The 57,671-nt window shown below is 38.7% G+C and carries 51 protein-coding genes (2 of these 51 running past the window's edge); 16 read left to right on the top strand and 35 right to left on the bottom strand.

All coding sequences use genetic code 11. From position 1 onward, the window contains the following. From fabV to CWD91_RS09055, 4 genes are all read left to right on the top strand, one after another. Nucleotides 1-517 carry the 3' portion of an enoyl-ACP reductase FabV gene (gene fabV, locus CWD91_RS09070; RefSeq protein WP_103440674.1) on the top strand. It extends 671 nt beyond the left edge of the window, so 517 of the gene's 1,188 nt are visible here — the last part of the coding sequence; its start codon lies beyond the left edge, outside the window; it ends in the stop codon at nt 515-517. 61 nt (nt 518-578) lie between these two features. Then, nucleotides 579-1,439 (top strand): alpha/beta hydrolase, encoded by an 861-nt coding sequence (locus tag CWD91_RS09065; protein WP_192877651.1) that lies wholly within the window; start codon nt 579-581, stop codon nt 1,437-1,439. 50 nt (nt 1,440-1,489) lie between these two features. Further along, the gene (locus tag CWD91_RS09060) at nt 1,490-2,461 is read left to right on the top strand and encodes an aldo/keto reductase (protein WP_103440673.1); all 972 of its coding nucleotides are present in this window, start codon (nt 1,490-1,492) and stop codon (nt 2,459-2,461) included. 15 nt (nt 2,462-2,476) lie between these two features. Further along, nucleotides 2,477-3,313: a sugar phosphate isomerase/epimerase family protein gene (locus CWD91_RS09055; RefSeq protein WP_103440672.1), complete on the top strand. Its 837-nt coding sequence runs from the start codon at nt 2,477-2,479 to the stop codon at nt 3,311-3,313. A gap of 61 nt (nt 3,314-3,374) precedes the next feature. Here the strand turns inward: CWD91_RS09055 and CWD91_RS22660 are convergent, their stop codons facing one another. From CWD91_RS22660 to CWD91_RS09040, 4 genes are all read right to left on the bottom strand, one after another. Continuing rightward, the gene (locus CWD91_RS22660; RefSeq protein WP_157943753.1) at nt 3,375-3,800 is read right to left on the bottom strand and encodes a VOC family protein; all 426 of its coding nucleotides are present in this window, start codon (nt 3,798-3,800) and stop codon (nt 3,375-3,377) included. 104 nt (nt 3,801-3,904) lie between these two features. Further along, the gene (locus tag CWD91_RS09050; protein WP_103440671.1) at nt 3,905-4,744 is read right to left on the bottom strand and encodes an alpha/beta hydrolase; all 840 of its coding nucleotides are present in this window, start codon (nt 4,742-4,744) and stop codon (nt 3,905-3,907) included. Between the two features lie 13 nt (nt 4,745-4,757). Continuing rightward, nucleotides 4,758-5,306, bottom strand: a complete 549-nt coding sequence (locus tag CWD91_RS09045; protein WP_103440670.1) for a hypothetical protein — start codon at nt 5,304-5,306, stop codon at nt 4,758-4,760. A 67-nt stretch (nt 5,307-5,373) separates the two neighbouring features. Then, nucleotides 5,374-6,888: a helicase HerA-like domain-containing protein gene (locus CWD91_RS09040; RefSeq protein ID WP_103440669.1), complete on the bottom strand. Its 1,515-nt coding sequence runs from the start codon at nt 6,886-6,888 to the stop codon at nt 5,374-5,376. Between the two features lie 240 nt (nt 6,889-7,128). On the opposite strand from CWD91_RS09040, the gene CWD91_RS09035 reads away from it, so the two are divergent. From CWD91_RS09035 to CWD91_RS09015, 5 genes are all read left to right on the top strand, one after another. Further along, nucleotides 7,129-11,310, top strand: a complete 4,182-nt coding sequence (locus tag CWD91_RS09035; protein ID WP_103440668.1) for a hybrid sensor histidine kinase/response regulator transcription factor — start codon at nt 7,129-7,131, stop codon at nt 11,308-11,310. A 693-nt stretch (nt 11,311-12,003) separates the two neighbouring features. Beyond that, nucleotides 12,004-15,219, top strand: coding sequence for a SusC/RagA family TonB-linked outer membrane protein (locus tag CWD91_RS09030; RefSeq protein ID WP_103440667.1), 3,216 nt, complete (start codon nt 12,004-12,006; stop codon nt 15,217-15,219). 15 nt (nt 15,220-15,234) lie between these two features. After that, the gene (locus CWD91_RS09025; protein WP_239985714.1) at nt 15,235-16,950 is read left to right on the top strand and encodes a RagB/SusD family nutrient uptake outer membrane protein; all 1,716 of its coding nucleotides are present in this window, start codon (nt 15,235-15,237) and stop codon (nt 16,948-16,950) included. 29 nt (nt 16,951-16,979) lie between these two features. Further along, a complete protein-coding gene (locus CWD91_RS09020; RefSeq protein WP_103440665.1) occupies nt 16,980-17,780 on the top strand; it encodes a hypothetical protein in 801 nt (266 codons plus the stop codon). A gap of 223 nt (nt 17,781-18,003) precedes the next feature. Then, nucleotides 18,004-19,113 carry a glycoside hydrolase family 16 protein gene (locus CWD91_RS09015; RefSeq protein ID WP_103440664.1) on the top strand — a complete coding sequence of 370 codons (1,110 nt, stop codon included), beginning with the start codon at nt 18,004-18,006 and terminating at the stop codon, nt 19,111-19,113. 107 nt (nt 19,114-19,220) lie between these two features. On the opposite strand, the gene CWD91_RS09010 is transcribed toward CWD91_RS09015, so the two are convergent. The 10 genes from CWD91_RS09010 to CWD91_RS08960 form a co-directional block, all read right to left on the bottom strand. Beyond that, nucleotides 19,221-19,619: a response regulator gene (locus CWD91_RS09010; RefSeq protein WP_103440663.1), complete on the bottom strand. Its 399-nt coding sequence runs from the start codon at nt 19,617-19,619 to the stop codon at nt 19,221-19,223. Beyond that, nucleotides 19,594-20,967 carry a PAS domain-containing protein gene (locus CWD91_RS09005; RefSeq protein WP_103440662.1) on the bottom strand — a complete coding sequence of 458 codons (1,374 nt, stop codon included), beginning with the start codon at nt 20,965-20,967 and terminating at the stop codon, nt 19,594-19,596. Before CWD91_RS09005 ends, CWD91_RS09010 begins: the two co-directional genes overlap by 26 nt. A gap of 483 nt (nt 20,968-21,450) precedes the next feature. Then, the gene (locus tag CWD91_RS08995) at nt 21,451-22,062 is read right to left on the bottom strand and encodes a MarR family transcriptional regulator (RefSeq protein ID WP_103440660.1); all 612 of its coding nucleotides are present in this window, start codon (nt 22,060-22,062) and stop codon (nt 21,451-21,453) included. Between the two features lie 55 nt (nt 22,063-22,117). Then, the gene (locus CWD91_RS08990) at nt 22,118-22,381 is read right to left on the bottom strand and encodes a DUF2024 family protein (RefSeq protein WP_103440659.1); all 264 of its coding nucleotides are present in this window, start codon (nt 22,379-22,381) and stop codon (nt 22,118-22,120) included. 51 nt (nt 22,382-22,432) lie between these two features. After that, nucleotides 22,433-22,666, bottom strand: a complete 234-nt coding sequence (locus CWD91_RS08985; protein WP_103440658.1) for a thioredoxin domain-containing protein — start codon at nt 22,664-22,666, stop codon at nt 22,433-22,435. 126 nt (nt 22,667-22,792) lie between these two features. Next, nucleotides 22,793-23,440, bottom strand: a complete 648-nt coding sequence (locus CWD91_RS08980) for a cation transporter (protein WP_103440657.1) — start codon at nt 23,438-23,440, stop codon at nt 22,793-22,795. A gap of 137 nt (nt 23,441-23,577) precedes the next feature. After that, on the bottom strand, nt 23,578-24,066 hold the full coding sequence (locus tag CWD91_RS08975) for a GNAT family N-acetyltransferase (RefSeq protein ID WP_103440656.1): 489 nt from the start codon (nt 24,064-24,066) through the stop codon (nt 23,578-23,580). 77 nt (nt 24,067-24,143) lie between these two features. Further along, nucleotides 24,144-25,283, bottom strand: coding sequence for a PepSY-associated TM helix domain-containing protein (locus tag CWD91_RS08970; protein WP_103440655.1), 1,140 nt, complete (start codon nt 25,281-25,283; stop codon nt 24,144-24,146). Between the two features lie 29 nt (nt 25,284-25,312). Next, nucleotides 25,313-27,736, bottom strand: coding sequence for a TonB-dependent receptor (locus CWD91_RS08965; RefSeq protein ID WP_103440654.1), 2,424 nt, complete (start codon nt 27,734-27,736; stop codon nt 25,313-25,315). 318 nt (nt 27,737-28,054) lie between these two features. Then, nucleotides 28,055-28,483 carry a DUF1801 domain-containing protein gene (locus tag CWD91_RS08960; RefSeq protein WP_103440653.1) on the bottom strand — a complete coding sequence of 143 codons (429 nt, stop codon included), beginning with the start codon at nt 28,481-28,483 and terminating at the stop codon, nt 28,055-28,057. A gap of 395 nt (nt 28,484-28,878) precedes the next feature. Between CWD91_RS08960 and CWD91_RS08955 the strand changes: the two genes are divergently transcribed. Then, on the top strand, nt 28,879-30,216 hold the full coding sequence (locus tag CWD91_RS08955) for a Gfo/Idh/MocA family protein (protein ID WP_103440652.1): 1,338 nt from the start codon (nt 28,879-28,881) through the stop codon (nt 30,214-30,216). A 302-nt stretch (nt 30,217-30,518) separates the two neighbouring features. Here CWD91_RS08955 and CWD91_RS08950 read toward each other — a convergent pair whose 3' ends face one another. From CWD91_RS08950 to CWD91_RS08930, 5 genes are all read right to left on the bottom strand, one after another. Next, complete coding sequence (locus CWD91_RS08950; protein ID WP_103440651.1) at nt 30,519-31,097, bottom strand: YdeI/OmpD-associated family protein; 579 nt, start codon at nt 31,095-31,097, stop codon at nt 30,519-30,521. 501 nt (nt 31,098-31,598) lie between these two features. After that, complete coding sequence (locus CWD91_RS08945) at nt 31,599-33,749, bottom strand: cation:proton antiporter (RefSeq protein WP_103440650.1); 2,151 nt, start codon at nt 33,747-33,749, stop codon at nt 31,599-31,601. A 204-nt stretch (nt 33,750-33,953) separates the two neighbouring features. Then, nucleotides 33,954-34,865 carry a DUF5996 family protein gene (locus CWD91_RS08940; RefSeq protein WP_103440649.1) on the bottom strand — a complete coding sequence of 304 codons (912 nt, stop codon included), beginning with the start codon at nt 34,863-34,865 and terminating at the stop codon, nt 33,954-33,956. Nucleotides 34,866-34,953: 88 nt separating this feature from the next. Further along, nucleotides 34,954-35,670: a VIT1/CCC1 transporter family protein gene (locus CWD91_RS08935; RefSeq protein WP_103440648.1), complete on the bottom strand. Its 717-nt coding sequence runs from the start codon at nt 35,668-35,670 to the stop codon at nt 34,954-34,956. A 35-nt stretch (nt 35,671-35,705) separates the two neighbouring features. Further along, on the bottom strand, nt 35,706-36,347 hold the full coding sequence (locus CWD91_RS08930) for an RluA family pseudouridine synthase (RefSeq protein WP_317045609.1): 642 nt from the start codon (nt 36,345-36,347) through the stop codon (nt 35,706-35,708). A 73-nt stretch (nt 36,348-36,420) separates the two neighbouring features. Here CWD91_RS08930 and CWD91_RS23130 point away from each other — a divergent pair, with 73 nt between their 5' ends. After that, nucleotides 36,421-36,675 (top strand): hypothetical protein, encoded by a 255-nt coding sequence (locus CWD91_RS23130; RefSeq protein ID WP_317045608.1) that lies wholly within the window; start codon nt 36,421-36,423, stop codon nt 36,673-36,675. 61 nt (nt 36,676-36,736) lie between these two features. Here CWD91_RS23130 and CWD91_RS08925 read toward each other — a convergent pair whose 3' ends face one another. The 3 genes from CWD91_RS08925 to rsgA all read right to left on the bottom strand — a co-directional run bounded on the left by CWD91_RS08925 (nt 36,737) and on the right by rsgA (nt 40,153). After that, nucleotides 36,737-37,282 (bottom strand): DsrE family protein, encoded by a 546-nt coding sequence (locus CWD91_RS08925; protein WP_157943752.1) that lies wholly within the window; start codon nt 37,280-37,282, stop codon nt 36,737-36,739. Nucleotides 37,283-37,718: 436 nt separating this feature from the next. Beyond that, nucleotides 37,719-39,002 carry an alpha/beta hydrolase family protein gene (locus tag CWD91_RS08920; RefSeq protein ID WP_103440645.1) on the bottom strand — a complete coding sequence of 428 codons (1,284 nt, stop codon included), beginning with the start codon at nt 39,000-39,002 and terminating at the stop codon, nt 37,719-37,721. A gap of 86 nt (nt 39,003-39,088) precedes the next feature. Then, entirely contained in the window at nt 39,089-40,153 is a 1,065-nt protein-coding gene (gene rsgA, locus CWD91_RS08915; protein ID WP_103440644.1) for a ribosome small subunit-dependent GTPase A, read from the bottom strand. Between the two features lie 561 nt (nt 40,154-40,714). On the opposite strand from rsgA, the gene CWD91_RS08910 reads away from it, so the two are divergent. Further along, nucleotides 40,715-41,194: a cupin domain-containing protein gene (locus CWD91_RS08910; RefSeq protein ID WP_103440643.1), complete on the top strand. Its 480-nt coding sequence runs from the start codon at nt 40,715-40,717 to the stop codon at nt 41,192-41,194. A 126-nt stretch (nt 41,195-41,320) separates the two neighbouring features. Here CWD91_RS08910 and CWD91_RS08905 read toward each other — a convergent pair whose 3' ends face one another. The 7 genes from CWD91_RS08905 to CWD91_RS08870 form a co-directional block, all read right to left on the bottom strand. Beyond that, a complete protein-coding gene (locus tag CWD91_RS08905; protein WP_103440642.1) occupies nt 41,321-42,166 on the bottom strand; it encodes an N-acyl homoserine lactonase family protein in 846 nt (281 codons plus the stop codon). Nucleotides 42,167-42,409: 243 nt separating this feature from the next. Further along, the gene (locus CWD91_RS08900; RefSeq protein ID WP_103440641.1) at nt 42,410-42,961 is read right to left on the bottom strand and encodes a dihydrofolate reductase family protein; all 552 of its coding nucleotides are present in this window, start codon (nt 42,959-42,961) and stop codon (nt 42,410-42,412) included. A 142-nt stretch (nt 42,962-43,103) separates the two neighbouring features. Then, a complete protein-coding gene (locus CWD91_RS08895) occupies nt 43,104-43,538 on the bottom strand; it encodes a hypothetical protein (RefSeq protein ID WP_103440640.1) in 435 nt (144 codons plus the stop codon). Nucleotides 43,539-43,803: 265 nt separating this feature from the next. Next, complete coding sequence (locus CWD91_RS08890) at nt 43,804-44,217, bottom strand: DUF6855 family protein (protein WP_103440639.1); 414 nt, start codon at nt 44,215-44,217, stop codon at nt 43,804-43,806. A gap of 690 nt (nt 44,218-44,907) precedes the next feature. Then, complete coding sequence (locus CWD91_RS08880; RefSeq protein ID WP_103440638.1) at nt 44,908-45,396, bottom strand: DUF7000 family protein; 489 nt, start codon at nt 45,394-45,396, stop codon at nt 44,908-44,910. Between the two features lie 93 nt (nt 45,397-45,489). Continuing rightward, nucleotides 45,490-45,927, bottom strand: a complete 438-nt coding sequence (locus CWD91_RS08875) for a hypothetical protein (RefSeq protein WP_103440637.1) — start codon at nt 45,925-45,927, stop codon at nt 45,490-45,492. Between the two features lie 124 nt (nt 45,928-46,051). Continuing rightward, entirely contained in the window at nt 46,052-46,498 is a 447-nt protein-coding gene (locus CWD91_RS08870; RefSeq protein ID WP_103440636.1) for a hypothetical protein, read from the bottom strand. Between the two features lie 235 nt (nt 46,499-46,733). Here CWD91_RS08870 and CWD91_RS08865 point away from each other — a divergent pair, with 235 nt between their 5' ends. Beyond that, nucleotides 46,734-47,366: a 7-carboxy-7-deazaguanine synthase QueE gene (locus CWD91_RS08865; RefSeq protein ID WP_103440635.1), complete on the top strand. Its 633-nt coding sequence runs from the start codon at nt 46,734-46,736 to the stop codon at nt 47,364-47,366. Nucleotides 47,367-47,617: 251 nt separating this feature from the next. Here the strand turns inward: CWD91_RS08865 and dinB are convergent, their stop codons facing one another. From dinB to CWD91_RS08835, 6 genes are all read right to left on the bottom strand, one after another. Beyond that, nucleotides 47,618-48,832 (bottom strand): DNA polymerase IV, encoded by a 1,215-nt coding sequence (gene dinB, locus CWD91_RS08860; protein WP_103440634.1) that lies wholly within the window; start codon nt 48,830-48,832, stop codon nt 47,618-47,620. A 376-nt stretch (nt 48,833-49,208) separates the two neighbouring features. Then, the gene (locus CWD91_RS22780) at nt 49,209-49,379 is read right to left on the bottom strand and encodes a DUF6747 family protein (protein WP_192877650.1); all 171 of its coding nucleotides are present in this window, start codon (nt 49,377-49,379) and stop codon (nt 49,209-49,211) included. Nucleotides 49,380-49,746: 367 nt separating this feature from the next. After that, nucleotides 49,747-50,613 (bottom strand): acyl-CoA thioesterase, encoded by an 867-nt coding sequence (locus CWD91_RS08850; RefSeq protein ID WP_103440632.1) that lies wholly within the window; start codon nt 50,611-50,613, stop codon nt 49,747-49,749. Between the two features lie 42 nt (nt 50,614-50,655). Further along, nucleotides 50,656-52,197: an acyl-CoA carboxylase subunit beta gene (locus CWD91_RS08845; protein ID WP_103440631.1), complete on the bottom strand. Its 1,542-nt coding sequence runs from the start codon at nt 52,195-52,197 to the stop codon at nt 50,656-50,658. Nucleotides 52,198-52,242: 45 nt separating this feature from the next. Further along, nucleotides 52,243-53,721, bottom strand: a complete 1,479-nt coding sequence (accC, locus tag CWD91_RS08840; protein WP_103440630.1) for an acetyl-CoA carboxylase biotin carboxylase subunit — start codon at nt 53,719-53,721, stop codon at nt 52,243-52,245. Nucleotides 53,722-53,734: 13 nt separating this feature from the next. Continuing rightward, the gene (locus CWD91_RS08835; RefSeq protein ID WP_103440629.1) at nt 53,735-54,214 is read right to left on the bottom strand and encodes an acetyl-CoA carboxylase biotin carboxyl carrier protein subunit; all 480 of its coding nucleotides are present in this window, start codon (nt 54,212-54,214) and stop codon (nt 53,735-53,737) included. A gap of 615 nt (nt 54,215-54,829) precedes the next feature. Between CWD91_RS08835 and CWD91_RS08830 the strand changes: the two genes are divergently transcribed. The 3 genes in view from CWD91_RS08830 to nosZ are tightly spaced (at most 34 nt apart) and all read left to right on the top strand, a layout consistent with a single transcriptional unit that may run on beyond the window. Beyond that, nucleotides 54,830-55,336, top strand: a complete 507-nt coding sequence (locus CWD91_RS08830) for a c-type cytochrome (protein WP_103440628.1) — start codon at nt 54,830-54,832, stop codon at nt 55,334-55,336. Nucleotides 55,337-55,354: 18 nt separating this feature from the next. Next, on the top strand, nt 55,355-55,936 hold the full coding sequence (locus CWD91_RS08825) for a fasciclin domain-containing protein (RefSeq protein WP_103440627.1): 582 nt from the start codon (nt 55,355-55,357) through the stop codon (nt 55,934-55,936). A gap of 34 nt (nt 55,937-55,970) precedes the next feature. Further along, a protein-coding gene (nosZ, locus tag CWD91_RS08820; RefSeq protein WP_103440626.1) for a Sec-dependent nitrous-oxide reductase crosses the window boundary here: on the top strand, nt 55,971-57,671 show its 5' portion. The gene runs 261 nt beyond the window's last position; 1,701 of the gene's 1,962 nt are visible here — the first part of the coding sequence; it begins with the start codon at nt 55,971-55,973; the stop codon falls past the right edge of the window.

Below are 57,671 nucleotides of genomic sequence, written 5' to 3'. Positions count from 1 at the left end.
TATTGGGCCATCGCTTACTGAAGCGGTGTATAGAAAAGGAACCATTGGTCGTGCCAAGGACCATTTGGAATCTACAGCTTTTGCAATAACTGACAGTTTAAAACCATTAAATGGTAAAGCTTATGTATCTGTTAATAAGGCATTGGTTACCCAAGCTAGTTCTGCCATTCCGGTTATTCCATTATATATATCCCTATTGTATAAGGTAATGAAGGAGGAGGGAATACATGAAGGATGTATAGAACAGATTCAACGCTTGTTCCAAGAACGTTTATATGTGAACGATATGCCTGTTGATGGTCAAGGGAGAATACGTATAGATGATTGGGAAATGCGGGATGATGTACAGGCTAGGGTGGCTGAACTATGGAAGGAGGCCACCACGGAGACCTTACCAAAAATCGGAGATCTTAAAGGTTATGAAAAAGATTTCTTCAATTTGTTCGGGTTTATGGTAGACGGAGTGGATTATGATGCGGACGTGAACGAAATGGTCGAAATTCCAGGGCTTCAATAAATCGGAAGCACTCAAAATCACTTCCATTTATTTCTTAAGTTTTAAATAGAACCATTATAAAATGAAAAATCACATACTATTGCTATGGGCACTCATTTGTGCATTGCCGGTTGCGGGTCAAAGTGGAAAGGTATTCGACGAGCTTGCCATGAAGAGTGAAATCCTTAAAAGTGATAGAAAATTTGCAGTGTATCTACCTCCGGACTATGAAACTTCCAATAGGAGCTACCCAGTGCTCTATTTGCTTCATGGTGCTGGTGATGATCAAACGGGTTGGGTACAATTTGGAGAAGTATTGCGTATTGCCGACAATGCCATTAAGGAGGGGAAGGCTACCCCTATGGTCATAATAATGCCGGATGCCAATACCGGAACTAGGGGATATTTCAATTCCATTAAAGGGGATTGGCGTTATGAAGATTTCTTTTTTGAGGAGTTGATGCCTTATGTGGAAAAAAAGTATCGCATTAAGGGCGAAAAAAAATATAGGGCAATTGCCGGCCTTTCAATGGGGGGCGGTGGATCGTTCATGTATGCCTTGCACCATCCCGAATTGTTTTCATCTGCCTGTCCGTTGAGTGCCTACATCGGTGCATTGAGTTTGGATGATTTTAAGCAAAGATTAAAAAGTAATAATGAGAATTATGAAGATAGCGTGGTTAGTGCTTATTATGAAAAACACAATGCGCTGTCCTTAATTCGGACTTCATCTGTTGAAGCAATGAAATCCGTTAGATGGTTTATAGATTGTGGTGATGACGATTTTCTTTATGAAGGAAATAGTTTGGTGCATATAGCACTGAAGAAGAGAGATGTTCCGCATGAATTTAGGGTAAGGGAAGGTCGCCATAGTTGGACCTACTGGAGAGAATCCCTGCCCGTTGTTCTGGAGTTTGTCTCCGATGCCTTTCATCAATATTGACCGATAATAAATGAACAGGGTTTCTGGAAGAAAGAAAGTAAAGAATAAGTATGATCAAAAGAACATTTGGTAGGACCCAATGGGACGTAAGTGAAATAGGATATGGAATGTGGGGCATGGGCGGCTGGTCGGAGTCCGATGACCTGTTGTATGCCAAATCTTTGGATCTGGCCGTGGAAAACGGTGTTAATTTTTTTGATACCGCCTGGGCTTATGGCCATGGACATAGTGAAAAATTACTTGGCGAATTGTTGGGTAGGCATCCCAATAAAAAATTATATACAGCCAGTAAGATTCCTGCGCAAAATTTTAAATGGCCAGCGAAGTCGGAATATAGTTTGGAGGAGTCCTATCCTACTTCCCATATTCTGGAATATACAGAAAAGACGCTTAGGAATTTGGGTACTGAACAAATTGATCTCATGCAATTCCACACTTGGGACGATAGCTGGTCCGATCGGGAAGAATGGCAAAGGGCGGTGGAAGATTTAAAAACGTCAGGAAAGGTTGCTGCCATGGGTATCAGTGTAAACCGTTGGGAACCCGAAAATGGTATTAAGGCCCTTAAAACCGATAAGTTTGACGCAGTGCAAGTGATTTACAATATTTTTGATCAAGCCCCGGAAGATGTTCTTTTTCCGCTATGTGAGGCTTTGGATATTGCCGTCATTGCACGGGTTCCTTTTGATGAAGGTACCCTGACAGGAAATATTACCAAGGAGACCATTTTCCCTGAAGGGGATTGGAGAGGGACTTATTTTGTTCCCGAAAATTTAATTCAGAGTGCGGAAAAGGCAGATTTATTGAGGCCTATTGTTCCTATGGGAATGACAATGGCCGAAATGGCATTGCGCTTTATTGCAATGAACAAAACGGTAAGTACCATTATTCCAGGAATGCGAAAGGAAAAAAACGTTCTTATGAATACGGCATTGAGTGATGGGAAAGGCTTGTCCAAAGAGTTGTATCAAGAATTGAAGGGCCATAGATGGGATAGGAAACCCACTTCATGGTCCCAGTAATAAAAGAATAAAAATATGACAAGCAGAAAAGATTTTTTAGTTCAGTCGGGAATGTTAATAGCTGGTGTGGTGTTGTTGCCATCGTTTTCTTTGCCGGTAAAGAATCCCAAGAAAAACTTAGGGGTACAATTGTACACCTTTCGAAAAGAAATGGCCGAAGATGCTCCTGGAACTTTAAAGAAAATAGCGGCATTGGGAATTAAGCAAATTGAATCCGCTAGAAGCACAAAAGGACTTTATTACGGGCTTAAGCCTAAAGAAATGAAAGACATTTGCAGTGATCTTGGTATGACACTTAGGAGTGGTCATGTTGCCTTGGATGAACATTGGCAGAATACCATGGATCAAGCTGCTGAGTCCGGTCAGGAATATTTAATTTGCTCTTCCATGCCCACTGAGGGGCAAACAGTGGATAATTACAAGTCGGTTGCTGAGGCCTTTAATATGGCCGGGGAAGAATGTAAGGCTAGAAATATAAAATTTGGGTACCACAACCACGAATATGAATTTGAATCCGAAAATGGGGAGGTATTCTACGATATTTTATTGAACAATACGCAACCAGACCTAGTACATATGGAACTTGATCTAGGATGGGTGGTCGTGGCCGGAAAAGATCCTTTGGATTATTTTAAGCGTTATAATGGCAGGTTTCCTTTATGGCATTTGAAGGATATGGACATGGTAAAAAAGGAAAGCACGGAGTTTGGAAAAGGAGGATTGGATATTGCCCAAATGCTTGAGCATAAAGAGGAATCTGGATTAAAATATGTTTTTATTGAGCAGGAGGAGTATGCCAGTACTCCATTTGAGAGTATGGAGCACAATATGAAGTTTATGAAAAATCTGTAGATTTTTAGATCGGACTCGGTTGGATGAATATGGGGATATATGGTCCTGGACTATTGAAAGGTTATTTGGCAAATAATTGTCCCATATCTTTAAAGGCCTTGAATTCCAGCGCATTTCCGGCAGGATCCAAAAAAAACATGGTCGCCTGTTCGCCAACCTCTCCCTTAAAACGGATATAGGGCTCTATAACAAAGTTGACCCCTTTGGCAATAAGTTCTTCAGAAAAGGATTTAAAGGTGTCCCATGGCAGCACTACTCCGTAATGGGGTACGGGTACATCCTTGCCATCTACAGGATTAACGTGCAATTCTTCGTCTTTGGCTTTAGGTTTGTAATGAATCACCAATTGGTGGCCAAATAGATTAAAATCTACCCAATGGTCACTGCTTCTTCCTTCTTCGCAATTTAATATCTCCCCATAAAAGGTGCGGCATTCGGCCAAATTATGTACCGGTATGGCAATATGGAAGGGTGTTAATTCTGACATAGATCTATGTGTTATATTTTCTGCATTAGGGCCAAGTCCCAACACCTAAATCTAATCATTTTTAAAGAAGTAAATGTCCCTGAATCTGGAAATGGTCCAAAATTTTAAGCCTTTAAAAAATCTACTATCTGTAGGTTGAGGTCCTCTTGGTGCAGGGAATGGCCAAGCCCCTGGGTTTTTATGAGTCTACTGTTTTTCCAGTTTTTGTGTAGTCTTTCCGAGGCACTAAAGGGAGTTATGGTATCCCATTCATCATGTATGATCAGCCCTTTTTGGGTGATAGACCTGGCGAAGGTGGGGGTGGAAATATCCTTGATGCGAAAATTGTGATGCTCGTAAAGATGTTGATCCAAACCCTGTAAAACCTTGTTGTTAAATTTTAGCAGATTCTGATAATGCCCCATTAGTTCGGACAGTTCTGCCGGTGCCCCTAGGGTCACTATTTTTTCGATGGAAGTATTTGGATTTTGATACTGATTGTGGAGTGTTGCCAATCCGCCCATAGAATGCCCAATTATATATTTTGGATGGTACATGTCTATAAGGTGGCGGGCACTTTCGGCATAGGTAACCACATTCAAATTTTTTCCTTCGGAATACCCGTGGCCTGGAGCATCAAAGGCAATAATATTAAATTCCCTTTCCTGTAATTTCTCGATGAGATTCCGCCACCTATAGGCATTGCTTTCCCAACCGTGCAGTAATAGGACGGTTTCCTGGGATCCAGACCATTGATAGGTCTGTAGACGGGTGTTGTTTGCCAATATCTTTTTTCCCAGGAACTGTTGTAGGTATTCCTCTTGGTCAGGCAGGACCCTTCCTTTTCTCGGGTTACTAAATAGTTTGAACGCCTTTTGGCCCACTTCCTTTTCGGAGAATAGGGCTATGGAATTAAAATAGGCTCCATAGGATAACGCTAGAATATGGTATAATAATTTTTGCATAGGATAGTTCTAGCTAGTCCCAGCCCACCATCATGTATTTTATTTTGGCATTGTCAGGAATCTGAACAGCTTCAATATTGGCGCTGGCTCCATATTGTAAATTGCTCGGAAGTTCTGTCTTAGCAATAGTAAAATAGGCATCGGTGTCCTTAAGGAATATGACCACATTGTTAAGGGCGGAAGTAATTTTTTTGATGGTGTGCTTGTCCTCAATATCTTTAAAGGTACTATTGAGACCAACTCCTTTTTCGGTAACATATCTAGGGTCATAAATACGGATAATACCAATTCTTGGAATACTATCTGTATTTGGGTTAAGAGTAAGCAATTGTTTGCCCCCTTTTTCATAGATATTAATTTTTTTAACAGCTGCGCCGATTCTGGTCAAAGTGCTATCCCTTGTTATGGAATCAGCAGCAAATATGGTTTCAATTTCCTCAATGGTGTTGGATTTTTGCAGTTTGCCCACTTGGTCTTTGGCAACTACAAAATCTGAATTGGTGTTACATTGAATAAATAGTAGTGACGTTAATGCCACGGTAAAAATCGATTTTTTTATCATTGTGTTGTAGAAAGGAATACTGCGTTAGTTAATTTGTTGTCTTTTTTAAAGCGTTTTAGGGAATGGATCAGCGCATCATCTTTTTTAGCACCCCTAAAACTCCCCTTATAAAAGTAGCACTGGTCAATACTTTTATCACTGGATTTTGACGCGTGCTAGTTCGTCTGGTCGTTGATCGGGTTGACCTGCCACTGTTATTGCTTTTTTCTTCTTCGGCCAGTTTTTCTGCCCTTTCAATCTTTGCGTTAAGTAGCTCATAGGCACTTTCACGGTCTATGGTTTCGTTGTATTTCCGAACCAATTTTGAGCTGTCAATTACCTCTTTAAGCTCACTATCGGTAAGAATATCCATACGACTCATTGGGGCCCTAAGCATAGTGGCCGCCAAAGGCGTTGGTCTACCTTTTTCATCAAGGGCAGAGATTAAGGCTTCACCGATTCCTAGGGAGGTTAGTACTTCCTTGGTGTCATAAAATTCCGAAATGGGATAATTTTCCGCGGTAAGCTTTATGGCTTTTCTATCTTTTGCCGTAAATGCCCGTAAGGCATGTTGCACCTTTAATCCTAATTGGGATAGAACGGCATCAGGAACATCTGTAGGGTTTTGAGTCACAAAATACACCCCGATACCTTTGGATCGTATTAATTTTACGATGTTCTCTATTTGATTTAGAAGTGCTTTTGAAGCCTCGTTAAAAATGAGGTGTGCCTCATCTATAAAAAGGACCAATTCTGGTCTCCCGGTATCACCTTGTTCAGGAAAAGTATCGTAAATTTCTGCCAATAGGCTCAGCATGAAAGTGGAAAACAATTTAGGTCTGTCCTGAATATCCGTTAAGCGAAGAATATTGATATATCCCCTGCCATTTTCATCAATTCGGGTAAGGTCCTCTACATCAAAAGATTTTTCTCCAAAGAACAGATCGGCACCTTGCTGTTCAAGTTCTATTATTTTTCTTAGAATAGTTCCCGTAGAACTGGTAGAGATTCGGCCATAGGAATCGGAGAATTCCTTTTTGCCCTCTTCTGTAGCATATTGCAGTACCTTTTTAAAATCTTTTAGGTCCAGCAGCGGAAGCTTATTGTCATCACAATATTTAAAAACAACCGCAACTATACCCTCTTGGGTTACGGAAAGGTCTAGGATACGACTTAACAGGACCGGGCCAAATTCTGATACAGTGGCACGTAATTTTACACCATTCTGTTCGGAAAGTGAAAGTATTTCTACCGGAAAAGCTGTAGCCGTAAACGGCAGTCCAATTTTGGTGTGACGTTCATCAATTTTTGCGTGCCCAGGACTGGGTTGTGCCAGACCACTTAAATCCCCTTTAAGGTCCATCAACAATACTGGAATACCTTTGTCCGATAAGTTTTCGGCTATCACTTGCAGGGTTTTGGTCTTGCCGGTACCGGTTGCCCCTGCAATGAGACCATGTCTGTTAAGGGTTTTTAATGGGATTTTTACGTGTGCATTGGTTATGGTCTCCCCATTCAGCATAGCCGCTCCCATTGTAATAAAGTCCCCTTTTGTGGTATATCCTTCCTCTATATGTGCAAAGAATTTGTCTTTGATGTCCATTGAGCTAATTTTTGATAAAAATAGGCTAATTTTAGTCAAAAGAAAAGTTGTTGATTTTGAAGTTATCCATATAGCTTAATAAAGACTGTGGGTTTGGAAACTATTGTAACTACATTGTTCTTTTTCCACGAAAATTTCCTTGTCGTAAATTCTATGGGGCTAATTTGATATTTTATTGAATTTGGTATATTATTCCTATTTTAAGTGTATTTTCAATTACCTGGATTAAATTAAAACAGAATGACCAAAGTTTTTATAAGAATCTGTATTTTTTTTATCGTCTTATGTCTTTTTATTCCTTATTCCTGGTCCCAAAAAGCTGTTCCCAAGTTAAATTTCGTCAATATAAAGGAAGGGATATCCAAAGTCGGGGTTTATTCCATTTTACAGGACGATTATGGTTTTATATGGATAGGGACCAACGGATCTGGCCTGTATCGCTATGACGGAATAGATTACAAATCTTACAAGCATATAATTAATGACCCTACTTCAATCAGCAGTAGCCAAGTTAATTGTTCCTATTTAGACAGTAGGAATAGATTATGGGTAGGCACGGAAGTTGGACTAAACCTATACGATAACGAAAAGGATCAGTTTAAGAGAATTCCTTTGGTATCTGCCAATGAGCAGAACGGCCTTATAATGCCAATAAGTGCCCTAAAAGAGGATAATGATGGCAATCTACTTATTGGGTCTTTCCGATATGGAATGTTCAAAATGAATCTCGATAGTTTTGAGGTGGAAAAAGTAACCGTCAACGAAGCGGATGATTCAGACCTCTTGGTCGTAAGGGCTATTCAGACGAATTCCAGTGGGAAAGTTTATGCTGGGACCAATATGGGCCTATATGTAATGGACGATAAAACAGGGGTTCTTAAACGTTTTAGTCTTTGGAACAAAGGGGAGTTGAATTCAATTGAGGTCTCAATAAGATCTTTACTTATTGATGATGCCAATAATATTTGGGTAGGGACTTTCGACGATGGTTTATATAAGGTGAAAATTGGCAATTCCAGTATAGGTGAACCTACGTTCATAGAGAAGTACACCTTTTCAAAGCATCCCTTTTTTACTTTAATGGCTCTCCCCGATGGTACGCTGATGTGTGGGACGGAAAACGATGGCTTATTTCATATTAATGCTAGTGGGGCAGTATTGAATCATTATTTGACCAACAAAAAAGATGAAAAGAGTCTGCTGTCAAATTCTATATGGACCTTGTATTTGGATAATGATCAAAAAATATGGCTCGGTTATTACAATAAAGGGGTCGCTGTATATGATAAGTTATATGACAAGTTTAAAGACATTGAAAGCCAGTACAACAACCCAAATTCTTTGCAGATTAGTTCTGTTACGTCAATTATAAAAGATTCCTCGGGTAAGCTATGGATAGGAATGGATGGTGGCGGAATAGATATTCTGGATTTGAACACTAATGATTACACCCATATAAACAGAGCTAGTGATAATGGATATTTAGGCTTGTCCAGTGATTATATACAGACCCTTTTTATAGATAGCAAGGAAAATATTTGGGCAGGAAGTTGGGATGGGGGAATCTATTTCTTGAAAAAAGGATCTAAAGGATTTATTAATTACAATACCGATAATACACAAGGTGGTTTAACATCCAATACGGTAATGAGTTTTGATGAGGATAAGGAAGGTACTATTTGGATTGGGACCTATAATAGTGGTTTGCATTCCTATGACCCAATTAGAAATCAGTTTAAGCAATATAGCTCCCAGCCATTTGAAGATTTAGGGATCACGAGTAGTAGTGCTTATAAAGTTTTGGTAGATTTCCAAGATAATTTATGGTTGGGGACAACCCAAGGGCTTTATAAAATAACGAAGCTACCGGACCGAAAGTTTTCGGTGGTTTCCATGATAGATAGAATGTCGCAGGAATCTACCAATAATTCAGCCTCGAATTACATATTGTCACTTTATGAAAGTAGTGACCACGCCATATGGATAGGAACTAAAGGAGCGGGTCTCTGTAACTACCAGCCTAAAACCGATACCTTTATTTGGTACGATAAACTTAAAGGCCTGGAAGAGGAAAATGTATGTGGAATTATTGAAAGTTTGGATGGCAACATTTGGGTGGGGGGCAATGCAGGGCTCTCCAAAATGGATCCGAATTCCAAGGAATTCAGCAATTTTACCACAGATGATGGACTTCTTGCCAACGATTTCAATATAAATTCCACCTTTATGGACAATGAGGGTAATATTTACTTCGGAAGTTATCAGGGGGTCAATTATTTTAATCCTTCGCAAATATTGACCAATACCAATGAGACTTCGTTGTATCTGTCAGAATTTAGGTTATTCAATGAAAAGGTCTTGCCCACTCAAGAAGATTCCCCTTTGATAAAGGTGATTTCCGAAACGGATAGCATTGTATTGAATCATGGTCAATCTGTTTTTACTATTGAATATTCGGGCATAAACTACACTCGTCCAGAAAAAAATGAATATGCCTATTATTTGGAGGGTTATGAAGAATCATGGAATTATGTTGGAAAAAAAAGAAGTGCTACCTATACCAACTTAGATCCCGGGAATTATACTTTTAAATTAAAAGCGGCCAATAATGATGGTGTCTGGAATGCTTCTCCCTTGACTTTGCAGATTACCGTTTTGTCGCCCTGGTGGAAAACAAATTGGGCTTTACTTTCTTATATAGCTTTATTTGTTTTAGGCATTTATCTTTTAAATAAAATGACCCAGTCACGGATAAGGGAAAGGCAAATAATACATTCTGAACGAGAAAAAAGGTTGCAGGAAAAGGATCTTGATGAAAAAAAGTTTCAATTTTTCACTAACATATCCCATGAGTTTAGAACCCCACTCACTTTGATAATCAATCCAATTAAGGATATTATTAATGATGAAAGTTTAAGCCTGCCACCCAGAATAAAGGAAAAGCACAACATAATTTATAAAAATACGGATCGACTATATAGACTGGTAAACGAGTTGTTGGACTTTAGAAAATTGGAGTTAAATAAAATTGGGGTCAGGGCCAAGGAACTTAACTTGATAGATTTAACACAGGAAGTAATAAGCCATTTCAAGGAGGAAGCATTGGATAAAAATATACATCTGAGCCTGGATTCTGATGCTGATGATCTAAACATATGGGCGGACGAGAGTATGTTGGAGAAAATTATTTTCAACCTACTTTCCAATGCCTTTAAGGTTACTCCAGAAGGTGGTGCCATTAATATTCAACTACTTTCAAAGGATGAAATGTACGGTCTGCCATTGGTAGATAAGACAAATCCTACCCCAGGGGTAGAGTTAATTATTTCGGATACAGGCCCAGGACTAAAACTGGAGGAAACGGCGAAAATCTTTGAACGTTTTTATCAAGTGGAAAACTTGAATAAGACCTATTACGGAGGAACAGGCATTGGTTTGGAAGTCGTCCAAAGTTTTGTGGACCTGCACAAAGGGAAAATAGAAGTTAAAAGCGAGGAAGGTAGCGGAACGTCATTTAGGTTGATATTGCCAAAAGGAACCCGGCATTTTAAAGCGAATGAAATTTTGTCGGATGTCAAGGACCCCGACACCATTAGGGAGCGCGTTAAATTGGTGAAATCCAAAGTTGTAGAGGTATCGGAGGTTGGGTCAGAGGAGGTGGCCACAGCCTACACTCTATTGATTGTTGAGGACAATGGTGAACTAAGGAGTTATCTAAGGAATGAACTTAAAAACCAATATAAGATACTTTTGGCCAAGAATGGTAAGGAAGGTTTGGAACTGGCCAAGTCAGCTCTGCCCGATATTATTATTTCTGATGTTATTATGCCAGAAATGGATGGATTTGAATTTTGCAAAAAAATTAAAGGGGATATAAGAACCAGTCATATACCTTTATTGATGCTTACGGCAAAAGCTCGGATAGATGATAGAATGGAAGGGATTGAAACGGGAGCAGATGCCTATATGGTAAAACCTTTTGATCTTAGGCTGCTAAAACTTCGATTATCACAGCTAGTAACCAGTAGGCAATTAATTTTCAATAAATATTTTAGTGTTATAAGTGATGTGCCAGTGAACAAGAATACTACCTCATTGGATAAAGATTTTATTGAAAAGGTACTGAACTATATCAATAAAAATTTGGATGATCCAGACTTAAGTGTAGAAGCTTTGGCTTCGCATTTAAATTTGAGTCGAAGTCAGTTTTATAGAAAAATAAAGGCGCTTACAAACCAAACGGCCAATGAATTTTTGAGAAATATAAGGATCGAAAGGGCCAAACAAATAATTGAAAATGGAAACACTAATATAAGTGAGGTTTGTTACAAGGTTGGGTTCTCCACTCCTTCATATTTTACAAAATGCTTTAAAGAACATTTTGGGATTCTGCCTACAGAGGTTGATCCGATAAAATCTTAAATCATTACTCCTGGATTCTGATTTAGGGATTATATTTATGTTGAGGTAGAGCATTGGTCCGTCCTATTGAAAAATGTTTCAAGGGGGCTGCTTTGGGGCTGCCCTTCAATTTCCGTCAAATGCTTATAGACAAGGCAATTTATTTTTGACAAAAAGCATATAGGGTTGCCCTATATTTTAATCTTTATAATTCTTCATTTCAAAACATGAACTTTTTGATCTACAGTTCATTTCTTCCAGCGTATTATTTTATTTAAAAGGGCGTCTGCATACCTTTTTTAAGTCCAGATTATTTTAACATAAGGTTAGGTTTCCATTTTAAGGAAGTCATTTAAAATTAGTTTCTCTCCACGGTATTATATAAATACTATAACAAATGATGCACTGCATACAAAAGATGTAGCATGCTGGAATTATAATTGAAAGTTGCAGCAAAACTTCTACGGGTTGCATGATATATGGCATGCATAATTTAATATTTATTTAACATTTGACAGAATGAAAATTAACAATCCAAAATTCAAATGGAAGCAGTTGATAGAGATACTGCTGATAATGGCCATCGTTGCATTGCTGGTTTTTGTCATCGTTTTTATTCTCTAATTAAATAATAATTAAGGCCTTTTGGTTTACTGAAGAAACATAAGATTTTACACTAATGAAAACTCAATTAATTAACCTAAACTATTTTATATGATGCTAAAGCTTAAATTCTTGATTATCACTTTGGTACTGGTTTGCTCGCAAAACGTCGTTTCGCAGACCAAGAACATAACAGGGCTGGTGTCCGATGAGTCGGGCCTACCGTTGCCTGGAGTAACGGTCGTTGTAAAAGGTACCGTTAATGGAACCACCACGGATTTTGATGGGAATTATTCCATTGGAAATGTGGGGCCAGAGGACCGCTTGGTTTTTACCTATATAGGTATGGTCAGCCAAACAATCACCGTAGGACAGCAAACCACTATCAAAGTAACCTTACTGGAATCTTATGAGTCTTTGGAAGAGGTTGTTGTAGTAGGGTATGGGGTTCAAAAAAAGGCTTTGACCACAGGGGCCAATCTTAACGTAAAAGGAGAAGATATTGCCGAGTTGAACACATCAACAGCCATGGAGGCCCTTCAAGGTGTTGCACCCGGGGTAAGCGTTACCAGGAACAATGGGGAACCAGGAGCAGGTACCAAGGTTACTATTCGTGGTCTGGGTACCATCGGGAATTCCAGTCCACTATATATTGTGGATGGGGTAGCGGTTGGCAATATTGATTATTTAAACTCTTCGGATATTGAGTCCATCGACGTTTTAAAGGATGCTGCATCCGCGGCCATTTATGGGTCTAGAGCAGCCAACGGAGTGGTATTGGTAACGACCCACAAAGGAAGAAAAGGTAGCAAGGCGCAGATACAGTACGATTCCTATTACGGAATTCAGAAGATATACAAGAATCTATCGCCTTTAAATGCCCAGGAATACATGTTCATCATGGACGAAGGAAGGGTAAATGATGGTTTGGAGCCGAACAATTGGGAGGCTATTCTACAAAATAATAACTGGCTAAATAATAATTATCCCAATAATTTGGGAACCGAATTAGGTTCTGAAATATGGGGTATGCTGCAAAATGGTTGGGAAGGTACCAATTGGATTGATGAAATGACTACCAAAAGTGCCCCTGTAACCAGCCACTCCGTAAATATTACCGGAGGTGGAGAAGACAGTACCTATGCGTTCGGTGTCTCGTATTTGGATCAAACCGGGATCATAGGGGGCAATATTATAGATGCGGGCTACAAAAGGCTTACAGCCCGTATGAACACCGAATTTGTACTTTTTAAAAATGATGATCATAGTATACTTACCATAGGGGAGAACCTTACATATACCAATTCGGAATACAGAGGAGTGGCCACTGGAAACATTTACTGGAACGATCTTCACAATGCCTTGGTGCAAAACCCATTAATGCCGGCCTATTGGGACAAATCACCAGATGCCAATGGGTTTACTCCAACTTTGGATGGACTTGCCAACGATCAGGCGAATCCGCTCGCGGTTATGTTTTACAGAAGTAACTACAGCAATTTGGGGAATAAGGACAATACATTGGTCGGAAACGTTTATATGGAATTGGAGCCAATAGAAGATTTGAAATTTAGATCATCCTACGGATTGGATTCATGGTTTGGCCACGGACGGTCCTGGACACCAACCTTTGCTTTGGGAGTGCTTTTCAGCAATGCCAACGACGGTGCATCACAATACCAATATTTAGGAGCCAATTTAACATGGACCAACACGCTGACCTATGAACGTACTTTTGGGAATCACAATATAAATGCACTGATAGGTAATGAGGTATATAAAAACCAGATCAATAATTCCGTTGGTGGCAGTATGGCCAACACAAGATTTGGATTGCCGGAATACGCTTATTTGAACAATGTGGATAAGACCGATGTAAATTCCATTAATACTTTTGGCGCAGACTACGCGGCAGGAGGAGGAGGATTGCTGTCTTATATAGCCAGGGCACAATACGATTATAAGGAAAAGTATTTGTTATCGGCAACCATGAGGGCAGACGGATCATCCAACTTTGCGAAAGGCAACCGTTGGGGTTATTTCCCTTCAGTATCTGCAGGATGGATCCTTACCAACGAGGATTTTCTATCCAACAACAGTGGTGTTTTGGACTTTGCTAAATTTAGGGGAAGTTGGGGGCAGAACGGAAATCAATCCATAGATAATTTTATCTATAGCTCTAATATCGCATATCTAAATCCAGGATATTATTTTGGTGATACCAAACCTATTTCCGGAGCAACAGCTGTCCCTGCCAGGGTAACCAATCCGGATGTAACCTGGGAAACCTCGGAGCAATTAAATTTCGGATTGGATGCTAGGTTCTTTAATTCCAGACTGGATTTTACGGCCGACTGGTATAAGAAAACTACAAAGGACTGGTTAGTGGTTGCCCCTATTCAAGGTACGTCGGGTGCAGGAGCACCGTACATTAACGGTGGTGACATAGAGAATACGGGTTATGAACTTATGTTGTCATGGAACGATAACATTGGCGATTTTAAATATGGGGCCACCATAAGTGGGGCCTTCAACAAGAATGAAATTACTAAAATTGCAAACTCGGACGGTATTATCCAAGGACCAAGCTCTGTATTGTCGCAAGGTACGGCCTCAGTTTCCAGAGCGGAAGTAGGCAAGCCAATAGGATTCTTTTACGGGTATGAAACAGACGGCATTCTACAAACTCAGGATGAGGTTGATGCTTATGTGAAGCCAACGGATGGTACCCCTTATTTTAGTGATCAGCGCCCTGGTGATGTTAGGTTCGTAGATCAAAATCAAGATGGTATTATAGATGAGAGCGATAAAAAGATGTTGGGGAATCCTAATCCCGATTTTGAACTAGGTATTCAACTCAATGCAGAATACAAAGGTTTCTATGCTAATGTTACCTTGTCCGGGAAATATGGAATGCAGGTCATGCAATCCTATAGATCGTTTGCCGACCGTTTTGACCAAAACTATACTACCGAGATATTTGGGCGCTGGCACGGTGCCGGAACCTCCAATACGCTACCTCGCTTAAGCTCGGTTTCCAACAGGAATACCAACTGGATTTCTGATATATATATGCAGGATGCAGATTACCTAAGGATCAATAATTTGACCGTAGGGGTTAAATTGGGCGACTATATTTCTGACATAAAGTTATTCTCCGATATTAAAGTATACGTCGCAATCAACAACCTATATACGTTTACAAATTTTAAAGGGATGGATCCAGAAGTTTCCTTTGGTCACGATGCAGGTTGGGCATCAGGTATCGACCTAGGTCTATATCCCTTACCAAGAACTGTAATGTTTGGTTTTAGTGTTGATTTTTAATTTTAAAAATAGTAGATGATGAAAAAACTAGTATATAATATATGCATTGCGGCTTTGGTTTTTACTACAAGCTGTAGCGAGAAATTTTTGGACACTGAAAATCTTTACGAAAAAAGTTTAGATAACTTCTACAGTAGTCCTAAAGATATAGATGAGGCTATGTCCGGTGTTTATAATGCCATGTATACCGGAGGTGTACATAGTGATGAAAGTATTGCAGCCAATCTACTGTCCGATATGATGTTGGGTGGTGGTGGTCCAGATGATAAATCGGCAAAAAATGTAGATAAATTTGAAGATCCGGAAGAGGACACTTACCGGGATCTATGGGTGGAAACCTATAATGGCGTTACCCGGGCAAATGCCATTATTGAAAAAGTTGAGGAGGTAGATTTTGCTTCCTTCTTTGATACGCCAGAAGAGGCCATTGCTTTTAAAAACCAGACTATTGGCGAAGCCTATTTTATGAGGGGGTATTATTATTTTAGAGCAGCAAAGTTCTTTGGAGGGCTTCCTTTGATCCTAGCAATAGATGATCCCCGAGATGCGCCAAGAGCCTCCTTTACAGAGACTTTTGCCCAGATAGCATCAGATTTTAAAGTAGCCATAGAAACTATGCCATCCATAAATTCCAATGACATCCCAACTTCCAGTTATGGTCATGCCAATAAATGGGTTGCGGAAGCGTATATGGCCAGAGCTTACCTTTTCTTTACTGGCTATATGAGCAATATGGAAGGCCAGTCTACTTCAGATCTGCCTTTGGCAGATGGAGGATCCTTGTCCAAGAGCAGTGTTCTTGCGTATTTGGATGATTGTATTAATAATAGTGGTTATGATTTAGCCACGGATTTCAGAAATTTGTGGCCTTATTCCTATGTAAACCAAAGTGCAGGTACAACTGTGCTACCATGGGCACAAACAGAAGGATTGGCCTGGGTTGGCCAGGATGGGCATTCACCTACTTTCGGTACGGGCAATAAAGAAACCATGTTTGCTCTGAGATACTCCACCACCAGTTGGGGCGAAGGACAGAAATATAACAACAGAATGCCTTTGTTTATGGGAATTCGGGATAACTCCATGGTACCTTTTGGACAAGGCTGGGGCTGGGGAACTGTAAATCCCAAACTTTGGAACCAGTGGAACGATGCCGATAAAAGAAAAGTTGGTTCCATTATAGAGGTTGGGAATGCCGACCAAGGAACTGGTGGGTACGAAGCCGACAAAGGTGATCATGAGACTGGCTTTTTTAATAAAAAATACACTACAGTTCAACATCCAGATCCAGACGGGGTGGACGGAGTAAAAGGTATGTTCTACTTCTTGTACGATATGAACAATGGTGATCCCATGCAGTTATGGGCAGCGCAAGATTATATATTGATGCGCTATGCAGATGTTCTTTTGATGCATTCCGAAATTTCCGGTACGGCGTCAGGAATGAACAGAGTACGGGTTAGAGCAGGTTTGGGAGAAATAGGATATTCTTTGGAAGCCATAAAGGAAGAACGTTTGCATGAATTGGCTTTCGAGGGAATAAGATGGTTCGATTTGGTGCGTTGGGGAGATGTAAATACTGCTTTTGGCGATGCTATCAATGTTAGGAATTCAGGTATAGATGCCGTATATAAGGTAACCTACCGTGCAGAAACCAAAGGATTGGTTCCGGTTCCAGAAACTGAGATAAGATTATCCGGGGGCGCATATACCCAAAACCCGGGCTGGTAAAATAGTTAGAATCAATAAAATATAGACAGATGAAAAACAATAGAATAATATTAAAATGGTTTATTGCTTCTCTATTCTTGGTGACCGTGGGCTGTGAGCCAATTGAAGACCGGGATTATTTGGAGAACACGACTGATGTGGCTGGGGTACAGCTTGTTGCCACCCAAAGTACAGCCGGTGGTAATAAGATAGAACTCAATATGGCTACCCCAGGGGTTACAGGCTACTGGGACTACAATCTTGGTAGGGCCTATTCGGACAAGGTGGAGTTTATTTATCCAATACCGGGGACAGCTACTTTTACTTTTACAGGAACTTTAGGTGCTGAATTTTTCACTAAATCCATCGACGTACAGATCGATCAATTGGACAGTGCCTTGGACCAAGATTGGTATGATTTGGTGAGTGAGAGTACTTCTGCTGGTAAAACATGGGTTTTCAATGGAGGTCCTTCGCCAGATGGTGGCAGATGGTGGTATATGTCCCCTCCCAATGATCCAGGTGCCTGGGCAACTGCATGGTGGAATGCTGCGGGAGATTGTTGTCCTCCAGCTGATGCTGCCGGTAATATGAAGTTCGATTTGGATGGTGGTGCAAACTTTACATATTATTCTGCTCCAGATGCCACACCAACAACAGGAAACTTTGTTTTGGATGTCGCCAACCAAACCTTAAAAATTAATAATGCAAATATTTTGGGGGCAGAGGACCCTAGGGGTAATCCGGACGGTCTTTATACTATTATTTCCTTGACCGAAGATGAGATGGTGTTGTATGTTGCCAATAATGGTGGTGGCACAGGTTGGACCTGGATTTTTAAACCGGAATAGTTGTTATAATCCACTAGAACATGGATTTTAATAAGGGACAGTGGTTAGTCCGGCCCTTATTGCTGAATTTATTGAAAAGGCATTTTATTGCAATTCTTGTAATAGTAATAAAAACAAACCTTTTCGAGTTGGTTAATTTAGTTATTGAAGGCCTTGTTGATCTATAGTTAAAGTCAACAAGGTTTTTCAATATATAAGCTCTAGATTAAAAAAAAAACGTATTATGAGATTGATGTTATTTATTTTAATTGCAATTACCGTGGCTTGTAGTGGCAGTAATAATGAAGATAGCGGCTTTGTCTACACTAATGCGGAAATAGAGAAAATTTTACCTACCGAGCTTAACCTGTCCGTAGAGGTTTTGGGATTGGATATCAATAATCCATATGGGGATGGAACAGGTGTGGTACAATTTTCGGCTTTGGCCAAAAATGCAGTTAAATATGGATTTATTATCAACGATGAATCAGAGGTAGAAAGTAAAGATGGCACTTTCTCCTATACCATGAAGGAGGAAGGAACCCATGATTCCAAAATAACGGTCTGGGCCTATTCAAAAACAGGCGATGCTATTTATTTTTCTGAAATGTTTACCGTTTTTGTGGCCGAACATGAAGCTAAACTTATATGGTCCGATGAATTTGAGGTAGATGGAGCCATATCTTCAGAAAATTGGAAATCCGAAATTATTGCTCCTGATAACGGGAGTTGGTGGAACGGGGAATTACAACATTACACCAATAGAATGGACAACGCCTATGTTTCTGAAGGAACTCTTAAAATTGTGGCAAAGAAGGAACAATACACAGCTCAGGGTACCACAAAGGATTATACTTCGGCCAGATTAAATTCACTGTTTTCATTTACCTATGGTAGGGTGGAGGTCAGGGCAAAGCTTCCGTATGGCAAAGGCACTTGGCCAGCCATTTGGATGTTGGGGTCAAATATTGAAACCGTAGGATGGCCTGCTTGTGGTGAAATAGATATTATGGAACATTGGGGACATGAACCTGAGAAAATCTCAAGTGCCACCCATACCCCTTCCTGCTCTGGAGGATGTTCCCAAGTCACAGTAGGATCTACAAATATTGCGGATTATGACACGGAATTTCATGTTTATGGGGTTGAATGGACAGAAGATGCACTGCGGTTCCTAATAGATGATGAATTTGTGTATTCCTATAATCCCACCTTAAAAAACATTGATTCATGGCCCTTTACGGCAGATCAGTTTATTATTTTGAATGTAGCCATGGGAGGTAGTTGGTTTATAGTAGACCCCAATTTCACATCTTCCACTATGGAAGTGGATTACGTTAGGGTATATCAATAGGGCTATACCGACTATTAGATACCTTACAAGACCTTTTGTATTGGGAAAGGAATAATGCTTGTCTTAAAATGTTATGTAAAGTCATAAATATTGGACGCCGATACCAATTAATCCTGTAAAGCCAAATATTCCATAAGTAGTGGTAATTTTTCAATCTTTTCTTTGGTCAATGGTTTTTGAATAAAATGTACAATGTTGGCAAATGATTTGGATTTGTCTAAATCAGTGCAATCCGCAGAGGAAGTTAAAATAATGACACTGGTACTGTTTTCCAAGCCGTGGTTGCAAATTTCATCCATAAATTCCCAGCCATTCATAACGGGCATATTAATATCCAAAAGCAACAAATAGGAAATATCTGGACCATTATCAATGAGTATATAATCCAATGCCAATCTCCCATTCTTAAATTGTTCAATTTTGGAATTGGTATATTTTGAAAACAGTTTGTTATGCAAAAAAAGAATTACGGGATCGTCATCAACCTGCAATAATCTGTACGTCATTCATTTTCTCTTTTAGTTGGGCATCATTAATAATCTGGGCTATATTTTTGGTCATTATATCCATTTCATTGGCCGAATTTATAATTTCGGTATTTATATAATGTCTTTCCTCCTTACCTATGGAATCCTGGTCGGTCAGTAAATTTATTAGTCCCATTAGGCGTACCAAAGGAGCCCTAAGTTCATGGGATTGCATCCAGCCAATCCTTTTTAAACTCTTATTCTGATTTTCTATAAATTTTAAATATTTCATTTTTTCTGAAATATCTATCGCGATGATTTGCCTACATTTTTGGCCATTATAGGTAATGGGACTACTATAAAGATGCACAGTCAATATTTCTCCCTGCTTGTTAATATGTTTAAAATAGCCATCGAAAAAGTTTAGATAATTTTCCCGAGTTTTTTGAACCTGTATTTCCAGATTTTCCAACTCACATTCTGGTCTTATGTCTGCCAAAGTCATGCCCATGAACTCATCTTTGCTATACCCATATTTCGAAATAGCTGCTGAATTTACATTTAAAAAAGCCAATGTTTCAAGGTCGTATACCCATGAAGGTTGGGGAGAATGCTGAAAAAGGCTATGATATTTTTCTTCAGATACCTTAAGTTGTTCGGTATACAATTTTTCCTTGGTAATATCTGTAATTACAATGTCTAGAAAACAAGTGCCGTCTTTATCCTTTAAAGGTGTTCCCACACCCTGACACCAATTAATATTACCTTCCTTTGAAACTACTCGCCATCGGCATTCGAAAAATTCCATTTTCGCAAAGGAATTGCTTAAGGCGGATCTTATGCCAACTAGATCATCCTTATGTGCTAAATTGCGCAAATAGCCTTCATCTTTTAATAGGGTTTCACATGGAATATTCCAGTATTTTAGGGCTTCCTTACTTATATGATCAACTGTGATTTGGTTGTTGGAATCCTGTCTTAAGCGCAGTATTATAATGGAAACGTTTTTAAGGATGGATTTTAATTGAGTATACTTTTTTTTCTTGTCCGTAACCTCCTGTATGGTGCCAATGCCGCCAATTGGATTATTGGAAGTGTTAAATACATTTGCTAGACCGGATTCTTTTATCCATCTCCAAGACCCATCCTTATGCTTAAACCTATAGGACATTTCAAAAGCATGATCGGTGCCTTTTTTATATTTCTTCCATGATTTTTGAAGTAAATCAAAATCTCCAGGATAAAATAACTCCTTGAAATTGTTTGAAGTAAATGATTTATCTGCCGGGTCTATATATCCCAAGACATTTTGAATGTATCCAAGATTCTTGAATATCGGGTCTTCTTCACCCCATCTCCATCCATAGTACTTGTTCTGTATACCCATATTTCTTAAAGATTACCAAATTGCTTGTCCTATATCGATAAATAGTTGGTAGACTTAGGCTCATCCAATTACAATGTTAATATATAATTAGTTTTTGATAATATATAATGTAAACAGCATATTTTTCAAATACCTATTTGCCTTTTGTGCCTTTAATTGGTGATGAATACCTTGGTAAACAGTAATATTTCCCTTGACCGGTAGGGAGGTACTACGGTTATTTTTTTTAAGTACAGGCTCAAAGACTGGGCGGAATTGTAGTTGAAGTTTAAAAATGGGTTTGTCCTGATTTACAGTGAACATGGGCCGACCTGTCATGGTGTTCTGCGTTTGCTGCGTCTCAGTTTTATTCAACAAATTTTGTTGGAACAGCTTAAGAATACGGCTGTATTCATCTGTCCAACTATTGGGTTCCAATCAAATTATAAGGTTGGGTCTTGCAGGAACCAATGGGTATTGCAATAGTAGATTGGACTGGAGGATTTAGTGGGTATGCCTTTCTTCGAATTCCGGACAGTCTAACCTAATTTCGGTATTTAAAAGTGCTTTGTCCAACAAATTGCAATAGTCCTGCTTGTTGTCCATACTGTAGAATTTACATCCGTAACAAGTTCTTTGTACTGTAAGTATTCCGCTTCTATTTAATTGATAGATAAGTTTGCTAAGGGTTCCGAATAGACCTTCCAAGTCAGTCTGATTTATAGTTGTGAGTTGGGTTTTAAGGGGATGGGCAAAATCGGATGTTTCCGCCACTACATTTTTGCCCGTAGTGGAAAGACCAATGGAATAACTTCTACTATCGCTGGAGGAGTAGTTTTTGGTAATCAAGCCTTTCTTGTCCAGCACTCTAATAGCATCACTTATGGTGGGTTTGGTAATATTGAATTCTTTGGCCAGGTGACTTACATTACAAAATTCGGTTTTGTGGTAAGCAATGAAAATTAAGATCTGGATTTGGATGGGACTTAATCCCAACAATTTGGCTTTATCCCAGAGCAATACCTTGAATGCCTCGGATATACGCTCAAGTCCTGCCACAATTTTGCTGGAAACGTCGGTCTCTTGATGGTCTGGATTAAATATACTCTTGTCCATATAAAAAGCCTGCCGGGATTTTGCCCGACAGGCAAAGTTAGTTATCCTAATTTTATTATTCGCAATTTTCCATTTCTATGATATAATACCCTTTTTCATTGATGATATCGGCCAGGGTTTCTGGAGCCTGTTCCATATGGCAGAACTTACATTCCTTTGGGGTTAATTCAGCTGTTTGGAAAGGCTTAGAGGATAGAAAGGTACGCCCGTAACGGAAAATGCTGTCCTTATCTTCCATGGTACTGGGTACCAGTATATCAAAATGCATGGTCTTGCCATCTTTGCGGGCTACATAAGTGTCCCAAACCGATATTTTCATTGAAATTATAAAATAAGTTATTAGGAGTCCTAACCTATAGGATTAATTTTTTTAACCCTTTACGTCTGCCATGGAAGCACCGAAGTTAATATGGAGCACATTTCCAGAAGGGGTAACCAAAGCTGGCACTGATTTAACTCCTGCTTTTTCGGCTTCGGGGATACGCGATTTGCTAGTTCCGAAATGTACAATTTCCACATTGTTCTTTCCCACTAGTTCTAAGATTTCATGTTCTGCACTTAAGCATACTGGACATCCGGCATGATAAAAAACTGATTTTTTCATTGTTCTTAAATTTAGGTTATAGCACTATTGCCACACAAATATAGTAAGGAATCCTAACTAAACAAATAATATTGATATTTTTTACGATATCACCTATAATTTCAAGTTTATTTCAGGGGGCAGGAATCAATGGCAGCCACAGTATTTTTCGCTATTGGCCTTTTCAAAACATTCTTTCCCTTCCTTAAATGCGAAATACGAAAGAGCCAGGGTACCAATACTGTCAATATAGGGAATGTTCCATAGTTCATAGATGCCACTACTTATCAAAAGGATAATGGACATATATACACAGACCATGGTACAATTGGCATCGGAGAGAATAGGTTCCGAATTCAGTTTTTTGCCAACATTTCTTTTGCCCAGGACCAACATCCACATAATGGCAATGGAGACGATAGAAATGACCACGCCCCAAAAGGTGGTAATGGGTTCGTGACCACTCCATATGTTATAGAGACTTGTAAATACCAAGGCCACCACCAAGCCATAAAAGGCGAATCCTGTAACCCTCAAGGCGGTACGTTCAAAAGGGTCTTTGTTGCTGTCAGGTCTTTTTTGTATCCTAATAATCATATGTGCAATGCCAATACCGGAAATGACCTCTATAAAGCTATCGGCACCAAACCCGAACAGCGCCAGACTTTCGTCCTCGAAACCCAAATAGGTGGAGATTAGACCCTCCGCAATATTGTAGATTATAGTGAACAGGGCAAATCCCAGAGCAATTTTATATAGACGGTTATTATCTGCCGAGGCGATTATATTTTCCATTTGCTATGGTTTATAGAGCCAGATGGGGCTGTTGGTTTGTGGTTTCTTATGAAACGATCCATGGATTGGGATTTATTGAATCTTCCTTTTATGTAAAGATATCCAGACTTTAGCATAATCTTGGTCTCTCTTGGGGTTTAATTTAGGTTCTTGGCCAAATCCAATTCAAAATATTTGGCCGATTCGTGAGGATTATGGCGATAAGCAGATATTTCCACAAAACCGTGGTCCGTATATAATTTTATGGCGGATTTCATAAAGTCGGCCGTGTCCAATTTTACACTTTTGTATTGTAGTTTTCTGGCGGTATCAAGACAATCCTTCAATAGCAGTTGCCCTATGCCCAGACCTCTGCTTTTGGGTTTTACATACATTCGTTTAACTTCACAATCCTGTTCATTGAATCTGCGGATACCGGCGATGCCAACGGCCTCATTATTTATATAGGCAATAAATAAGCCACCGTCCTCTAGGTTGTACATTTGAGGCAGGCCTTTCATTTCTTGATCAAAGTTTTGAAAGGAGAGGTCGATCCCCAACCAGTCTACATACTCCAGAATCAATTCTTTTGCGGCTAAGAAGTCGGCCGTTGTTTGGGCCAATTTTATTTCAATATTGGTTTTCATGTAGGATTTAATGGGTATGTATGTATAATTCTCTTTGATTAAAAAGTACGGAATTATTTTGACTTTACCCCCTTGTACTAGACTTCAATTTTCACCAAACTATTTTTCTTTTTATAGGTTCTTCCGTACCATAATAAAATTCCCGTTACCGGTAGACTGGCGGTAAGCAGGCTCACCAAAAAGGCGATTATTTTACCAACAATACCACCAATGGCCCCAATATGGATGTCATAGTTCATACGAAGTATTTTATCGGCCATCTTGGCATTTTCGTATTTGCCATATATACTTGGCGTTTCTATTTCCTCCAGGGTGTTTTGGTCAAAAAAACGAAAGTCGGAATCGTAGTAAAGGCCGGAACTGTTGGAAACTTCCACATATATACTTTTGTCCGGGCCTGTGGGATAGTGAAGTTCAAAACTTTCTGCATTGGGAGATGCTGCCTGAAGCTTGGGAATAAGCAGGTCTATTGGCAACACGGTGTCGTTAGGGCTTGGGGTGCCACTATTTTTAGGAATAATAAAAGCTGCTTCCTTTTCTCCTCCCAAGGATTTGTACAGGACGTATTTCATCCAGTTATAAGACATTACAGAACCTGTAAAGGCCAGAATCAAAGCTAAGGAACATACGTAAAAACCGATGACAGCATGTAGGTCAAAGTTTTTTCGTTTCCAGCGTGTAGTATCCTTCCAGTTAAACTTTAACCTTTGTCTAAGATTTTTTCTCTTTTTGGGTACCCACAATACTGCGCCGGAAATGATGATGATCATAAAAATGAGTATGGAAGCTCCTACCACTTGCTCTCCAATTTCCTTTGGCAACCACAGCCGCATATGACCTTTTAAAATAAAGGCAAAAAATCCGGATAAATGATCATCCACCTGAATAACCTTGCCATTATAAGGATTTAGAAATACACTTTGGTAAAATTCTGGTTTGGGATCATAGAATATAACCTCTATGGCATCATCAGCTTTTTTGAACAGGGTACCATGTATGTGGTTATTGGGGAAAACTTTCATAGCATACATTTTGGCCTCAGTCGGGGTAAGAATTGGACTATTCTGTGGGCTTACCTTTTTATAATCGTCATATATGCTTTCAATCTCATCCCTAAAGGCCCAGCAACAGCCTGTAATTGCTACGATAAAGACAACGATGCCTGTGGTTAAGCCCAGTATCTTATGAATTTCAAATATGATTTTTCTAAATTTCATTGCTATGGTGTTGAATGTTGGTTATCCACTTAAAACTTGTACGTAAAATTGGCCAACAATACTCTAGGAGCCTGCGGGTTTATAGTGGACCAGCCTTTGTAATACTCTTTGTTAAATGCATTGTTCAGCTTAAAACCAATTCGGTATTTATGGGCCTGATAATACACAGAGGCATTTGCAATGGTATAGTTTGGCAAAATAAATTCGCCAGTAGAGGCATAATTTATTGCAAATCGCTCACTTGCTCCATTAAACCCCATTCCAATGCCAAAACCCTCCAGACTACCCTGTTGAAATTCATAGTTCGTCCAAAGATTGTACTGTGTTTTGGGACCAGCTTCCAAAGGTCTTCTGTTGAGTATCTCGCTATTATCGGATTTTGTGGTTTCACTGTCATTGTTGCTGAAACCTGCCCTTATGTTTAAACCTCTAAGGGGGTTGGTGTTAATTTCCATTTCAAAACCTTTACTTTCGACTTCCCCACCTTGTATCTTGTTGAAGGGGGAAGAGGGGTCCGTAATTACCCGGTCCTTAACCTTAATGTCGTAATAACTGATCGTGGCATTCAATCTGTTGTTGAATAGGTTTGTTTTAACCCCAAATTCCAACTGATTGGCCTGTTCAGGGTCGAAGGTTTGTAGGGTTTGGGGTCCATCACCCGGATTTCCCACTAATTGGGGTGCCACATTGGTGAATCCGTTTTGGTAATTGGCAAATAAGGACAATTGTTCCATTATGGGCTGATAAAGTAGCCCGAATTTTGGGGATAAGGTGCTTTGGTCATAATCATCATCCGTGTTGGTCAAATCGCCCTCATTGTCAAAATGATCTAGGCGAACTCCTACCATTGCCGATAGGTCTTTAGTAATATTGATAACATCCGACGCATAAAGACTATAAATGTGATATTTGGATTTTATATTTCCGACCGCCTGTGTAGACAAAACTGCATCCACCCCTGTAGTTGATAACGGAAAGGAATCTGTTTCAATTTCAGCAGTAAAGGGGTTGTCACCATTGGAACCACCTTCGGGAGTTACATTTCCGTAAAAGGCATAGCCGCTACTGTTGTTTATTTCAGTAGCATTAAAATAGTCGATACCTATGACCATCCGGTTCCTAATGGAAGCAATTTTAAAGTCGCCTATGAAATTTTGTTGAATGTCGGTGGTCTGTGTATTGGCATTTTGTTTGTTGATAAACCGGGTAAAGGTATCGTTCCCCAAAATACCATAGTCATACAGATAGGAATAATAACCTTTTGTGGATGTGGAACTTTTGGAAAGAAGGCTTTGGGATTGCCAGGTGTTGGACAATTTATAGTCCATTTCGATCCTATAATTCTGGGTAGGATTCTCCAAGCTAAGGTCATTGCTAGTAAAGGATAGTTTGTTGTTGTAGCCCAATTCCTCCAGATTTTGGGCTTCCGTTGGTGCACCCCGGTTTAAAAACAAAAATGTGGGATTGGTTTGTTCCGCCTGTGTAATTTCGCCATAGAAGGAGAAAGAAAGTCTGTTGTTCACTTTATAGGAAAGTGAAGGAGCTACAAAAAAGGATTTTCTAAATCCTGCATCCTGAAAACTCTGTTCGGTGAAGTAGGAGGTATTGAGTCTAAAATATAGATTTTCACTTTTATTAATGGCAGTATTAAAATCGCCCGTAATCTGATTTAACCCGTATGTGCCGGAAGTAAAGGAAAGTTCACCTCCTGTGCCCACATATGGTTTTTTGGTTACAACATTGATTAGTCCGCCGTAGGAACTAACGGCGTTGCCAAATAAGGTTGCCGAGGGACCCTTTAAGACTTCTATACGTTCTATATTGGCGGGGTTAATAGTACCATTGGTTAGACCTGGCAGGCCGTTTACCAATTGTGGTTGTACAGAAAACCCTCGCATTGAGTAGTATCCAGCTCCGTCTCCACCCCGGCCTGTGGAGGTCCATAGGTTTTCTACCCCTACTGCATTTTTTAAGGCATCGTCGAAGTTGGTTACTATTTGGGACTCCAATAGGTCATTGGTAATGGTGTTATAGACCTGTGTGTTTTCAATGTCTTTTAATGGTAGTTTGGCCACATAAGCCGTTTTCTTCCTGGAGAATTTATTAATGCGTTCTCCCTCAACGATAACCTCGCTCAGTATTTCGTTTCCTTCGTACAGGACAAGGTTCTTAAGATCTAGGGTATTATTGTTTATAATAGAAAATGCTATATCCCGGGTCTTAAAACCTAAATAGGATAAGGATAGGGTTTGGTCTCCGTTACCTAAGTTTTTTATTTCGAAATATCCATTTTCATCGCTTTGTGTCCCTTTTTCGGAGCTCTGGATAATAATATTAACCCCAAATAAGGGGGTTTGGGTGTTGTCGGTTATCGTCCCTTGTACGGTGGCGCTTTGTGAAAATGCCAATGATTTTACGATTAAAAGGAACAACAAGGCTAGTTGATTTTTCATAATTTTTATTTAGACTAATGATAAATAGTGGTTCGATGGCAAAAATATCTTGAAGATTTGAACTGACCAAATTATTTATAATAAATCTAAATAAGAAAATACTAAGGGCTGATTACCAATAGGGAAGAGGTGTAATTTTAAAAGGTTTAACGTTTCAATTAAGGGTTTTTGGCTATATGTTGGTTATGGATAATTGTTATTTGGAGAGTGTCTTTCTCCAAAACTGCCAGACAATTTCATGAAACTTTGAAGTTAGTGAACTAATTGTGGAATTATTTTCAGCTGGTAGGTAGCGGATACCAAATCCCCTAATCCGATTTAAATGCCCAATGTAGGTAAGTGTTTTACCTTATGATAGGTGAGGGCAGCGGTGATGCAAGCCTGCAATTCCTCTTTTGGGATGGAGTCCTCTAAGTGAAAAATAATGGCCCTACTGCCTTCATACTTAAATGTATTGTTGAATACCATTTTAAAAGTGGGTACCAACTTACTGGTACACTTGAAGTAGATGGCATACTGATCTGGATTTTTTGCTTTCCAATCTATTCTAATGGTACTTCCTGTTTTGGTTAGATAACTTGGCTCGTTCCATTTCAAAGTTTCTTCCAGCAAGCTTAGACCTTCTATTTTCTTGGCGGATTCAATGATCAGCGTTCGCAGGTATCCTATTTTTAATCGAATCTCAGGGGGGTAATTGTTAAAAACCAATGTAACCCCGGGGTTCGTATTTATCCGTAAATTTGACATAGCCTATATTTTGGACCTAATGTTGGTTTAAACCAACAGATGATTTGGAATAGGCAAGGTAGCGGATAAATTAAATTTATGCAATGGATCAAAAAAAACGGTCGTAAATACCTAATGCTGATCATTTATATTAAAAATTAACAAAAATCTATAGCTGTTAACGTTAACGAATAAAAAAATAATGCTAACTTTCATTGCAAAAGTAAAAGGCTTTGGTTCTTCAATCCAAAGTAACTTGATTTTTATAGGGCGATAAATACCTGAATAGGACCAAGTGGGAAATTACTCATAAATGTGCACCTTAGTGTCTTTTGCTTAATGGTTTAAACATTTAATAATAGGTTATAGTCAATTAAATTATAGTGTAATTGAAGTTAATGTAAATATAGAGTCAAATGAAATCAACGAGAAGATCCTTTATTAAAAGAACGGCTGTGGCCGGAACAGCGGTAATAGCCGCACCGACCATAATCTCATCCTCTGTCTTTGGAGCCAACGACCGTATAAATGCGGCGGTTTTGGGTGTCAACGGCCGTGGAAAAAGCCATATCCAAGGACTAATGGCACAAAAGAATGTACAGGTTACAACCTTATGTGATCCGGACATGAATCTGTTACGGGAGCGTCAAAAAACGTTTAAGGAAACCTATAAAAAAGATGTTGCCTTGGAGCAAGATCTTCGTAGGGTTATGGATAATAAGGATATAGATGTGGTAAGTATTGCATCTCCAAACCACTGGCATGCTCTTTCTGTAATTTGGGCCTGCCAGGCAGGAAAAGATGCTTATGTTGAAAAACCTGGATCGCACAATATCTGGGAAGGCCGTAAAATGGTTGAAGCTGCAGAAAAGTATGGTCGTATTGTGCAACACGGGGTTCAGCTGAGGAGTTCCCCTGCCGTTAACGAGGCAATTAATTTAATGCGCGATGGATATATAGGTAGAGTATATATGGCCAGAGGTATTGTTTTTCGTTGGAGGGGAGATATTGGTGACCAAGGTTTTTCTCCAGTGCCGGCAGGAATCGACTATGATCTGTGGACTGGGCCAGCTCAAAAGCGTCCGTTTACCCGGAATTTGGTACATTACAATTGGCATTGGCATTGGGATTACGGAAATGGCGATGTGGGCAACCAGGGTATTCATGAAACCGATCTATGTATGTGGGGCTTGGACGTTGGGCTGCCAACTAAGATTACTTCCATGGGCGGAAAGTTTCTTTGGGACGATTGCAAGGAAGTGCCAGAAGTACTTACTTCAGTATATAACTACCCTGAAGAAAGGAAAATTATACAGTTTGAAGTACGGCCTTGGTGTACCAACACCGAGGAAGGTGCTACTGTAGGGAATATTTTTTATGGAGATAAGGGAATATTGGTCGTAGACGGTTATGACAAGTATAAAACATATTTGGGACAGGACAGAACACCAGGCAAATCCGGTGAGGATGGAGGAGAGTCCGGATCTGGAATGGATCGTGGTGCCGGTGGTACGGACGGACATTTTGCCAATTTTATCGAGGCCGTGAGGAAGCGCGACAAAACTATCTTGAACGGGCCGGTAGAAACTGCACACCTTTCCTCTGGATTGGCACATTTGGGCAACATAGCCTATAGAACGGGTCGTGTCCTGGACTTTAATCCAAAATCTGAATCCTTCGTAAACGATCCGGAAGCCGATAAAATGTTGAGGCGGGATTATCGTAAGGGATTTGAGGTTCCGGAAAATGTATAATTAGAGCACCTTCCAATTGATAACCATTTTAACAAAATGGTGTGGAAGCGAAAAAACAATGCCCAGGGTGCTAAATTCTGGGCATTGTTTATTTATAAATGCCCGGCCCGTTTTTTATAGGAAATAACATATCAACCCGTGTCTACGTGGTCTGAATTTCATTTTCGCCCCTTTTTTCTTTTGTTTTACCCTTTTCTATAAAGTCGTGGTATAGTTAGGAAAAATATACAGCAGCATGCGGGCTTACTTTACTTGCTTTTACTCCGATATCGGGTAGGGCTGTTTATGATTAGCTGCTTTTATCAATCGTTTAACCCCTTGCCGTTGAGAATTTGCTCCATACATTTTTCAATTCTAGATATTCTGGTTTTGGATTGTTTGGGTTGGGAAAAATGAAGAAGATACCCCCTTTGTCGGCCAGGGGTGAGCGATTCAAAGGCAGATTTCAATTCAGGGGTTTCAACCAGTTTCTTTTCAAATTCCTCCGGCACCTTATATTCTTTGGTCTTTTTAAAATCTACTTTTAGTCCGGCTTTTTCCACCTCTATGGCCTCAAAGATGTAGGCTTTAAGGGTTGCTTTCATTCCAGCGATTTCCTTGGCTTTAGTAAACCTGATCTGTCGTGCTGCCTGTACATTTTCCGTTTGTTGCACAAGGATGCCATTGGTGTCCTTTAACAGGGCACCTTTGTGAAATAGCAGGGCGCAGTATTCCTTAAACCCATGTATTAGAACAATGTTTGTGCCCTTAAAGGTGTAACAGGGTTTGCCCCATTTAAGTTCTTCCGTGAGTCCGCATTCCAGAATAAGCACTCTCAATTGCTTATAGGCGCCCTGCCACTTACCATCCATATTAAAGAAGAAATCAAGCTCTGGATTCATAGGTTACTTGTTTAATAATTATCATCTAATGGGAACTAGGTGTTTATACAGGCAAAGGTCGCCACTTAAAGAGCACATTTTGGATAAAAATAAGAAATCTGTTGCTATTATCTAATTGTGGGCTTGGGCCAGAGTTTAGTTGACAACTTACCTATTTTATTTCAACCTTCATATGTGTAATATTCGGTTACCGTTAAATAATGGGCAATTGGGTTTCGAATTGAAAATTCCATTTTACGTGAGTTCTGATTTAATTGAAAATCTTCCTCCACAGGGGTAGCCGAGCGCATCGATATTTCGCCCTATGCCATTCATATTATAGGTCCTAAAGCAAAGTGTAAGGTCATTTCTAGGGTCAATTCCGGTCATTGTAGAAACTGGTTTTATTCCGTTCTATATTTCTATATGTTAGGTCGATAATGCATTTGTTCTATCGACTTTAGTTGAGAAAAAGGATTAAAGACCTGATTATTAGGTCAGTTATCAGTTGGTCGCCGTGCTTTATTTACGTCTAAATAATTTTGCAATATTTTTTCCTAACGAATCAAGTTTTTCAATTGATTCTGTTAAGGAAGGATTATTCAAGTCGATGGTCTCATTATCTGTAACACCAATTTGAATTGGATATATGAGAATAAAACTATTGGATCGGAAATGTTTGTTCAGGTATTCGGGTACATTTGCCATATTTTCATGGTAGGATGGCTTATCTACCCTACTTAATACCATTATTAGATTATCATCTATTTTAATGTCATGTGAAATAAGCAATATATCATTCCAATCTTCAAAGAGTTTAAATTCTGCTTCTATTGGATGTTTGGATTGTAAATTCCTTATTAATGCGATAGTTGCCCCATTTGCATAAAACACTAGTTTTGAACCTGTATTTTTAGGAATGTTCCAAATCTTTGCAAGCCAGAACGGGAAACCGATTACTTTTTCGGCATTAGATGGAACGACGATAATATGTCTTTTGATTGTAGAAATAGGCTGTACAGGTTTATAAATAAATGTTGTAGTGCTGCATTTAGATAAAATACCTTCTGATAAATTACCCAGAAATGATTCTGAGATTCCTTTATTAACATTATGTAGACCTAGGACTAAATCAGTTATACTTTGCTCTTTGATAACTCCCATAATGCCATTGGCAATATTATAATCATATCTCAACAATCTATTTAATGAAATATCTGTAGCTGAAGCGGTTATTACAGCTCTTTCAAGCATTTTTTTTGCCTTTAGTTCAGTATTTGCATCAAGGTTTTCATTGGTAATAACATTAAGTGCAAATAATCCATTATTATTATCCTTTGATTTTATGATTGTACTTAAATTAATTAATTCATCAATTGTCTCGGGGTTGCTAATGGGTATTAATATTCTTTCAGTGTCATCATTATCAATGCTTTCAATAATGGAAGATTCATTTAATGAAATGTTTCTACCCCCTTTTTGGGCAGCAAAAGTTGCTATTGTACATGTAATCAGAATCATGATCACTGTTCCATTTAAAATACTTTCGCTTAATAATCTAATTGGTTCTCCTAAGGCTGTTTCTCCTATAACTATGTTGTATCCTACCAGGACAGCAGCAAGCGTTGCCGCAGCTTGCGCATTACTTAATCCAAAAATCAGCCTTCGCTCATCAGGGGAAAATTTAAACGACTTTTGAGTTAGCCAAGCAGCAAAAAATTTTGAAGAAGTAGCAATTATGGTCATCACTGCTGCCACCTTAATTGTTTCAAAATCCTTAATAAAAGCATGGTAATCTACTAGCATTCCAACGCCAATAAGAAAAAAAGGTATGAATACGGCATTACCCACAAATTCTACTCTGTTCATTAAAGGTGAGGTAGCTGGTATTAATCTGTTAAGTGCCAAACCGGATAGGAATGCACCAATAATAGCTTCAATTCCAGCCGCTTCTGCTAAGGTTGCACCAAGAAAAACCATAGTAAGAACAAATATGTATTGAGAAGTTTTATCTTCATATCGTTTTAGAAACCATCGTCCTATTATGGGAAAAAGAAACATTACTGTTAAACCAAAAACAAAAATTGAAATGGACAATCTTGTCCAAAATGCAGTATTTACCTCACCTTTTGTCATACCAACAATAACAGCTAATACCAAAAGTGCCAAGGTATCGGTAATTATAGTCCCACCAACTGTGATATTAACTGCTCGATTTTTTGCAACTCCCAACTTACTTAGAATTGGATAAGCAATTAATGTATGGGAGGCATACATACTGGCAACCAAAATTGATGAAAGAATTGGGAGATTTAAAATATAAATACTCGATAAAGTCCCTAATATCATTGGGATTGAAAAGGTATAGATGCCAAATATGAAACTTTTTGAACTATTTTTTTTGAATTCTGATAAATCCATTTCCAATCCGGCAAGAAACATAATGTAAAGTAATCCTGCCGTACCAGATAAAATTATACTACTATCACGTAAAAGTAGATTAAAACCATTGGGACCAACTATAGCCCCTGCTATTATAAGCCCCAGGATATGTGGGATTTTCAACTTATTCAGAAGAATAGGTGCAAATAATATAATTATCAGTATTACAAGAAATTTTAATACCGGATTTGTTAACGGTAATGTTGTTTCAAAAATATTTAGTAAAATCATAAAGAATACACTTGCAACTACCCTTGGTTAAGCCCAAAATTGAGCAATTATTTGTACAAATTGTTGGCAAATGGCCTTTTTCACACCATTTAAATTTCTAAATCCCACGATATTTTAGATTTAAGTTTGGCACCCTTGGCTCCGCCAAATTCGTAAAATTCCGATTGGGATTTAGCTTGCAGTCGAGAACCATTATGGGTATTCTTATTTCTTTTCCAATTTATCCCTATCCCATTCAGAAGTGTTGGCTGCCGCTATGTAGGTTGTTTGTAAAAAATCATGTAATGTTGCTTCCGGATTTTCTGAGTTTTGTACATCTTCATATTTCAAGAAAAACTCGCCCATTTCGGGGCTATAGTAAGCTTCTTTGGGCAAGACCTTTTGTTTTCCAAAATTCGCATCGCTTGGGTATGCATAGGCATAAAAAACAGGGATGGGAAAATCTTTGGAGCCCGGCCAAAATCCGGCACTGCACACCTCCTGTGAGTAGGCCTCCTGCATTACATCCAAAGGCATATTGGGCATGCCACCTTGATGAAGCGGAGCGGGGTTCCCCGAAAATCGGGTAACTGCCAGGTCAAATGCGCCCCAAAACAATTGTACTGGACTGGCCTTACCAATAAAATTGCTTCTGAATTCACTAAAAATTGCATTGGCTTTTATCATGGCTCTCCAAAGTGCATTAGCAACCTCCGGATCGTATGATTTGTTGATTTTATTCTTAGAGAATGGAATCGCAGGATCCATTTCATTTGGCCTGGAATGAATATTCACCTCTATGCCAATACTGGATAACTTTTCCAAAAGTTCCTTATAAAAATTGGCAACAGTTCTTGGTTTTAGGTCCATGGTCAAAGTTTCAGTATTGGAACATTGAATAAGCAGCTTATGAGTTTTAAAATTAAAATCTATTTGGAATATCCGCCCTTGGAATGTAATTCCATTGGTAGAATATCCTGTTGGTGTAATGTAAAGGGTGGTGTGCCAGGAATGATTTTGCCACGGCATAGTCTTTAGACGTATTTTGCCAACGATTTGAATCCATTGGTGAAGTGTTTCAATAGTGTCTTGCATTTCTGCAAAATTTAAAACTGGCCAATCCTGTTTATTGCTCATTTTTACAATTTTTATTTAGTCACACCAACTGTCGGGGACATATAAGCAGTGGTTTTAGAGACTATTTTTATTATTTTCTGTATTTGATTTAACCAATATTTACATTAAAAAAATACCCGACCATAGCAGTCAAACCCATTGCCACTGTTCCCCAGAATGAAATTCGGATAATAGCTCTAATAATGCTTGACCCCCCTGTTTTAGCTGCTAATGCTCCTAAAATGATTAGAAAAAAAAGTGCAAAACCGTAAAGTGAATACTCCATGCTTTTTAACGGCAAGAAGAGGGTGACAATTAGAGGTAAGATTCCCCCAACGGTGAAAGCTGTTCCAGAAGCCAAAGCGGCCTGTAATGGTTTAGCTTTACTAATTTCATTCAATCCCAATTCATCTCTCATATGTGCTCCAAGAGCATCGTGTGCAGTTAGTTCTTTTGCAACTGTTATAGCGGTTTCTTTTTTCAACCCTCTTTTTTCATAAATCTCGGCTAGGAGTTGCAATTCAATCTCAGGTGTTTCTATTAATTCTATTTTCTCTCTTTCAATATCTGCTTTTTCTACATCTGTCTGAGAACTTACAGAAACATATTCGCCAGCGGCCATGGATAGTGCGCCTGCTACTAAACCTGCTAGAGTAGCCAATACAATTGGGTCCCTGACATCACTTGCAGCGGCAACGCCTATTGCAAGACTCGCCGTTGATAAAATTCCGTCATTGGCTCCTAAAACAGCTGCTCTTAACCAATTACTTCGGTGGATGTAATGGTTGTCTAAATAGTTGTCAATACTCTTTGTACCTGTATTCATTTTAACGGATATTATAAAGATAGATAAACCTAGGATTAAAAACCAAACTCCTTAATACTGAAAGTGTTGTTAGCGGAAGTTTCTCCTTTTTTGGAAATAAAGATTTTATGGAACCTTTGGGGAAATTCGTCTTTTAAATAGATTTGTTTATTTGTAAATGGATGTCTGAAATTTAACGAATAGGCATGTAAATACAATCCCTTACCGCTTAAAATTAAATTTTCAATTCCATATGCCGCATCTCCTAGAATGGGATTGTTAATACTGGACATATGTTTGCGCAATTGGTGCCTTCTGCCTGTTTGAGGTTTCAATTGTACCAAGTTGAGTTTGCCGAATCTTTTTGAAGCAACAGATTTGAACAATTCATAATTCGATTGTGATTTCTTACCGTCAATTTCTGTGGTGATCTTTCCTTCATTGTTCATTTCACCAATAGTAACTGCGCAATAGGTTTTCTCTATCTTTTTGTCTTCAAACATTTTATTTAAAGCACGAATACTACTACTCGTTTTTCCTACCAATAAAATACCTGTGGTTGCATAATCCAATCTATGGACGGGCTGAGGTTTTGTAGCATCTGGAAGACTACTTCGTTCAATGTTTTGGGACAAGGCATTGGCAATGGTTTTAAAGCTATTGCCGCTGACCAAAATACCAGCGGGTTTATGGATCACGGCCAAATGATCATCTTCAAATAAAACTTTTAGTAGAAAGACCAGTTTCTTGTTCGGGCTTACTTCTTTTGGAATGGATATCCTTATGCACTCACCTCCCTTTATTAAGGTAGCCGTAGTGGCAATAACATTATTAACAGTAATGAACTTTTTCTTTAGTGCTTTTTTTAGAGCTGATTTGGTAAAAGCTGCAATGAAAATACCTACCCCATATTCCTGTAGACGAATAGGCGAAGGTATATCGGGAACGGTATGTATTTCGGTGGTATTGATAGTGTTTTTATTTTATGCCAACGTTTTGGCCAAACGGAGTTTCAAGGCAGTTTAGGTTTTGTTGTTGAACGTGATCTGTTGAATGATTATACTTAATTTTTCAAAAAAACAATAAACTAAAACTTTATAAGTGAATATCCTTCCGATTGATAAATTGTTAATACCGTCATTGCGGACAAAGCCAATTTAATTTCGGGCAGAATCTCGGATTTTGAAATTCCGTTATATGCGGCAGATTGTCCACAGATAAACATGTTTACCCCATGTGCTGATAAGGTTTTGATTAAATTGGTATTAGGATTGTCGATTCCATATTTTCTCCTGTAAGCCTCATTCGTCAAAGCGTCCTTTGTGGAAGCTCCGTGCAGGACAAACGCAAGTGAAATGTTGGATTCCTTTATGCCACTTTTAACATGCACGTTCAGATATCTATGAAGGCTGGAGATCAGGGAATTCGAAGACAAGGAGTCTTTGGCCATAAAGTCAATATCAAAGACGGCCTTTAGGACTGCTGTGGAATCTGGAACAAAATCCACATTTTCAAGCTTGTATGTTGCTCCTGCATCGTAAAAAACTGGACCGTATTCTGGCTTTGGGATTTGGCCTAGACAGGGGTTGTGAAACAAGCTAAAGAAAATTATTACTGTAAAAGTTGTCTTCATAAATCGTATAATTATTACCATAGTGTTCATATATGGTTTGTGGTGTATTGATTACCTAATGTAGCAAATACAAACCGAAGGGAAAAACTGTTTGGCCCCGCATTTTAATGCGGGAGGGTTTTTGTAAGCTGGCTGGGAATAGCAATTACGCATGTCCAATGGGATGTTCAACTTTATGGGAGTATCCCTTTTAATCGAATTTATTTTCAAGGTTGGGCGATCTATAAGTTTAATTCAACCTCAACCGATTTAATTCCCATCTTTTTCTATAAAATATTTTTGAGATGAACCATTGTAAAGTTGGGCCTATATGGCATTCATCGGAGCAGTCAAATCTTGAAAATTACAGACCTCAATGTGTTGGTGACAAGTATAATGTTTGTTTTTATAAATCCCAAAGGCTCATTGGTTTATTATTTTCACACATTAATCTACCCTATTCTTCTTCTTTCAAAATTTTATTTAACCAATCTGTAACTGTATTTAAATAGGCAGGATTTAATATTTGAAAATATGGAAATTCTTTATTCAAATAGGTCATTGAATGATCAGTATCGGCAAGCGTGATAACTTTAGAATTGGGGGATTTAGATTTTTTGATTGCTTTTTCTATAGTTTTATAACTTTCGGGCGGTACAACTTCATCCGATAACCCTTGAATAACCAAAATAGGTTGTTTTATTATTTTGAAATAAGGAAGTCCGCTAAAATTTAACTTGTAATCTTTTGGCACATCACGTTCGGGTATCCAGACATATTTTAGCCAATCTTCTGTGCTGTTTTTGGATGATTCCTGCATCAATAATTCGTATGAAATATTCCCCGCCAGATAATTGTACCCCATTTTTTGAACTTTCAAGGCGAGTTCAATATTATCTTTTCCGATATTATTGAAATTTATATTTTTCCAATGGTTTAAATCACTTTCCAAGAGGGTGCCATCAGGGCAGCTAATTGAAATTCCAAAACATAATTCGGGCATTTTGGATAAGATAAATGGGATTTTTATGCCACCTTGACTGCTCCCTTTTATGCCAATATTAGATAGCGACAAGGTGGAAATTTTGGAAAAAAATTCCAATGCATTCATGTCATCGGAACATAGTTCTTCTATGGTTGCAGATTGCCATTCGCCAGAAGACTTGCCTGTACCTCGCTTATCGTAATTAAAAATGGTATAACCTAAATCCGCATAAAAGGACGCTTCCGCATTTGTGCCACTTCGGTCATTTCCTTGAGAGGATGTTACTAAAAACAAACCCTTATGTATAGAATTTTTGGGTTCCCATAATGTTCCGTATAATTCAAGTCCATTGCTAGTAAAGCTCAAATTCTGAATTTTAATAACGTCTCGTTCTGTTTTAGTTTCTGGAACCAGGTAGGTTTCAAATGTGTTCAATAATTGCTCGTTTTCATTGGAATAAACCATTAAATTTCCTTTGAGATTGTTATTGGTTTTAAGGTAATTGTATTCATATGTATAATGATCACTAACTACATAAAACTTAAGAGAGTCTTTTTTGAAGGTTGTTTTTTGACAAGGAATTTCATAGGCATTCATTGCCAAACTGGAAAAATAAGCTTCTGTTTTCCCTTCCATTTCTACCAGTCTTATCTTATAGTTAAGTGATGACTTTCCATACTGAATACCCCCTGAAAAAGACTGTGCAATTAAAGTTGTTGTAAAAAACAAAATAGGTAGAATTATAAAATGCTTCATTGTTTTTTTTAATATGATAGAACGGCTTTTGTTAGATCAGTAGCCGGCAGATAGGCGTCAACTGCTTGGATACTGTAATGTTGCACTTAGTATTTATTATTTTTTCTTTGCTTTTGTACACTCTTGATCATTTTCCCGAAGTCCTTATCCTTCTTTTTCCGCTCTTTAGCGTTTAATTCAAAATGCATCCTTTCCTTTTCCATTTTCATGAAATTTATATATGCATTGGCATCCAATTCTTCATGTTCGATTGCCTCCAATACTGCACATCCGCTTTCACTTGTATGGGTACAATTATTGAATTTGCAATTTTGAGCAAGATTCAATATTTCATCAAAGGTTATTTCAAGCCCAGCAGAAATATTTGTAATCCCCACTTCTCTCATTCCAGGATTATCTATTAAGATTCCATTTTCCAGAACTATTAAAGACCTATGGCTGGTAACATGTTTTCCTCTGTCGATACGCTGGCTTATTTTTCCGGTTTCCATCAAACGGGCTCCAGTCAAAGTATTGATAAGTGTAGATTTTCCAACTCCTGAGGAGCCTAAGAGGCAATAGGTGCAACCCTTGGTCAATTTGGATTTCAAAATATCAATTCCGGCTTTGGATTGATTACTTATCGCAAATAAGGGAACGTTTTTAATCCGCTCCTTAATTTGAACCATTAATTCATCCAATACCTGTTTCTCAACTAAATCCATTTTACTTAAAACAATAATGGGTTTTATTTTAGAGGCGTTGCAAATAGTCAGATAGCGCTCCAAACGATTGATGTTAAAATCTCGGTTTACAGATTGAATGATCAATCCAAAATCAATATTTGTGGCTATTATTTGAGTTTGGCCCAATGTGCCGACAGCCTTTCTTTCTACGCTTGATTTCCTGGGAAATACCGCATAAATGAGCGCTTTGTTTTCGTCGTATTCTGATATAGATACCCAATCCCCAACAGCCGGTAAGTCATTCCTATTGGTTGCCGTAAATCTTAAATTCCCAATAAGCTCAGCGTCAAATTCGCCATGATCGGTTTTAACAGTATATCGGTCTTTGTGCTCGGAAATAACTCTTCCTATCCCGAAAGAGTCAAGACTATGCTCTTTTCGATATACTTCCATTTCACTATTGTATCCTAAATCCTCTAGTGTCATTGCTATTCCTAATTGTTAAACACAACCTTATGTTCTTTTTATATTCCGGCTTTTACAAGTTAAGCCATTTTCTCATACTTTTTTCAAAATTTTCTCAACTAAATCGTTCGGCGTCCAGTTGTAAATGGCAAACAAGCCATATGTTTTTCCTGTCCAGTCAAGTTTATCGTATGGCTCAATATTGTGTTAAGTGGAGTGCGTTTTTGTCCCCCAGAATTCCAGTCAAATGTTGAATTTGGCTTAATGTCGGGTTGGCTATTTTAACTATGTTGCCAACTGGTAGTTTTCATAGTTCCTTCGTCATATCACCGAGGATTATCTTCTCCACCTTTTTAAATTTCATTTAGGGAATACATTCCATTGTTTTCCACAAATAGGTGTTTCCTCTAAGCCCATTTGTAGCTTTCATTCAGGAGCATTCAACCAACTTAATGAAACTATTGGATTATTTTCCCAATCTACAAAAGTAACAGGAACATAAAAATGCGAGCTCATCTCAAATACTGAAGTATAATTTTTATCTTGCAATCGTACACCTTTTTATTAATTCGAAACATAAGGATGAAAAATCTAGTAATAATTTTAGTTATTCTAATACCCTTTTTTATAAATGCTCAAAGCGCTGAATATAACCTAAATTCATATTTGAGTGAAGGAGTTAAAGTACCTAATACCCATCATAGTGGTGATGCCTGGTTAAACTTTTTATTGGAAGCAGATGAAGATTTCGATCAGAACATCACACAGGCAACTTTTAGTCCTAACTCAACATTGGATTGGCACAAACACGCTACAACTCAGATCATCATTGTTGTTGAGGGCAAAGGGTACTATCAGGAAAGGGGTAAAGAGCCAATTATCATAAAAAAGGGTGATGTTGTCAATTGCGGGAAAGACACAGAACATTGGCATACTTCATCTGCAGACAGTTCGGTTTCATATATAGCTATTTATGGTAAGGAACCAACAGTTTGGACCGAGAAGCTAACCCAGGAATACTATGATACCGTAGCCCAAAAACTAAAGGCAAATAAAGACTGAAGATTCCCGTATGTTTCCGGCAAAAAGACAAGTCGGATTGGCAATATAATGGGAAAAATGTAGGGATATTAGCTTAAAAAGGCTTGTATTTTAACTCAGATATTTGTTGTTTTTTCTAGGACTGGCTCAATCTATTTTATAAATATCATCTGCTATACTGGGGAAATTTAAAAATAATAAGGCATCGTGTCCCGGTATAATAAATTTAATGTCTGAAACTAAAGTTTTCATTCTTTCCATCGATTTAACATATGCATTTGTATCAAAAGTTTCAGTTTTAGGAGCCGACATAAGGTGATTTAGATTGTAGTAAGTATAAACATTATCTGATGCAAGTATTATTTTATTTACCCCATTGTCAACCAGGATGAATTGCGAATTGAACGTATGTCGAGAACCTGTATATACTTTTATATTAGGAAGTATTTCTTTATCATCACCATCTATTAACATTAATTTGCCAGACAGATTTAGTTCCACAAGTTTGAGTACGTCCCTTTTATTAAAGTCTCCCCAGCCATCTTTTTGCCACGCATCTCCAACGAAGTAATTGTAATCCGTTTTTTGAATCCAAACATTTGCATTGGGAAATAGGTCTACACCATCCATATGGTCCCAATGGGGATGGGTCAAGATAATATCAGTTATGTCCTCTGCATTTAAGCCTATTCTTGGCAGCATTAAATCTGGGCGTATGTAATTGGTTACACTATAAGCTTTTGACTGTTCAATGTCATTTAAGAAACCGGCATCGACCAATATGTTTTTCCCGTTTGTTCCCTTAAGTAGCCAAAACATAAAAACAGCATCAATTGTTTCGGATTCCGGAGCGTCCAAAACCAAAACGGATAGTGGCAATGTTACTCCAACATTTGCATATTTTAAAGCATATACCTCATAGTTGGTAGATTGGGAAAAGGCGGTTATTGAAATGGTTAAAATTACAATCGTAGAAACGAATATTTTTCTCATAATTCAAAGTATTGATTTATCATTAATAAATCATGAATCAGATTTAACAAATGCTAAGGGCTTTGTGTATGGTTAATTGCCCTGGCATAGTCTAATGTAGAAAAGAAAAGGTACCAGAGGAAAATCCACCATTCTTTTTAGCGTGGAGGATTTTCCAAAGTAGTCCAGAAGACGCAACCCGCTAGAACGACTCTATAGGGCTGGTTACTTTTAATCATTGTTGCGGTTGGTTGTTTTTCTTTATCATTCCTTTTTCAGTTGATAATACAGAATAATAGCTCCATTACTAAAGGTTTTTTTATTAACGAGTTTAAAAATAATCCTGTCGCTTATGTTTTCAAATAATGGCAAACCGTTTCCTGCAACCACAGGATAAATGCAAAGTTGGAATTCATCTATCAAATCAAGTTTTATCAACTGTATAATTAAACTGCGACTACCAACAAAAATATCTTTACCTGATAGCTGCTTGAGTTCTGAAACTTCCTCTTTTAAGGCACGTTTTGCTATTGTTGCACTTTCCCATTCTACATTTTTTATCGTGCGTGAAAAAACTATTTTCGGAATTTTGTCTATGGCCTTGGCAAAGTCGTTCATTGATTTTTCTTCGGAAGGGTTTTTTAAAAATGTGCGCCAAAATTCCATAAGTTGATACGTAGTCCTGCCATATAGAATTGCATCTCCCTGACCTAATAGCTCTGTATAATGTTGATGTATTTCCTCATCGGGTAGTCCAGCAGTATGGTCGCAAAACCCGTCAAGTGTCATGTTGATAGCCGCAATTAGTTTTCTCATACTATTTTTATCCAATCTATTCGCTTACCGGTATTTATATATTGTGCCTATGGTTCCAAAAACTCATCACTGCTCATGAAATTTAGCTTTTGTTACCTTTTGGCATTATTTCATTAATTATGTTAATCAGTTCTTTCTCTTTTTAGGTGCCAATTAAAAACTTTTTCCCATTTTTCAATTCTATGGCAAGCCCTTTACTTCCACTTATATTATATATAGTGCCATATTTGGTTCCAAGTCTTATTCCCCAGCCTCCAACAAAGCCATAATCAACAATTTTAGCATTTTTAATATCATCCCATATTACATTTTTTTTAATAAAAGGAAAGAAGGACATCCGAAGATTTTCATTGTCAATCACTGTTTTAAGACGCATGCACGCGAACAATAAAATAAGCGAGAAAACAATTATTAGAAATATAATAAGGCCTAAATCGGACATTGGTTTGGTTCCAAATTGCTCTTTGAGGAATAACTGTTTGTAAATTCCATAAATTGGTATGAATCCAATACCTATCAAAGGTACCCACAACCACCATTGGGTGAATTTTTGTTCTTCCTTAAATTCTTTTTTCATAACACTCAGTTTCTTGCATGGTAAGTTTAATTACTTAAGTATCTATAAGAATCATTATCAATAAAACCTAAATCAAAGTACATTTCAGTTAAAATTAAATATTATTCCCAGATATCTAATTATTACCTAAAATAGTACAACTATGTACCTTTAACTTTGTAAAGGATGTCCCTTTAAAGTACCCTTACGCAGTCTGAGGGTTGGTACATGAAGAGCGGAATTACGAAGCGTGTTCGGATTTCAAATACAGTGTTGCCTACTTTGCTTATTTTGCTTTCATTTGGTTTCCACGTTTTTCGTGGGTTACTTCGGCAAGTCCAAGTGCTTCCATTAAAGGTGGAATATACATTCCGAATCGACCCTTGAATCCTTTTTTTAGCCCATACCAATCACCGATTGGATTGTCTGAAGATCTACCCCAATGTTCGACTGTATCCGGTTTGGTCTCGACCTTTTCATCCTTACTGGCAAGCTCCATCCAATCGCCACGTTCTTTGAGCATCTTATATAAGTCATCAATACATCTAATGTCGTAATGAAGTACGGTTGTATTAACGGTACATACTAAAATTTCCTTTCCATCCTTTTCTTCCACGTGAATTGTGTATTCAGATGATAAAGGAGGAGTTTTAAGCACCAATGGATTCTCTTTTGTTCCGATTTTTTCTTTATAATTCATATCGCTATTAATTATAGGTTATCTGTAGTCTTACTGTCTTTCTTTAATTGTTTTAGCAAGAATTTTAGTGATGTTCGTTAATGTATTTAATTGATTCTATACTGAGTTCTTGTAAAATCTTAATATTGATGTAAGAAAGTTTTTCACATATATGCAGGCTTTGCCCATTTTGAATTTACCGAGGTCAGCCAACAATAATTTACTTTTTTCCGGATCTGAATAAACATAGAGCCTGAACGCCGCTATTCTCGGGGAAAATCCAAGAACTGGTGCATCACCTTCGTGTCCGCTGGCATATTTGTAATGATAATTGCCGAATCCTATAATAGTTGGTCCCCACATTTTGGGTTTAGACTTGGTCAATTTCTTCATCAATTCCATCAATCGAAAACAGTCAGCCTTTTTCTATTCGCTGTCAACGAATGAATTTATAAAATCTATTACGCTTTCTACGGTGTAAGTCGTTTTTGTTTTTGCCATAACTCCTTGTTGATTACCCTATTAAATTTTTTTCCATCTTTTTGCCTTGCGCCAATTCCTCCAACGATGACCTTAGAAAACACCTAATTATCCTGTCGTCCGATCAGGTAGGTTAAGGTTACCTTTAGTACGGGAATTAAAAGCTGTTATCTTTCGATTAAGAACCAAAACCCGTGTGAATTACAGCCATTTTTAAGTGTAGGTTTTATATCAAATCAACTTTTTTATTTCACTAATTATTTCGTCCGATTGTTCAACTAATTTCTTTTCAATCTTTTCTGACAACAAAGATAGGTTGTCAAAGTCTGGTCTATTTTCGATTACGGCTACTAAAATTGAATATTTAGGCATTTCCGTTTTGTCCTCATTCCACTTTGTCGTTTTCAACAATTCCCAATATTTCTTTTGAATTGGCATGGTATTTCCCAAAAGCCAAATCTCAAATCTCATTTCCGAGTGATTCAATATTAATCCTAATTTTAGCTTTTTCTTTTTTAAAAAGTCATTGGAATAGTAAAAATAGGTGTAGTCCATATATCCGTGAAGAATACCTGTAAATGAATATTGTTTAGACAGACTTTTGATAAGGTCTACTCTAAGCTTCATTACAAATTTCACTAATTGATTATAGGCAATTAATATGTCACCTTTGTCAAGTTGCGCTTTATAAATCGCTACATAATGATTCAAGTTTTTCATATCGCCTGTTCTACTTACAACTAACGTTCCATATGGTGTCGTAGCATCCTGAAGTGTGCAATCCACTATACATATTGTTGTGTTGTTTTCTTTTTAATTTTTCTTATGTTTCCTCTTTACTGTACCAGAAAACGTCATCATTCCTTTTCCGACAAAAACGGTTACTGTAGTAATTCCTCTTTCAAAATTATTATACCAGCGTACTCCTGGTCCTCCACCTTCATTTTCAACATATGAAACCATATTTTCATGTTCACTTATGGGAATTACAACTATTTTTTCGTGGGCTTCTGTGCCAAATTTGGGGTTTAAACTTTTCCAGTATAAAGTTGTATCCGATGATATTACAATATCAAAGACAGGTTCACCTACTTTATATCGAAGTGTGTCACCTAATATGTCAGAGAATTTTAGCACTTCCTTTTTCACAACTTGGGAAGCATCTTCCCTAGTGGATTTCATCGCAACATCTTTCTCTTGACACGTAAAGAAAACAAACATCACCAGAACTGGTAGGATCGACTTTTTCATTTTGAATTTATTCTGTTTTGAAAATTTATCTTTTTAATAACGCACAATGGTCTCGTGTATGCGGTATAGCCGGCTTTTGCTGGCAATGAACGTGATGCGTAGTGTTATCTGCTAAGCTGTCGGTTTAATTTTTAAATTCATTTTTTGTCATTATTAATGGAATTCCGATCAATACCAAAGCAACTAAATTTATTATAATAACATTATGAATTGCCCCATAATAAATGGAAATTCCACTATCAATTATGAACCAAGTTAAAAGTCCGTACCACATTGTTTTATATGCCCACTTTTCTTTTTTCTTAAATGAATTTTCTGAAATCATTACCATTAGGATGTGAAAACCAACAATTGTTCCTCCTATAATTCCGAACAGCCAATTTTTTAATTCTAAAATGTTTTGGTCAAATTCATTTCCATTTAAAAAAACATCTTTTGTGTAATTATTGTGTATTTCAAAGAAAAAGGAGTTTCCGGCAAATGCAACCAATAGTCCAACGGCAATTGTCATGAGATTTGCATAAGTCAACCATTTTTGCCAAAAATTAAACTTTCCATTTCCTTTGTTCATTTCTGATTTTTCGTTTTTCAGCCTGCAGCTAAGGTATGTGCATAATAAGTGCATAATAATTAGTTGCTGTATTTCTTTTTATTAACCGTTTTCAAAGGCATATTATATGTAAACCCTAAGGGTATTTATTAAGGTTTAATTTACAATATTTTTAAATGAGGTAGGGTTATGGGCTAGGGTAATATCTTTTTCTTAATTAGTAGTACTAGAGCGGGGTATTTTCTATCTTTGCGCCATGGTAAAAGAAGATGTTTTAGCTTTGGTTGACCAGGGCCTAATGCTTCCGTTAATGGAAGAATTTTACACTATTCAGGGCGAAGGCTTCCACAAAGGAACCGCTGCTTATTTTATTCGTGTAGGCGGTTGCGACGTAGGTTGCCATTGGTGCGATGTCAAGGAGAGCTGGAATGCGGAGACCCATCCCCCAACGGGCATAGACCATATTGTTGCCAATGCGGCCAAATATTCGGACACCATTGTTATTACCGGGGGAGAACCCCTCACCTGGGATATGGGGCCTCTAACAGATGCCCTAAAGGCCAAAAACCTAAAGACGCATATAGAAACTTCAGGAGCCTATCCACTTTCAGGAACCTGGGATTGGATCTGTCTCTCCCCAAAAAAGAATAAGTTGCCAGAAGGCATTATCTATGACAAGGCACATGAATTAAAGATGATAGTGTACAATAAGCACGACTTTATTTTTGCCGAAGAACAGGCGGCCAAGACCAATAAGGATTGTATTTTGTACCTGCAGCCGGAATGGAGTGTAAGGGATAAGGTCACCCCTTGGATCGTAGATTATGTTATGCAAAACCCCAAGTGGAAAGTGTCGCTTCAAACGCATAAGTATTTGAATATACCGTAGACCTAAGTTGAATGTTCAAAGTTGGAAAGTTCAAAGTTAAGGATCTTTGAATACTGGATGCCAACTACTCAATTCTTAATACTGATTACCCACAACTGTGTACTGGCGCCACTGCAATTAACAGATTGCCGCGCTGCGCCTCCTTTTCGGTAGACAGGCTCGCAATGACGTTAAAAAAAAAGCACCTCCCCTGTATTAGGGACGTACAGCCGTACACTTTGAACCTTGAACCTTGAACTTTTAATACAGTATCACTGTTTCCGGTGTGCCAATACTATCGGTGGTTGTCCGTTGAACGGGTTCTGCATTCTGCCAATGGTTTTGGCTCCCATACCGGAGGCCCTTATAACACTTTTATCCCCATAGCGTTCCCTGATCTTGTCCAGGGCGTTGTAGAGATTTAATATTTCCTCGGTATCATCAAATAGATTGATCTGGTAATGGCCCTGTACTAAATGACTGAAGCGAATACCGATCAGCCGAATCAACAGTCTTTTGTTGTAAAGCGTATTGAAGAGGTCCAAAATCTTGGGAATTAGGATATGGTCCGCACTGGTGTAAGGAATCTTTAGTTGTTTGGAATAGGTGTTAAAATCCGAATAGCGAATTTTTACAGCAATACAGGCGGTTAGTTTTTTTCCCCTCCGCAACTGATAGGCCAGATTCTCGGTCATGGCAATAAGGATTCCCCGCAGTTTAATGACATCTATGGTGTCCTTGTCAAAAGTACGTTCGGTGGAAATGGATTTACGTTCGGAAAAAGGAATAACAGGGGTATTGTCTATGCCGTTGGCCCGTTTCCAAATTACGCCCCCGTTGGCGCCCAACACCCGTTGCATCATATCCATGGGCATTTCTTGAATGGTTTTTATTTGTCGCAAGCCCAAATTTCGGAGGGTCTGATAGGTTTTGTCGCCCACCATAGGTATTTTTTTAATGGATAAAGGCGCTAAAAACGGTTTCTCGTGCCCTATGTCTATCCTTAATTCATTGTTGGGCTTGGCTTCATTGGTGGCCACTTTGGATACTACCTTATTCGCTGATAAGCCAAAGGAAATGGGAAGTCCGGTTTCCTTAATAATTTTATGGCGTAGCTCGGTGGAATATTGGTGGCAACCATAAAATCGGTCCATTCCGGTAAGATCGGCGTAAAATTCATCGATACTGGATTTTTCAAATAGGGGTACGTGTTCTTTAATAATATCGGTTACGATATCGGAATGCTTGCTATAGTTTCCCGCATTCCCTTTTATGATGATGGCTTCTGGACAAAGTTCCTTGGCCATTTTCATAGGCATGCCGGAATGCACTCCAAAACCTCTGGTCTCGTAGCTGCATGCTGCCACCACCCCTCTGTCGCTAACGCCACCGACGAGTATGGGCCTATGCTCCAATTTACTGTCTTGAAGTCGCTCTACGGATACAAAAAAAGTATCCAAATCCAAATGAAGTATTGTTTTTTCCATCGCACACCCAAAAAAGGTATGCTAAATTATGGAATATTTCCATTATTTTGGATAATATCCATAATTTATTTTAAAGCTAAGCTTGTCCTAAGAGCAACATCAAAAAAACCTGTTCTGGTTATGTTGTCTAGCTGGGGGAACTAACATAACAAAAAAAATAGTATAAAGTTGAAAGCATGCAAAACCAAAGGTTCTGCAACAAAAATATTCTATTCGAAAGTATATAGTAAGATTGAGAACAAGGCTAGGAAAAAGCAAAGAAACACCAATATCAACAACAACTTTAGTGTTATTGGAACTTCAATTCCTCCACTTTTTCCTAGCAATAATTCCCTTAAATACTGCATACCTTTCATACTAATGGGTTTCTTATTTTTTAATCCCAAATAAATCCAGTGGACAATCTAAAAATGAAAGCGTACAATACCACGACAAACATAGCTATACTGAACCACAGGAAGGCTTTGAAATAATTCTTGACAATGATGTTACCTAGGTTTTTAAATCCTTCGGAATAAATTTCTTTAACGAGTAATAATGTTTTCATACTTTTTATTTAATGTTATAGGGCAAAATTCGGCTAGCCTTGCCCTAAATGAAAATTTAGTGGTTAAAAGGGATAAAAACTGGTTAAATAACGAGTGGAAAAATTTTGTTCGGGTAAACGGTTATTTACCAAGGATAAACCGCAGGTGGATTCATGAACGTAAAAGTACTTCAAGGATGTTAATGGAAGTTTAGCATAGGGTAGTTGGTCTATTATGGCCCGTAAATAATTAATCTAGGAAAGATTGGCCTAAATCCCGTTCCATTGCGCAAGAAGGAGCTTTGACATATGCAGAAATATTCTTGTAGGGATCGGTCTAACATAAATAGTACCAAAATTGATGTAATTATATCTATTGCCAATGCCATTAATCTGACTGTGTGTTGCGCATCAATCCTTCCTGTGCCACAGAGGCTACAAGAACACCATTTCTGTCAAAAATACTCCCCCTGGAGAACCCTCTGGAATTACCAGCACTGGGACTGTCCATAGTATACAAAAGCCATTCATCTATTTTAAAATTGCGGTGGAACCAAATGGCATGGTCTATACTGGCATAAAAAGTCTTCCCTTTTCTAAGTTCTTCCCGATGGGGTAGGGAAGCAGTCGTAAGAATGTTGTAATCGGAGGCATAGACCAATAGTTGCTGTTGTAGTGGCAAATCGGCTTTTACCTTTTCAGTGGAGCGCATCCACATGTGGTTAAATGGCGGGCCATTTTTAGCAAGCAGGGAGGTAAGGCGTTCTACAGGTTTAAATTCAAATACCTTGGGATGGGTAAGTTTTATAAGATTATAGGAATCTGGATCTGTTTTTTCCATTTCCTCAATTTGTTCCAAGCTGTTCATTAACTTTTTTGGGGTAATTAAATTGGGCATGGTAATCTGATGCTCCACCCCATCTTCCTTGACCTGAAAAGATGCGGCCATGTTAAAGATGGCCTTGCCGTTTTGCTTGGCTACCACTCTACGTGTGGTAAAACTACGTCCGTCCCTTAGACGATCTACTTCATAGGTAATGGGAAGGCTAAGGTCGCCCCCCAAAATAAAATACCCGTGCATGGAGTGGGCCATCTTATCGTTGGATACTGTTTGGTAGGCGGCATGCAATGACTGTCCCAATACCTGACCCCCAAAAACACGGCCCCAAGGAGCCTGATAGTTTTGTCCCACAAAGGTATTGTCGTTGATACGTTCCAGGGTAAGTAATTGTATAAGTTCTTCTAAGTTGCCCATGCGAAATTATTGATTCAAAATTACTTTAAGTTTTAAGCGAAATTACAAAGGTATGTTTCCATGTTTCTTTTTGGGCAAATTCACTACTTTATTCTCTAAGAGGGCAAAGGCCCTTATTAATTTCCTACGGGTGTTTCGTGGAAAAATAACTTCATCTATAAATCCTCTTTCCGCCGCGGAATAGGGATTGGCAAATTTATTGGCGTATTCCTCCTCTTTTTCTTTTAGTACAGCTTCTGGGTCATCTGCCAAAGTGATCTCTTTTCTAAAGATGATCTCACTGGCTCCTTTGGCGCCCATTACTGCAATTTCGGCCCCAGGCCATGCATAGTTGAGATCGGCCCCAATATGTTTGGAATTCATAACGTCATATGCACCACCGTAGGCTTTTCGAGTAATAACAGTGACCTTGGGAACTGTGGCCTCACTCAGGGCATAGAGCAACTTGGCACCATTGGTAATGATACCATTCCATTCCTGATCCGTACCCGGAAGGAATCCGGGAACATCTACCAATACCAAAAGTGGAATATTGAAACAATCACAAAAACGGGTAAATCTGGCAGCTTTTTTGGAGCTGTTCACATCTAAAACTCCAGCCAAGCTCATGGGCTGATTGGCTACGACCCCAATACTTCTTCCCGCCAATCTTGCAAATCCCACGACTATATTTTCTGCATAATGTTTATGGACTTCAAAGAATGGGGAGTCATCAATGATTTCAGTTATGATATGTCGCATATCATACGGCTGATTGGCGTTTTCGGGGATAATGGTTTCCAACTTTTCCCGGATTTCCGTATTTAATGAATAGGCCAGTGGTTTGGCCATTTCCTCACAATTCTGAGGTAAAAACCCAATGAGTTCCTTTATTTGTGCAATACATTCCAAGTCGTTTTCCGCTGTAAAATGGGTAACCCCGGATTTGGTGGCATGGGTCATGGCCCCGCCCAATTCTTCTGAACTAACCTCTTCATTGGTGACCGTTTTCACGACATTGGGTCCGGTGACGAACATATAGCTTGAATTTTCCACCATAAGTGTAAAGTCGGTCATGGCCGGCGAGTAGACCGCTCCTCCTGCACAGGGGCCCATTATGGCAGATATTTGAGGGATAACACCCGAAGCCATTACATTCCTGTGAAAGATATCGGCATAGCCCCCTAATGATCGCACGCCTTCCTGTATTCTTGCGCCACCGCTATCGTTCAATCCAATTATGGGGACTCCTATTTTCATGGCCATATCCATTACTTTGCAAATCTTTTCGGCATGGGTTTCGGAAAGCGAACCTCCGAATACGGTAAAATCCTGGGCGAAAACACAAACCTGTCTACCATTAATGGTTCCATAGCCGGTGACTACCCCATCGCCATAAAATATTTGCTTGCCCATTCCAAAATCCTTGGTTCTATGGGTAACCAAAGCACCCAACTCCTCAAACGAACCCTCATCCAGTAAAAAATGAATACGCTCACGGGCAGTTAGCTTGCCCTTGGCATGTTGGGCCTCTATACGTTTTTGGCCGCCACCCAATTTTGCCTTGGCAATTTTATCTTCGAGTGATTTTATATTGTCCTTCATTAAGTATTGCTTTTTACCATTTAAAGTTTATGGTCCATGTGGTGTTTATTTCTTGGATCTTTTTAATGACCAATTGGAGATTTTATAATCGGGGAGCTTGAGTTTTTCCTTGTGCTCCAAGAAAAGCTTTAAACCAACCAAGGCTGCAATTTTACGCTCCTGCCCATATTGCTCGTTTAATAATTCCGGAGTAAAGTAGTTCTTAACAAAATGAGTGTCGAAATTCCCGGAAGTAAAGGCTTCATGTTCACAAACAAACTTTCCAAAGGGTAGGGTAGTGGAAATTCCTTTGATCTTAAATTTCGATATGGCACGGATCATTAACTGAATGGCTTCCTCACGATCTTTGCCGTAGGTAATTAATTTGGCCAGCATGGGGTCATAGTACATGGGTATGGCCATCCCTTCTTCAAAACCGTCATCCAATCTTATACCTTCGCCACTGGGACGCTTATAGATTTCCAAAGTGCCTATGCTGGGTAAAAAATTGTTCATGGGATCCTCCGCATAGACCCTTACTTCCAGGGCATGGCCCTTTATACTTAAATCTTCCTGTGTAAAGGCCAGTTTTTCATTTCTTGCAATTTTTATTTGTTGCTCCACAAGATCAATACCGGTAATCAATTCCGTTACCGGATGCTCCACCTGTAAACGAGTGTTCATCTCAAGAAAATAAAAATTGTTTTCCCGGTCCAATAGGAATTCCACGGTTCCCGCACCTACATAATCACAGGCCTTGGCTACTTTTACGGCGGCTTCGCCCATGGCTGTTCTTATTTCGGGGGTCAAAATGGCGGATGGAGCCTCTTCCACAACCTTTTGATGTCTTCTTTGGATACTACATTCCCGCTCAAATAGGTGTAATATATTGCCATGGGTATCGGCCAGTACTTGGATCTCTATATGTCTGGGAGATTCAATGTATTTTTCCAAAAAAACAGAACCATTTCCAAAAGCTGCCTTGGCCTCGCTGATGGCACGCTCCATTTGCTCCGCTAGTTCGGAAAGGTGACGGACTACCCTCATGCCTTTACCTCCACCCCCGGCGGAGGCTTTTATTAAAACGGGAAAGCCGATCTTTTGGGAAATTTTCTTGGCCAAGACAATATCGGTAATGGCCTCCTCTATTCCAGGTACCATTGGGATATTATAACCTTTTACGGCCTCCTTGGCCGCTAATTTATCGCCCATAACTTCAATGGCATGTGGTTTTGGACCTATAAAACTGATGCCGTTTTTGGTTACAAGTTGGGCAAAAGCGGCATTCTCACTTAAAAATCCATAGCCTGGGTGAATAGCCTCAGCCTTGGTATGGAGGGCTGCATTCACTATTTTATCCATATCCAAATAAGATTCTGAGGAGGGTGAATTTCCTAAATGAACCGCTTCGTCTGCAAAGCGTACATGGGGAGACTCCCTATCAGCATCCGAATAAACAGCAACAGTTTTTATACCCATCTTTTGTGCCGTCCGCATGATGCGTAAAGCTATTTCTCCTCGGTTGGCTACCAATATTTTTTTCATCTTTATGCTAAGCTTATTCCATTTCAATTATAATCTGTCCTTTGTCAACCGCATCATTAACCTTGACTTTAATATTCTTTACAACACCTTCCCCAGTAGAGTTGATTATATTTTCCATTTTCATGGCAGAAAGCACGATCAGTGGGGTGCCCGTTAATACCTCTTGGCCAATAGTGGCCATAATATCTATAATAAGCCCGGGCATAGGGGCCTTAATACTATTTATTTTATGGGTCTTGGCAGTTAATAACCCCATTTTATTAACCATCTGATCGTATTCGTCCTCTAGGTACATTTCATAACTATTGCCATTTACCTCTATAGTCATTGTTTTGTTGGCAAAATCGGCATCCAAGATTTGTATGACAAAGGATTGGTTGTTCATTAAGGAATGATATTTCAGAGAGCCCGTGGCAATCATGTCCATGGATTCAATATCCTTAGGACCAATCTTGAAATTTTCTTTATCAACAATGATATTGTAGTGGGTCATATATTACAGTTTCATAACCCGGCACAGAATTATCCTACTGGATAACAAGTGCCAGGATCAATTAGCTAAAAAATTTCCAAGGATTATTAAGGTCCATCTAAAGGTAAATCGCTTATAAACCATTTAGCAATAATGGAAATCTAACGTATCCCATGCTTCTCTTTCAATTTTAAGGCTGAAAGTTATTTGAAATAGTCCTAAATATTATTAGGCGCAATAGCACCAATGATTCCAGTTTTGTGCTTTCACTAAGATATGTAAAAGATTTAAATGACAAATGCGTCGGGGCCATTTCCGGTCATCCGGAAATTAATGGATTTATAGAATGTGATAAGTAGTGTATTGATAATCAATATCTTGATTTTCATTTAAGGGTTATTTCCAAAGGAAAGTGCCACTGGGTATTTTTCAGAACCGCTATAATATTAAAAAAAGGACATTTTTATCCTTAATATGATTTATATCATGTTTTTTGTTTCAATGGCGACCTAATTTTGTCCAAATAAATTCATAAAACCGATAAACAATTAGTGAATAGACCATTTTAATGAAACCGATGAGAATATTACGAATAATTAATAAACAAGTGACCTATAACAATTAAATGACAAGCAAATGAAAATAATTTTAAAAAGTAGCGCAGTTCTTTTTTCAGTTTTGATGATGAGCTGTGGAGGTAAGGAAGAAAAGAAAAAAGAAGGCTTTAGTGTAGATAGGGCAAAAACTACAACCGAGCAGCCTGCCACAACTCCGGCGGCAGCAACAACATCTGCATCAGAGACCGTGGATTTAACCAATAAGGGAGTGGGGCCAATTACCTCGGTAACCTTGGCGGCTGATATTGATCAGGAAATGGCTAAAAAAGGAGAAGAAATATACGGTCAAATGTGTTTGGCTTGCCATAGGATTGGTAAGAAGTTCATTGGACCGGCCCCAAATGGTGTTTTGGAAAGACGTAGTCCAGAATGGGTCATGAACATGATTTTGAATCCTGAGGTTATGGTTAAGGAAGATCCATTGGCAAAAGCTTTATTGGCCGAATTTAACGGCGCGCCAATGGCCAATCAAAGTCTAACAGAAGAACAGGCAAGAGCAGTATTGGAATACTTTAGAACCTTATAATTTTAAATATATACTACTATGATATCAACTAATTACATAAAATTACTGATGATGTCATTTTTTATTCTGGTCCTTACGTTCAGTTGTAAAAATGAATCAAAGACGGCTACGACTCCAAATTCCAACAATGTTGGTACGGAAGCAACGGAAAAGCAGGGTCAAGCCTTTATTGCTGATGATGGCTCTACCCCCAATGTATTGCAAATAGCCATTGGATCTCCAGACCATACCACATTGGTGGCAGCGGTACAGGCTGCGCAATTGGAAAACGCATTGGTGAATGCAGGACCCTTAATGGTGTTTGCTCCAACCAATGAGGCTTTTGCCGCTCTACCGGCAGGCACTGTGGAAGATCTGTTAAAACCGGAGAACAAAGATGCTTTGGCAAATATTTTAAAGTTTCATGTTACTGCAGGTAATTACAGCAAGGATTTTTTAATGAAGTTTAAAAAATTGGGACAGGCCAATGATCAGAACACTACCGTTGAAGTAAAGGGTGAGGATGTTTTTGTTGGTGGTGCAAAAATTATTGCCAGTATCCCTGCGGGCAATGGAATTGTACATGTTGTAGATAAGGTAATGTTGCCTCCTTCGGAATAATTATAAAACTCAATTATCAATTAAATTATAAACAATGAAAAGAAATACTTATTTAGTTTTGGGACTCTTGGGCTTTGCCGCATTATTGACGAGTTGCGGTAATGGTAACCAAGGTAAAGGTTCTTCCGGAGCATTAAACTCGAGTAATGCAGAAAAAGTGTATGTGGCTCCCGGGGAACATGATGAATTTTACGCTTTTATGTCTGGAGGATATAGTGGCAATCTAACAGTTTACGGTTTACCATCTGGAAGAATGTTCAAGGAAATTCCGGTATTCTCACAATTTCCCACCTCTGGCTACGGTTATTCCGAAGAGACCAAACCTATGTTGAATACCTCCTTCGGTTTTGTTCCATGGGATGATTCACACCACCCGGACATTAGCCAAACCAATGGCGAATTGGATGGAAGATGGATTTTTATAAACGGTAACAATACACCTCGTATAGCAAGAATTGACCTTCAAACTTTTGAGACCGCCGAGATTATAGAGGTTCCCAACAGTGCAGGTAACCACAGTTCTTCCTTCATTACGGAAAATACGGAGTATGTTGTTGCAGGAACCCGTTTTTCGGTACCTGTTCCACAGGCCGATATGCCCATTAAGGATTACAAGGGTAATTTTAAGGGAGCACTTTCTTTTATTAGTGTAGATCCAGAAGATGGTCGAATGGATATTAAGTTTCAAATACTGATGCCAGGTTTCAATTATGACCTTTCACATCCAGGTAGGGGGAAATCTCACGGATGGTTCTTCTTTACTACCTACAACACTGAGGAGGCCAATACCTTATTGGAAGTTAATGCCTCTCAAAATGATAAGGATTTTATTGCAGCTATCAACTGGAAAAAAATTGAGGAGTATGTAAACAATGGTGGTGGAACAAAAATGCCAGCAAATTATGCGCATAATGTGTACAGTGATGAAACACACACGGCCACTTCTACCATGGTAAAGGAAGTTTTAACAGTTGACCCAACTAAAATCCCGGGAGCAGTGTTTTTCTTACCAACCCCAAAATCACCTCATGGTTGTGATGTTGATCCTTCTGGAGAATATATTATTGGAAATGGAAAATTGTCCGCTGATTTAACGGTACACTCTTTTGATAAGATGATAGCAGCCATTGAGGGTAAGAAATTTGATGGAGAGGCCTATGGTATTCCTATCCTAAAATTTGAGGACGTCCTAGCGGGAACCGTAAAAAGCGGTGGTCTTGGACCATTACATACAGAGTTTGACGGTGAGGGTAATGCCTATACTACCTTCTTTATTTCATCGGAGGTGGTTATGTGGAAACTAGGCACATGGGAAGTTATCGATAGAAAACCTACCTACTATTCCGTTGGACACTTGATGATTCCCGGTGGTAACTCCAGAAAACCATTTGGTAAATACGTGGTAGCTATGAACAAGATTACCAAGGACCGGTATTTGCCTACTGGTCCAGAATTGGAGCATTCTGCCCAATTATATGATATATCAGGGGGTAAAATGGAGCTTATTTATGATTTTCCCACTCATGGTGAACCACATTATGCGGCAGGTATCCCAGCTGAACTGTTGGCTCCTAAATCGAAAAAGTTTTATAAACTCGCAGATAACAAACACCCGTACGCTACTTTAGGTGCAGCTGATGCCAAAGTGGTCCGTGAAGGTAAGGATGTTCATATTTATATGTCTACGATCCGAAGCCATTTTACCCCCGATAACATTGAAGGTGTCAAGGTAGGT

The sequence above is a fragment of the Arenibacter hampyeongensis genome (genome assembly GCF_002909255.1).
Lineage (GTDB): Bacteria > Bacteroidota > Bacteroidia > Flavobacteriales > Flavobacteriaceae > Arenibacter > Arenibacter hampyeongensis.
Note: the sequence above shows the minus strand (reverse complement) of the source record. Positions and strands in the feature narration are given on the sequence as shown.

Coding starts and splice junctions, on each gene's coding strand:
- CWD91_RS09065 (WP_192877651.1), top strand. CDS start 579: ATGAAAAATCACATACTATTGCTATGGGCACTCATTTGTGCATTGCCG.
- CWD91_RS09060 (WP_103440673.1), top strand. CDS start 1,490: ATGATCAAAAGAACATTTGGTAGGACCCAATGGGACGTAAGTGAAATA.
- CWD91_RS09055 (WP_103440672.1), top strand. CDS start 2,477: ATGACAAGCAGAAAAGATTTTTTAGTTCAGTCGGGAATGTTAATAGCT.
- CWD91_RS22660 (WP_157943753.1), bottom strand. CDS start 3,800: ATGTCAGAATTAACACCCTTCCATATTGCCATACCGGTACATAATTTG.
- CWD91_RS09050 (WP_103440671.1), bottom strand. CDS start 4,744: ATGCAAAAATTATTATACCATATTCTAGCGTTATCCTATGGAGCCTAT.
- CWD91_RS09045 (WP_103440670.1), bottom strand. CDS start 5,306: ATGATAAAAAAATCGATTTTTACCGTGGCATTAACGTCACTACTATTT.
- CWD91_RS09040 (WP_103440669.1), bottom strand. CDS start 6,888: ATGGACATCAAAGACAAATTCTTTGCACATATAGAGGAAGGATATACC.
- CWD91_RS09035 (WP_103440668.1), top strand. CDS start 7,129: ATGACCAAAGTTTTTATAAGAATCTGTATTTTTTTTATCGTCTTATGT.
- CWD91_RS09030 (WP_103440667.1), top strand. CDS start 12,004: ATGATGCTAAAGCTTAAATTCTTGATTATCACTTTGGTACTGGTTTGC.
- CWD91_RS09025 (WP_239985714.1), top strand. CDS start 15,235: ATGATGAAAAAACTAGTATATAATATATGCATTGCGGCTTTGGTTTTT.
- CWD91_RS09020 (WP_103440665.1), top strand. CDS start 16,980: ATGAAAAACAATAGAATAATATTAAAATGGTTTATTGCTTCTCTATTC.
- CWD91_RS09015 (WP_103440664.1), top strand. CDS start 18,004: ATGAGATTGATGTTATTTATTTTAATTGCAATTACCGTGGCTTGTAGT.
- CWD91_RS09010 (WP_103440663.1), bottom strand. CDS start 19,619: ATGACGTACAGATTATTGCAGGTTGATGACGATCCCGTAATTCTTTTT.
- CWD91_RS09005 (WP_103440662.1), bottom strand. CDS start 20,967: ATGGGTATACAGAACAAGTACTATGGATGGAGATGGGGTGAAGAAGAC.
- CWD91_RS08995 (WP_103440660.1), bottom strand. CDS start 22,062: ATGGACAAGAGTATATTTAATCCAGACCATCAAGAGACCGACGTTTCC.
- CWD91_RS08990 (WP_103440659.1), bottom strand. CDS start 22,381: ATGAAAATATCGGTTTGGGACACTTATGTAGCCCGCAAAGATGGCAAG.
- CWD91_RS08985 (WP_103440658.1), bottom strand. CDS start 22,666: ATGAAAAAATCAGTTTTTTATCATGCCGGATGTCCAGTATGCTTAAGT.
- CWD91_RS08980 (WP_103440657.1), bottom strand. CDS start 23,440: ATGGAAAATATAATCGCCTCGGCAGATAATAACCGTCTATATAAAATT.
- CWD91_RS08975 (WP_103440656.1), bottom strand. CDS start 24,066: ATGAAAACCAATATTGAAATAAAATTGGCCCAAACAACGGCCGACTTC.
- CWD91_RS08970 (WP_103440655.1), bottom strand. CDS start 25,283: ATGAAATTTAGAAAAATCATATTTGAAATTCATAAGATACTGGGCTTA.
- CWD91_RS08965 (WP_103440654.1), bottom strand. CDS start 27,736: ATGAAAAATCAACTAGCCTTGTTGTTCCTTTTAATCGTAAAATCATTG.
- CWD91_RS08960 (WP_103440653.1), bottom strand. CDS start 28,483: ATGTCAAATTTACGGATAAATACGAACCCCGGGGTTACATTGGTTTTT.
- CWD91_RS08955 (WP_103440652.1), top strand. CDS start 28,879: ATGAAATCAACGAGAAGATCCTTTATTAAAAGAACGGCTGTGGCCGGA.
- CWD91_RS08950 (WP_103440651.1), bottom strand. CDS start 31,097: ATGAATCCAGAGCTTGATTTCTTCTTTAATATGGATGGTAAGTGGCAG.
- CWD91_RS08945 (WP_103440650.1), bottom strand. CDS start 33,749: ATGATTTTACTAAATATTTTTGAAACAACATTACCGTTAACAAATCCG.
- CWD91_RS08940 (WP_103440649.1), bottom strand. CDS start 34,865: ATGAGCAATAAACAGGATTGGCCAGTTTTAAATTTTGCAGAAATGCAA.
- CWD91_RS08935 (WP_103440648.1), bottom strand. CDS start 35,670: ATGAATACAGGTACAAAGAGTATTGACAACTATTTAGACAACCATTAC.
- CWD91_RS23130 (WP_317045608.1), top strand. CDS start 36,421: ATGGATATCCTTATGCACTCACCTCCCTTTATTAAGGTAGCCGTAGTG.
- CWD91_RS08925 (WP_157943752.1), bottom strand. CDS start 37,282: ATGAAGACAACTTTTACAGTAATAATTTTCTTTAGCTTGTTTCACAAC.
- CWD91_RS08920 (WP_103440645.1), bottom strand. CDS start 39,002: ATGAAGCATTTTATAATTCTACCTATTTTGTTTTTTACAACAACTTTA.
- rsgA (WP_103440644.1), bottom strand. CDS start 40,153: ATGACACTAGAGGATTTAGGATACAATAGTGAAATGGAAGTATATCGA.
- CWD91_RS08910 (WP_103440643.1), top strand. CDS start 40,715: ATGAAAAATCTAGTAATAATTTTAGTTATTCTAATACCCTTTTTTATA.
- CWD91_RS08905 (WP_103440642.1), bottom strand. CDS start 42,166: ATGAGAAAAATATTCGTTTCTACGATTGTAATTTTAACCATTTCAATA.
- CWD91_RS08900 (WP_103440641.1), bottom strand. CDS start 42,961: ATGAGAAAACTAATTGCGGCTATCAACATGACACTTGACGGGTTTTGC.
- CWD91_RS08895 (WP_103440640.1), bottom strand. CDS start 43,538: ATGAAAAAAGAATTTAAGGAAGAACAAAAATTCACCCAATGGTGGTTG.
- CWD91_RS08890 (WP_103440639.1), bottom strand. CDS start 44,217: ATGAATTATAAAGAAAAAATCGGAACAAAAGAGAATCCATTGGTGCTT.
- CWD91_RS08880 (WP_103440638.1), bottom strand. CDS start 45,396: ATGAAAAACTTGAATCATTATGTAGCGATTTATAAAGCGCAACTTGAC.
- CWD91_RS08875 (WP_103440637.1), bottom strand. CDS start 45,927: ATGAAAAAGTCGATCCTACCAGTTCTGGTGATGTTTGTTTTCTTTACG.
- CWD91_RS08870 (WP_103440636.1), bottom strand. CDS start 46,498: ATGAACAAAGGAAATGGAAAGTTTAATTTTTGGCAAAAATGGTTGACT.
- CWD91_RS08865 (WP_103440635.1), top strand. CDS start 46,734: ATGGTAAAAGAAGATGTTTTAGCTTTGGTTGACCAGGGCCTAATGCTT.
- dinB (WP_103440634.1), bottom strand. CDS start 48,832: ATGGAAAAAACAATACTTCATTTGGATTTGGATACTTTTTTTGTATCC.
- CWD91_RS22780 (WP_192877650.1), bottom strand. CDS start 49,379: ATGAAAACATTATTACTCGTTAAAGAAATTTATTCCGAAGGATTTAAA.
- CWD91_RS08850 (WP_103440632.1), bottom strand. CDS start 50,613: ATGGGCAACTTAGAAGAACTTATACAATTACTTACCCTGGAACGTATC.
- CWD91_RS08845 (WP_103440631.1), bottom strand. CDS start 52,197: ATGAAGGACAATATAAAATCACTCGAAGATAAAATTGCCAAGGCAAAA.
- accC (WP_103440630.1), bottom strand. CDS start 53,721: ATGAAAAAAATATTGGTAGCCAACCGAGGAGAAATAGCTTTACGCATC.
- CWD91_RS08835 (WP_103440629.1), bottom strand. CDS start 54,214: ATGACCCACTACAATATCATTGTTGATAAAGAAAATTTCAAGATTGGT.
- CWD91_RS08830 (WP_103440628.1), top strand. CDS start 54,830: ATGAAAATAATTTTAAAAAGTAGCGCAGTTCTTTTTTCAGTTTTGATG.
- CWD91_RS08825 (WP_103440627.1), top strand. CDS start 55,355: ATGATATCAACTAATTACATAAAATTACTGATGATGTCATTTTTTATT.